The organism is Haloferax sp. Atlit-12N, assembly GCF_003383095.1.
Taxonomy (GTDB): domain Archaea; phylum Halobacteriota; class Halobacteria; order Halobacteriales; family Haloferacaceae; genus Haloferax.
In genome coordinates this window covers 768,534-826,048 of record NZ_PSYW01000002.1, presented here as the reverse complement: position 1 = coordinate 826,048, position 57,515 = coordinate 768,534, and the positions used below count along the sequence as shown (strand labels likewise).

Annotated in this window: 55 protein-coding genes and 1 pseudogene (1 of these 56 only partly in view); 34 read left to right on the top strand and 22 right to left on the bottom strand. The window is 57.8% G+C overall.

Annotated features, from left to right (window positions below; all coding sequences use genetic code 11):
* Positions 1 to 179, top strand: the 3' portion of a protein-coding gene (locus C5B90_RS12405) for a hypothetical protein (protein ID WP_115881857.1). It extends 34 nt beyond the left edge of the window; only the last 179 of its 213 coding nucleotides appear in the window; the start codon falls outside the window, past its left edge; it ends in the stop codon at positions 177 to 179.
* 478 nt (positions 180 to 657) lie between these two features.
* On the opposite strand, the gene C5B90_RS12400 is transcribed toward C5B90_RS12405, so the two are convergent.
* On the bottom strand, positions 658 to 2,118 hold the full coding sequence (locus C5B90_RS12400; protein WP_115881855.1) for an FGGY family carbohydrate kinase: 1,461 nt from the start codon (positions 2,116 to 2,118) through the stop codon (positions 658 to 660).
* Between the two features lie 346 nt (positions 2,119 to 2,464).
* Entirely contained in the window at positions 2,465 to 3,226 is a 762-nt protein-coding gene (locus C5B90_RS12395; RefSeq protein WP_115881853.1) for an IclR family transcriptional regulator, read from the bottom strand.
* 212 nt (positions 3,227 to 3,438) lie between these two features.
* Between C5B90_RS12395 and C5B90_RS12390 the strand changes: the two genes are divergently transcribed.
* The 6 genes from C5B90_RS12390 to C5B90_RS12365 all read left to right on the top strand — a co-directional run bounded on the left by C5B90_RS12390 (position 3,439) and on the right by C5B90_RS12365 (position 7,956).
* Positions 3,439 to 3,864, top strand: a complete 426-nt coding sequence (locus C5B90_RS12390; protein ID WP_004967184.1) for a secondary thiamine-phosphate synthase enzyme YjbQ — start codon at positions 3,439 to 3,441, stop codon at positions 3,862 to 3,864.
* A gap of 2 nt (positions 3,865 to 3,866) precedes the next feature.
* A complete protein-coding gene (locus C5B90_RS12385) occupies positions 3,867 to 4,643 on the top strand; it encodes a class I fructose-bisphosphate aldolase (protein ID WP_115881851.1) in 777 nt (258 codons plus the stop codon).
* A gap of 28 nt (positions 4,644 to 4,671) precedes the next feature.
* The gene (locus C5B90_RS12380) at positions 4,672 to 5,349 is read left to right on the top strand and encodes a triose-phosphate isomerase (protein WP_115881849.1); all 678 of its coding nucleotides are present in this window, start codon (positions 4,672 to 4,674) and stop codon (positions 5,347 to 5,349) included.
* A gap of 106 nt (positions 5,350 to 5,455) precedes the next feature.
* Positions 5,456 to 5,752 (top strand): PTS sugar transporter subunit IIB, encoded by a 297-nt coding sequence (locus C5B90_RS12375; RefSeq protein WP_115881847.1) that lies wholly within the window; start codon positions 5,456 to 5,458, stop codon positions 5,750 to 5,752.
* 172 nt (positions 5,753 to 5,924) lie between these two features.
* Complete coding sequence (locus C5B90_RS12370; protein WP_115881845.1) at positions 5,925 to 7,367, top strand: PTS galactitol transporter subunit IIC; 1,443 nt, start codon at positions 5,925 to 5,927, stop codon at positions 7,365 to 7,367.
* A gap of 127 nt (positions 7,368 to 7,494) precedes the next feature.
* The gene (locus C5B90_RS12365) at positions 7,495 to 7,956 is read left to right on the top strand and encodes a PTS sugar transporter subunit IIA (RefSeq protein WP_115881843.1); all 462 of its coding nucleotides are present in this window, start codon (positions 7,495 to 7,497) and stop codon (positions 7,954 to 7,956) included.
* Between the two features lie 78 nt (positions 7,957 to 8,034).
* Here the strand turns inward: C5B90_RS12365 and ptsP are convergent, their stop codons facing one another.
* Positions 8,035 to 9,714: a phosphoenolpyruvate--protein phosphotransferase gene (gene ptsP / locus C5B90_RS12360; RefSeq protein ID WP_115881841.1), complete on the bottom strand. Its 1,680-nt coding sequence runs from the start codon at positions 9,712 to 9,714 to the stop codon at positions 8,035 to 8,037.
* A 128-nt stretch (positions 9,715 to 9,842) separates the two neighbouring features.
* Here ptsP and C5B90_RS12355 point away from each other — a divergent pair, with 128 nt between their 5' ends.
* Entirely contained in the window at positions 9,843 to 10,124 is a 282-nt protein-coding gene (locus C5B90_RS12355; protein ID WP_115881839.1) for an HPr family phosphocarrier protein, read from the top strand.
* A 549-nt stretch (positions 10,125 to 10,673) separates the two neighbouring features.
* Here the strand turns inward: C5B90_RS12355 and C5B90_RS12350 are convergent.
* Both C5B90_RS12350 and C5B90_RS12345 read right to left on the bottom strand, forming a co-directional pair.
* Positions 10,674 to 11,000, bottom strand: coding sequence for a hypothetical protein (locus C5B90_RS12350; RefSeq protein ID WP_115881837.1), 327 nt, complete (start codon positions 10,998 to 11,000; stop codon positions 10,674 to 10,676).
* A complete protein-coding gene (locus C5B90_RS12345; RefSeq protein WP_115881835.1) occupies positions 11,000 to 11,347 on the bottom strand; it encodes a helix-turn-helix transcriptional regulator in 348 nt (115 codons plus the stop codon). Before C5B90_RS12345 ends, C5B90_RS12350 begins: the two co-directional genes overlap by 1 nt.
* A gap of 282 nt (positions 11,348 to 11,629) precedes the next feature.
* On the opposite strand from C5B90_RS12345, the gene C5B90_RS12340 reads away from it, so the two are divergent.
* Genes C5B90_RS12340 through C5B90_RS12330 form a run of 3 tightly spaced genes read left to right on the top strand, consistent with a single transcriptional unit; the run spans position 11,630 to position 14,909 of the window.
* Positions 11,630 to 13,096 carry a hypothetical protein gene (locus C5B90_RS12340; protein WP_199517487.1) on the top strand — a complete coding sequence of 489 codons (1,467 nt, stop codon included), beginning with the start codon at positions 11,630 to 11,632 and terminating at the stop codon, positions 13,094 to 13,096.
* Positions 13,093 to 13,770 (top strand): ABC transporter ATP-binding protein, encoded by a 678-nt coding sequence (locus tag C5B90_RS12335; protein WP_115881833.1) that lies wholly within the window; start codon positions 13,093 to 13,095, stop codon positions 13,768 to 13,770. Before C5B90_RS12340 ends, C5B90_RS12335 begins: the two co-directional genes overlap by 4 nt.
* Positions 13,767 to 14,909, top strand: a complete 1,143-nt coding sequence (locus C5B90_RS12330; RefSeq protein WP_115881831.1) for an ABC transporter permease — start codon at positions 13,767 to 13,769, stop codon at positions 14,907 to 14,909. The genes C5B90_RS12335 and C5B90_RS12330 overlap by 4 nt, the downstream gene beginning before the upstream one ends.
* A gap of 106 nt (positions 14,910 to 15,015) precedes the next feature.
* Here the strand turns inward: C5B90_RS12330 and C5B90_RS20855 are convergent, their stop codons facing one another.
* The 5 genes from C5B90_RS20855 to C5B90_RS12310 form a co-directional block, all read right to left on the bottom strand.
* Positions 15,016 to 15,165, bottom strand: coding sequence for a hypothetical protein (locus C5B90_RS20855; RefSeq protein ID WP_004041982.1), 150 nt, complete (start codon positions 15,163 to 15,165; stop codon positions 15,016 to 15,018).
* Between the two features lie 123 nt (positions 15,166 to 15,288).
* A complete protein-coding gene (locus C5B90_RS12325; protein WP_115881829.1) occupies positions 15,289 to 16,497 on the bottom strand; it encodes a nitrate/nitrite transporter in 1,209 nt (402 codons plus the stop codon).
* 81 nt (positions 16,498 to 16,578) lie between these two features.
* On the bottom strand, positions 16,579 to 17,223 hold the full coding sequence (locus tag C5B90_RS12320; protein ID WP_115881827.1) for an SDR family oxidoreductase: 645 nt from the start codon (positions 17,221 to 17,223) through the stop codon (positions 16,579 to 16,581).
* Between the two features lie 75 nt (positions 17,224 to 17,298).
* Positions 17,299 to 18,711, bottom strand: a complete 1,413-nt coding sequence (locus tag C5B90_RS12315; protein WP_115881825.1) for an ATP-binding protein — start codon at positions 18,709 to 18,711, stop codon at positions 17,299 to 17,301.
* A 31-nt stretch (positions 18,712 to 18,742) separates the two neighbouring features.
* Positions 18,743 to 20,182, bottom strand: a complete 1,440-nt coding sequence (locus C5B90_RS12310; RefSeq protein ID WP_115881823.1) for an ATPase domain-containing protein — start codon at positions 20,180 to 20,182, stop codon at positions 18,743 to 18,745.
* A gap of 109 nt (positions 20,183 to 20,291) precedes the next feature.
* Here C5B90_RS12310 and C5B90_RS12305 point away from each other — a divergent pair, with 109 nt between their 5' ends.
* The 4 genes from C5B90_RS12305 (at position 20,292) to C5B90_RS12290 (ending at position 24,822) form a co-directional block, all read left to right on the top strand.
* Positions 20,292 to 20,975 (top strand): winged helix-turn-helix domain-containing protein, encoded by a 684-nt coding sequence (locus C5B90_RS12305; protein ID WP_115881821.1) that lies wholly within the window; start codon positions 20,292 to 20,294, stop codon positions 20,973 to 20,975.
* 126 nt (positions 20,976 to 21,101) lie between these two features.
* A complete protein-coding gene (locus C5B90_RS12300; protein WP_115881819.1) occupies positions 21,102 to 22,115 on the top strand; it encodes an NADP-dependent oxidoreductase in 1,014 nt (337 codons plus the stop codon).
* A 160-nt stretch (positions 22,116 to 22,275) separates the two neighbouring features.
* Positions 22,276 to 23,487, top strand: coding sequence for an ABC transporter substrate-binding protein (locus tag C5B90_RS12295; RefSeq protein WP_115881817.1), 1,212 nt, complete (start codon positions 22,276 to 22,278; stop codon positions 23,485 to 23,487).
* Between the two features lie 84 nt (positions 23,488 to 23,571).
* The gene (locus C5B90_RS12290; protein WP_115881815.1) at positions 23,572 to 24,822 is read left to right on the top strand and encodes an ABC transporter substrate-binding protein; all 1,251 of its coding nucleotides are present in this window, start codon (positions 23,572 to 23,574) and stop codon (positions 24,820 to 24,822) included.
* Between the two features lie 47 nt (positions 24,823 to 24,869).
* Here the strand turns inward: C5B90_RS12290 and C5B90_RS12285 are convergent, their stop codons facing one another.
* On the bottom strand, positions 24,870 to 25,628 hold the full coding sequence (locus tag C5B90_RS12285; RefSeq protein WP_115881813.1) for an IclR family transcriptional regulator: 759 nt from the start codon (positions 25,626 to 25,628) through the stop codon (positions 24,870 to 24,872).
* Positions 25,629 to 25,896: 268 nt separating this feature from the next.
* Here C5B90_RS12285 and C5B90_RS12280 point away from each other — a divergent pair, with 268 nt between their 5' ends.
* From C5B90_RS12280 to C5B90_RS20850, 7 genes are all read left to right on the top strand, one after another.
* Positions 25,897 to 26,922 carry a zinc-dependent alcohol dehydrogenase family protein gene (locus tag C5B90_RS12280; protein WP_115881811.1) on the top strand — a complete coding sequence of 342 codons (1,026 nt, stop codon included), beginning with the start codon at positions 25,897 to 25,899 and terminating at the stop codon, positions 26,920 to 26,922.
* 53 nt (positions 26,923 to 26,975) lie between these two features.
* On the top strand, positions 26,976 to 28,415 hold the full coding sequence (locus C5B90_RS12275) for an extracellular solute-binding protein (RefSeq protein WP_115881809.1): 1,440 nt from the start codon (positions 26,976 to 26,978) through the stop codon (positions 28,413 to 28,415).
* Positions 28,416 to 28,419: 4 nt separating this feature from the next.
* The gene (locus C5B90_RS12270; RefSeq protein WP_115881807.1) at positions 28,420 to 29,358 is read left to right on the top strand and encodes a carbohydrate ABC transporter permease; all 939 of its coding nucleotides are present in this window, start codon (positions 28,420 to 28,422) and stop codon (positions 29,356 to 29,358) included.
* Positions 29,358 to 30,269 carry a carbohydrate ABC transporter permease gene (locus tag C5B90_RS12265; protein ID WP_115881805.1) on the top strand — a complete coding sequence of 304 codons (912 nt, stop codon included), beginning with the start codon at positions 29,358 to 29,360 and terminating at the stop codon, positions 30,267 to 30,269. Before C5B90_RS12270 ends, C5B90_RS12265 begins: the two co-directional genes overlap by 1 nt.
* 136 nt (positions 30,270 to 30,405) lie before the next feature.
* A complete protein-coding gene (locus C5B90_RS12260) occupies positions 30,406 to 31,575 on the top strand; it encodes an ABC transporter ATP-binding protein (RefSeq protein ID WP_115881803.1) in 1,170 nt (389 codons plus the stop codon).
* Positions 31,576 to 31,675: 100 nt separating this feature from the next.
* On the top strand, positions 31,676 to 32,827 hold the full coding sequence (gene dgoD / locus C5B90_RS12255; RefSeq protein WP_115881801.1) for a galactonate dehydratase: 1,152 nt from the start codon (positions 31,676 to 31,678) through the stop codon (positions 32,825 to 32,827).
* A gap of 214 nt (positions 32,828 to 33,041) precedes the next feature.
* Complete coding sequence (locus tag C5B90_RS20850; RefSeq protein ID WP_199517486.1) at positions 33,042 to 33,188, top strand: hypothetical protein; 147 nt, start codon at positions 33,042 to 33,044, stop codon at positions 33,186 to 33,188.
* Positions 33,189 to 33,724: 536 nt separating this feature from the next.
* Here the strand turns inward: C5B90_RS20850 and C5B90_RS12250 are convergent.
* On the bottom strand, positions 33,725 to 34,504 hold the full coding sequence (locus C5B90_RS12250) for a hypothetical protein (RefSeq protein ID WP_115881799.1): 780 nt from the start codon (positions 34,502 to 34,504) through the stop codon (positions 33,725 to 33,727).
* A gap of 312 nt (positions 34,505 to 34,816) precedes the next feature.
* Between C5B90_RS12250 and C5B90_RS12245 the strand changes: the two genes are divergently transcribed.
* Entirely contained in the window at positions 34,817 to 35,242 is a 426-nt protein-coding gene (locus tag C5B90_RS12245) for a type IV pilin (protein ID WP_115881797.1), read from the top strand.
* Between the two features lie 650 nt (positions 35,243 to 35,892).
* On the opposite strand, the gene C5B90_RS12240 is transcribed toward C5B90_RS12245, so the two are convergent.
* Positions 35,893 to 36,450, bottom strand: a complete 558-nt coding sequence (locus C5B90_RS12240; RefSeq protein ID WP_115881795.1) for a metal-dependent hydrolase — start codon at positions 36,448 to 36,450, stop codon at positions 35,893 to 35,895.
* Between the two features lie 210 nt (positions 36,451 to 36,660).
* On the opposite strand from C5B90_RS12240, the gene C5B90_RS12235 reads away from it, so the two are divergent.
* The gene (locus C5B90_RS12235; protein ID WP_115881793.1) at positions 36,661 to 37,905 is read left to right on the top strand and encodes a glycosyltransferase family 2 protein; all 1,245 of its coding nucleotides are present in this window, start codon (positions 36,661 to 36,663) and stop codon (positions 37,903 to 37,905) included.
* Between the two features lie 152 nt (positions 37,906 to 38,057).
* On the top strand, positions 38,058 to 39,587 hold the full coding sequence (locus C5B90_RS12230; RefSeq protein ID WP_148708214.1) for a flippase: 1,530 nt from the start codon (positions 38,058 to 38,060) through the stop codon (positions 39,585 to 39,587).
* Between the two features lie 28 nt (positions 39,588 to 39,615).
* On the opposite strand, the gene C5B90_RS12225 is transcribed toward C5B90_RS12230, so the two are convergent.
* A complete protein-coding gene (locus tag C5B90_RS12225) occupies positions 39,616 to 41,094 on the bottom strand; it encodes a sulfatase (protein WP_115882520.1) in 1,479 nt (492 codons plus the stop codon).
* A gap of 140 nt (positions 41,095 to 41,234) precedes the next feature.
* Between C5B90_RS12225 and C5B90_RS20315 the strand changes: the two genes are divergently transcribed.
* Positions 41,235 to 42,665, top strand: a complete 1,431-nt coding sequence (locus C5B90_RS20315) for a hypothetical protein (RefSeq protein ID WP_148708213.1) — start codon at positions 41,235 to 41,237, stop codon at positions 42,663 to 42,665.
* Between the two features lie 7 nt (positions 42,666 to 42,672).
* On the opposite strand, the gene C5B90_RS20310 is transcribed toward C5B90_RS20315, so the two are convergent.
* The 3 genes from C5B90_RS20310 to C5B90_RS12215 form a co-directional block, all read right to left on the bottom strand.
* Complete coding sequence (locus C5B90_RS20310; RefSeq protein WP_148708212.1) at positions 42,673 to 43,593, bottom strand: hypothetical protein; 921 nt, start codon at positions 43,591 to 43,593, stop codon at positions 42,673 to 42,675.
* Positions 43,594 to 43,678: 85 nt separating this feature from the next.
* A complete protein-coding gene (locus C5B90_RS12220; protein WP_115881789.1) occupies positions 43,679 to 45,028 on the bottom strand; it encodes a sulfatase-like hydrolase/transferase in 1,350 nt (449 codons plus the stop codon).
* 45 nt (positions 45,029 to 45,073) lie between these two features.
* Positions 45,074 to 46,273 carry a glycosyltransferase family 4 protein gene (locus tag C5B90_RS12215; RefSeq protein WP_115881787.1) on the bottom strand — a complete coding sequence of 400 codons (1,200 nt, stop codon included), beginning with the start codon at positions 46,271 to 46,273 and terminating at the stop codon, positions 45,074 to 45,076.
* Positions 46,274 to 46,382: 109 nt separating this feature from the next.
* Here C5B90_RS12215 and C5B90_RS12210 point away from each other — a divergent pair, with 109 nt between their 5' ends.
* Entirely contained in the window at positions 46,383 to 47,528 is a 1,146-nt protein-coding gene (locus C5B90_RS12210; protein ID WP_115881785.1) for a glycosyltransferase family 4 protein, read from the top strand.
* Here C5B90_RS12210 and C5B90_RS12205 read toward each other — a convergent pair.
* On the bottom strand, positions 47,520 to 48,683 hold the full coding sequence (locus C5B90_RS12205; RefSeq protein ID WP_115881784.1) for a glycosyltransferase family 4 protein: 1,164 nt from the start codon (positions 48,681 to 48,683) through the stop codon (positions 47,520 to 47,522). The two genes, C5B90_RS12210 and C5B90_RS12205, sit on opposite strands and share 9 nt — an antisense overlap.
* 119 nt (positions 48,684 to 48,802) lie before the next feature.
* On the opposite strand from C5B90_RS12205, the gene C5B90_RS12200 reads away from it, so the two are divergent.
* Positions 48,803 to 50,257, top strand: coding sequence for a sulfatase (locus C5B90_RS12200; protein WP_115882518.1), 1,455 nt, complete (start codon positions 48,803 to 48,805; stop codon positions 50,255 to 50,257).
* 22 nt (positions 50,258 to 50,279) lie between these two features.
* Here the strand turns inward: C5B90_RS12200 and C5B90_RS12195 are convergent, their stop codons facing one another.
* The gene (locus C5B90_RS12195) at positions 50,280 to 50,516 is read right to left on the bottom strand and encodes a hypothetical protein (protein WP_049905133.1); all 237 of its coding nucleotides are present in this window, start codon (positions 50,514 to 50,516) and stop codon (positions 50,280 to 50,282) included.
* Positions 50,517 to 50,794: 278 nt separating this feature from the next.
* Between C5B90_RS12195 and C5B90_RS12190 the strand changes: the two genes are divergently transcribed.
* The 3 genes from C5B90_RS12190 to C5B90_RS12180 all read left to right on the top strand — a co-directional run bounded on the left by C5B90_RS12190 (position 50,795) and on the right by C5B90_RS12180 (position 53,522).
* Positions 50,795 to 51,760, top strand: coding sequence for a helix-turn-helix domain-containing protein (locus C5B90_RS12190; protein ID WP_115881782.1), 966 nt, complete (start codon positions 50,795 to 50,797; stop codon positions 51,758 to 51,760).
* Between the two features lie 103 nt (positions 51,761 to 51,863).
* A complete protein-coding gene (locus tag C5B90_RS12185) occupies positions 51,864 to 52,019 on the top strand; it encodes a hypothetical protein (protein ID WP_233511990.1) in 156 nt (51 codons plus the stop codon).
* A gap of 216 nt (positions 52,020 to 52,235) precedes the next feature.
* Positions 52,236 to 53,522, top strand: a complete 1,287-nt coding sequence (locus C5B90_RS12180; protein ID WP_115881780.1) for an RNA-guided endonuclease TnpB family protein — start codon at positions 52,236 to 52,238, stop codon at positions 53,520 to 53,522.
* A 29-nt stretch (positions 53,523 to 53,551) separates the two neighbouring features.
* Here C5B90_RS12180 and C5B90_RS12175 read toward each other — a convergent pair.
* The 3 genes and pseudogenes from C5B90_RS12175 to C5B90_RS21040 form a co-directional block, all read right to left on the bottom strand.
* Positions 53,552 to 53,749, bottom strand: a pseudogene (locus tag C5B90_RS12175) (nucleoside-diphosphate sugar epimerase); the annotation flags it as partial.
* 233 nt (positions 53,750 to 53,982) lie between these two features.
* Entirely contained in the window at positions 53,983 to 54,846 is an 864-nt protein-coding gene (locus tag C5B90_RS12170) for an alpha/beta fold hydrolase (protein WP_115881778.1), read from the bottom strand.
* Positions 54,847 to 55,057: 211 nt separating this feature from the next.
* A complete protein-coding gene (locus tag C5B90_RS21040; protein WP_115821704.1) occupies positions 55,058 to 55,285 on the bottom strand; it encodes a MarR family transcriptional regulator in 228 nt (75 codons plus the stop codon).
* Positions 55,286 to 55,576: 291 nt separating this feature from the next.
* On the opposite strand from C5B90_RS21040, the gene C5B90_RS12155 reads away from it, so the two are divergent.
* The 3 genes from C5B90_RS12155 (at position 55,577) to C5B90_RS20580 (ending at position 57,316) form a co-directional block, all read left to right on the top strand.
* Positions 55,577 to 56,218 carry a hypothetical protein gene (locus C5B90_RS12155; protein WP_115881776.1) on the top strand — a complete coding sequence of 214 codons (642 nt, stop codon included), beginning with the start codon at positions 55,577 to 55,579 and terminating at the stop codon, positions 56,216 to 56,218.
* Positions 56,219 to 56,400: 182 nt separating this feature from the next.
* Positions 56,401 to 56,949 (top strand): hypothetical protein, encoded by a 549-nt coding sequence (locus tag C5B90_RS12150; protein WP_233511988.1) that lies wholly within the window; start codon positions 56,401 to 56,403, stop codon positions 56,947 to 56,949.
* 193 nt (positions 56,950 to 57,142) lie between these two features.
* Entirely contained in the window at positions 57,143 to 57,316 is a 174-nt protein-coding gene (locus C5B90_RS20580) for a transcriptional regulator (protein WP_158547224.1), read from the top strand.
* The last annotated feature ends 199 nt before the right edge of the window (positions 57,317 to 57,515 follow it).

Genomic DNA, 57,515 nt, shown 5'->3' with positions numbered 1-57,515 from the left:
TCCTGACGTTCGCCATCGTGTGGTTCTACCGCGGGCTGTTGCCGCCGCTGTCGCCCATCGCGAGCACGGTCGCGCTGGTCGTCCTCGCGGTGCCAACGTGGGTGGTCGTGAGCCGCCTGCTGTTCAACTCCGGCGGGGCGCTGGCGATGGTCGACGACGAGTTCGACCGCGGGGGGTAGTAGTCGATAGGCACGCCGCTCGTGCCCTACCCGCAATACTGTTAGTCAGAATACTGACTTATACGGAGTTATTCTATCAAGTAGCCAGTATCGAGTTGACATTCGAAGCCACCCGAATATAGTTGATTGAGGGTTTGTATAGCCCCATTTCGGAAATGTCAACTAGGGTCTGTTAGACATTTTGATAGAAGAACAATACCATCATTTATCGGTATATCTTGATGTAGATGTCCTGAAGTTCGATATTCGGGACTCTGTCGGATATCTCGACGAACGAACCGTAGTGTGATATCTGATATATACTTGAATCTGGTAGGTTTGTCGTTTGCGCTGCAGTACCGTCACCCTCTGCGGTCGGAGTAGTTCGCTACTTGGACCCGACGTATCGTTGTGCATCTGGCAGCGATGAGACCGCACCGAGCACAAGACGAGATGGCAGCGATGAGACCACCAGGCCAGCGAACGACTCCCCTCGGCGTCAGTCCTGTTGATAGAACTCCGCGATGTCTCGCCATCGGTCGAAGTACGTCTCTTTTTGGGTATCGAAGTCCGCGCCGACCGACGGGTCCGGCTCGATAACGTCACGCTCTCGGAGGAGGTTTTCCGCTGCCGTTTCGACATCGCTGTAAATCGACGTGATGAGCGCGGGGGCCATGACCGCGCCGGCGGTCGTCCGCGGCTCCATCTCGACGACTGGGCGGTCCCATATCGACGCCCGGAGCGTGTTCCACCAGTCGTAGTTGCCGTCGAGCGTCGGCGTCCCGTCGTTGATGACGAGCACGCGGTCGATGTCCGTGTCGAAGTGTTCTTCGACCAGCGAGATGTAGGTCCACTCGGTCAGGATGATGCCGGTAATGAGCCCGCGCGCCAGTCGGCCGTGGACCTCCTCGGTCGACAGGGAGTTGTCATAGTTGAGGCCAAGGAGCGACCCTGCGACGTCGGCGTCGAAAAACGGGCTTCGGTTGCCCTTGAGAAACATCTCGTAGCCGTGGCCGCTCGGGACTTGTCGGGCGAGTTCGAGGCCGCGCTCCGGCGTACAGTTGAGGATGCGGTCGAAGAACCACCGGAGGAGATTGCCGGTGTCGAACGACGCGCCGGGCAGATAACCGTCGATGGGATGGCGGTGGTAGTACAGCGCCGGATGCGGTGAGACGGATTCCGAGACGTACTTGACGACGCTCGACGCCCCGAAGGTGATGCTGAAATCCCCCGGTTTGACGCCGCCGTTCGCCAGCACCGACGCGTTGCCGTCGGTGAGCCCCTGAAAGAGTTTGATACCGTCGAAGCCGGTCCGCTCGGCTAACTGGCCGTCGGCGACGCCGATGAACGACCCCGGTGGTCGAATCGCCGGAAAGAGCGACCGAGGCAGGTCGAGCGTCTCGAACAGCGACTCGAACCACGTGGGAAGGGGCGTCGTCACGTCGGCACCGAACTTCAATGCGTTCGTCCAGTCGGTCTCGATGTCGTGCCATGGCGTCGACGCGTCGAACCGGAGCCGATACAACAGCCACGTCGTCGGACTGAGAATCCACTCCACCCGCTGGAACTTTTCGGGGTGTTCCGCGCGAAGCTTCAGAATCTTCGGCAGGGGACTGGTCGGAGAAAACGCGATGTTCTGGTTAATCGAGAGGCCGGACAGGTCGAGGTCGCGGAGCTTCGATGCCTGTTCGGGCGCGGAATCGAAGTACATCTGCGGCGGGAACACCGGCTCGCCGTACTTGTCGACGAGTACGGCCGTCCCTGACGTACTCGCAACCGAGCCGATACCGGTCTGTGGCATCGCCGGTGCCGCTTCGTGGAGCGCTCGCTCCCACGCGAGCGTCGTCTGCTCGGCGACCGGCGCCTCACCGCCGGCAAGTCGTTCGCCGTCGGTGCTGTACACATCGACGTGCACGCTCGCGGTACCGAGATGAACGCCGACCAGTTGCGGGCTCTCCATACCACGGGGTCACGTAGGACGCAATTAAATCCTTCCGAGGGGAGTGACCTGTCGAGCGCGCGAGCGCGCAGTTTGGCCGACTGACCGTAGCGGAGTTCATTTGGTGGGTGTTAGCACACAATCTGGTCGAGGGCACGTTCAATTGACATCCGTTTCGGTGAAGCCGTCATTCCGAGCGTTGACACCGAAATATGAGTGATAAACGGACAAACACGAACTATCGTCGGACGCACCACTATTCTGTACCTGAGAACAGTAGTTCACTCTGTATGAACGACATCGTCAGGGCCGGTGGCGGCCTGCAAGCGTAGTCCAAACGAGAATTACAAAGATATACGTGTAATCTCTAGTGGTTCGCGTGGAGTTCGATGACGTTGGCGGCGCTCTGGACGATGTCGGGAACCTCGTCGGTGAAACGTTCGTTATTCATGCGGCTGACGGGCTGCGAGACGCTGATTGCACCAAGGACGGTCCCGTCTTTTGCGATGATGGGTGCGCCAACGCACCGGAGCCCTCGGATGAGTTCCTCGTTGTCCACGGCGTAGCCTCGGTCACGAACCGTCGCCAACTGTGCGTCGAGTTCCGCTCTGTCGGTGATTGTCTGGTCGGTTTCCGCGGGAAGGCCGTGTTCGTCGATGATGTCGTCGACTCGCTCGGGTGGCAGGTGCGCCAATATCGCCTTTCCGAGTCCGATGGCGTGGAGCGGCCGTCTGAGGCCGGGATAGATGTCTAAATCGACCGCCCGCTCACCCTGTTCGGAGGCGAGATAGACCCCCTGTCCGTACTCTTCGACCATCAGGTTCGCGAGTTCGCCGGTCTGGGACGCCAACCGGTGGACCTCGCGTTTCGCCACCTGATACAGCGGGTGGCGGTGCTGTACGTATCCCCCGAACCCGAGCAGGCGGAGACTCAGTTCGTAATCGGTCCCGTCGCGGACGACGAACTTCTCGGCCTCGAGCGTGCTGAGATGGTTGTGAACCGTGCTCTTGTTCATCCCGAGTTCCCGTGCGAGGAACGTCACGCTACTCGACCCGTGTTCTCGAAGCGCGTCGAGCACCCGAATCGTCTTCCGACTCGTTTCGACCCGGTGGGGCGCGTTCTCTGTCATGACTGCGTGTCGTCGAGGCAACCCTAAATAGTTTGTTCCATTGAGTAGAACAGCTGTTCGACTCGGCGAGACCGTGGGGCGAACCGTCGACACCGTTCGAACGGCGGAGCAAGAAGCGTGGAACCGAGGTATTTGGTGTCTAAGGGCCGCTGTGCGGTGTTCGGAAAACTGTCGGCAAAAACTATTTACGCTCACTCTCTGAGCTACGGTGTATGGAGATACAGACAGAGAGCTTCTCCATCGAGAGCCACAGCAGGTTCGAGATTCTGAGCGTCACTCCCGAGGTGGAAGCGACCATCGAGGACCTCGGCGTGACCGATGGACTCGTGTACGTGTCGACGCCGCACACGTCTGCGGCGCTCTCGACCAACGAGTACGAAGAGAAGCTCCTCGACGACATGATTGACAAGTTCAAGGAGATCGCCCCCCCGGACGAGGGCTACTACCACGACCTCGACCACATCACCGCAGGCGAGCAGCCGAACGCTCACGCGCATCTCATCTCCGCGATGATCAAGCGACCGGTCCTTCTCGTCCTCCGCGACGGGGAGCTCGACCTCGGGACCTGGGAGGAGGTCATGTTCTTCGAACTGTGCGGCCCGCGCGAGCGAACGATTACCACGACGATTCTACAATAGCCATGACGGACCAACGACTCGGACGATCGGTGACTGTCGCTATCGACCACGGCCTCCATTGGGGTTCCCTCGAGGGGTTCGAGGACCCCGCGGCGCTCCTCGACACGGTGTTGGACGCCGGCCCCGACGGTATCCTGGCGAGCGTTCCCTTCCTGAAGCGCTTCGAGGACCGAATCGCCGCCGCCGACGTCCACACCATCGGCACGCTCGACCTCCTGTACGACTCGACGATGCCGGGCGATATCGAAAACGCCGAAATCCACTCTCAGGTGTTCAGCGTCGAGGACTGCGCCGACGTGGCCGACGCCGCGAAGGTCGCGCTCGTCTTCGGCCGGGAGGACCCCGACGTGCTGAAGGAGAACGCCGAGTTTGTCGCGGCCGCAGCCGAGGACTGCGACGACGCGGAGATTCCGCTCATCGTCGAGCCGACCCTCTGGGGGCAGCGCGCTGACGACGAGTTCGACACCGACTACCTCGTCAACGCCAACCGCCTGGGCTTCGAACTCGGCGCGGACATCCTGAAGACGCCGTATCCACCCACGGGCTTCGAGCGCATCGTAGACAACGCGCCGGTGCCGACGTACATCGCCGGTGGCCCCACCGTCGAGACGGACCGAGAGGTACTGGAGATGGTCCACGGTGCCGTCGAGGCCGGCTCGCAGGGCGTGATGTTCGGCCGCAACGTCTGGCAGCGAGACGATCCCGCCGCCATCATCGACGCACTCTCGGCTATCGTCCACGAGGGCGCGACCATCGAAGAGGCGGAGACGTTGCTATGACCCGCCGAACCACCCCCCAAACCCACTGATGAACCTTCCGTACCCCCACTTTCAGGTCAACTTCAAGGTGTACCCGGACACGAGCGGCGAGGACGCGCTCGCGTTCGCGCGGATGCTCGAAGCGATAGAGGCGGAGACCGACGCGCGCTTCGTGTTGACGCCCCAACTGCCCGACATCCGACTGATAACCGAACACACCGAACTCGCCGTCACCGCGCCCGCGATGGACGCCGTCGAGCCCGGTCGCGGGATGGGGAAAATCCTCCCGGAGACCGTCGCAGACGCGGGAGCCGACGGCGTCGTCATCAACCACGCCGAGAACCGCGACACGCTGTCCGACCTCGTGTGGAAAATCGAGCGCTGCCGCGACCTCGACCTCGACTCGGTCGTCTGCGTCGACAGCATCGAGATGGGTCGCGCGGTCGCGGAGTTCGACCCCGACTCGATGATATACGAGATGCCCGAAGACATCTCGTCGAACCGCGCGATCACGCAGACCCATCCCGACCGCGTTCGCGACTTCATGTCGATGGTCGAGACGGAGAACCCGCGCACTCGCGTCCTCGTCGGCGGCGGTATCTCGACCGCCGAGGACGTCCGCCTCGCGTTCGAACAGGGGGGTCACGCGACCGGTGCCGCGTCGGCCGTGTCGCTCGCGTCGGACCCGGAGTCGCTCCTCCGCGACATCGCCGCGAGTTTCCCCTGAAACGGCCGCCGACAGCGGCCACCTTTTCTCGCACCGCTCGGTGACTGCGGCGCGTCGGACCGGCGCAATCTTTTTAGTGGTCATTGATGATGTGCAATACACGTCAATGACAACGAAAAATATCCTCGTAGTGTGTGGCACATCGGTTGCGACGTCGACGGTCGTCAAGGAAGCGCTGAAAGAGAAACTCCCGGAGCGTGGCCTCGACATCGGGACCATTGCCAAGGCGAAGGCGACGGAAGCTCCTGGTAAGGTCTCTTCGGGGAACTTCGACCTCATCGTCACCACGACGCAACTCAACAAAGACAAGTTCGACATCCCGGTCATCCATACCACGGCGTTCATGACCGGTATCGGTCAAGACGAGGTCCTTGACGACATCGCCGCGGCGCTCGAAGACTGATTGACACGTCCGTGACGCTGATTTTTCACGAACGATAGCAATATTTATGTGGGATCACTCTCATCCTGAGACAGGGTTGTGAGTTAATAGCATGGCAGTACCAGAAGTACTCTTACAGAGTGGTGTGAGTTCCCTGTTGAATTCTATCAACAGCGTAATCCAATCGTTGGGCGTGAGCGTCCTCCTTCCGATAATCATCTTCCTCATCGCGCTCGCGTTCCGGGTGGACGTGTTGAAGGCGGCGCGCTCGTCCATCCTCATCGGCATCGGCTTCATCGGCATCAATCTCGTCATCGGGCTGTTCAGCGAGAACATCAGTCCGCTGGCCCAACAGATGGTCGAGGTGACCGGCATTACGCTGCCGGCGGTTGACGTCGGCTGGCCCGCCGCCGCCGCCATCGCCTTCGGTATCGCGGAACTCGGCGTCTGGATGATTCCGCTGTTCGTGGCGATGAACCTCGTCCTCTTCGCGATCGGCTTCACCTACACGCTCAACGTGGACATCTGGAACTACTGGCACTTCGCCTTCATCGGCGGGCTGGTCTACATGAGCACGAACAACTGGCTGTACTCGGTGGCAGTCGGGCTGACGCTGGGGCTGTTCGTTCTCGTGGCCGCGGACTGGACGCAACCGGCCGTCGAAGAGACGTTCGATACGCCCGGCATCTCCATTCCGCATGGGACATCGGCACCCTACGCCGTCGCCGCAATTCCGATTCACTGGGCGGTGGATAAGACGCCGCTCGGGAACATCGAAGCCGACCCCGACGCGATTCAAGACCGGTTCGGCATCCTCGGTGAACCGATCTTCGTCGGCCTCGCTATCGGACTCGTCATCGGTATCGCCGCCTACAGTAACGCGCTCTTCGTCGCCGAGAGCTGGTACGCCATCCTCACCGCCGGCATCTCGTTCGCCGCGGTGATGCATATCCTCCCGATGATGGTCGGCATCCTCATGGAGGGGCTGACGCCGCTTTCGGAGTCGATTCGGAACTACATGACCTCGCGGTTCGAAGACCGCGACATGGCGATCGGACTCGACTCGGCTATCCTCATCGGCCACGAGTCGGTCATCGCGTCCAGCCTGCTCATCGTTCCCATCGCCATCGTGATGTCGATCATCCTCCCCGGCAACGACGTCCTGTGGGGAATCGACCTGGCAACGTTCCCGTTCTTCTTCGCGCTGATGGTTCCCATCATGAACGGCAACATCGTGAAGATGGTCGTCACGGGGACGATCCTGCTCATCCCGCTGCACTACATCTCCTCCGCGGTGGCTCCTCTCCTGACGCAGGCGGCGGGGAGCGCGGGCTTCGACCTCGGTGGCCGCGGGCTCATCACGTCGCCCGTCGCTGACGCGGGGTCGCCCGCGACGGGCATCCTGGCCCTCATCCCGGCACCGGTCGCCCTCGCGGTCGCACTCGTCATCGTCCTCGGTATCTGGGTCGCGCTTCGGACGTGGCCCCAGCGGATGTACATGGTCGCCGGCGCGTCCGAAGAGAAAGCGCGGGAGACCGTCGAACGTCGTCACACCGGCAAGGGCGGCGGCCTCTTGCCCAACAAAATCGGCTCGACTGTTGACGCGACGAGCACAGAGGGCCGCTCCGACGACTGACCGCGCAGTTACAGTTACAGTCACCCGTCGGTGTCCGCGACTCGGCCACGACGAGTCGCCGCGTTCCGCGGCACCGGCGGCGAACCGGTACCAACACTTTTCTCGGAGACCCGCGTACGACTCATCGATGCGAACCGAAAGCCTCGAACTGACTGGCGAGACGGACGAAGCGGTCCTCACGGAACTCGGCGCGTACGCCTACGACCAAGGCTGGGCCGACGAGAGCTACGCGGACGCCCTCCTGGCACGCGAAGCCGACTACCCGACGGGACTCGACATCCCGACGATGGGGTTCGGCATCGCCATCCCCCACGCCGACCCCGACCACGTCACAGAACAGGCCGTGCTCCTCGGACTGCCGCCCGCGGGCGAGTCGATAGCGTTCCGAAGCATGGACAACCCCGACGAACACGTCGCCGCCGAAGTCGTCGTGTTGCTTCTCGTGACCGACACCGACGGCTACTCGTCGTTCCTCTCGAACCTCGCTAAACTTTTCCAGGCCGAGGAGTTCGCCGAGATGACGAAGCGCCGCGACGCCGACGGCCTGCTCGACCTCGTCGTCGAGCGCTGCGTCGATTTCGACGGCTGAACCGGAGAAGACGACGCCGCGGAGCGGCGCTTCACGGCGAGCGAGCGGCCAGTCTTCTAGTCCACTCCACTCCTGTTCTCAGTCGATGAGCTCTCGTACGTCCTCGTTGGTCTCGGCGCGGAGGGCTGTCTCGGCGAGCGTCGCCGCCGACTCGTCATCCACGGCCTGGACGCCCGCTTTCACGTCGGGAATCGTCACGGCGCTCATGCTCAGTTCGTCGAGGCCGAGCCCGACGAGCAGTTCGGTGAGGTCCGGGTCGCCGGCCATCTCGCCGCACATCCCGACCCAAGCGTCGCCTTCGTGGGCTGCCTCGACCGTCCGCGCGATGGCGCGGAGGACCGGCGGGTGAAGCGGGTCGTGTAACGAGGCGACGCGGTCGTCGTCGCGGGCCGCGGCCATCACGTACTGCGTGAGGTCGTTCGTTCCGATACTGAGGAAGTCGAGGCGGTCGGCGAACTCGCGGGCGAGAAAGACCGACGCCGGCGTCTCGACCATCGCGCCGAGTTCGGGAACCGCGTAGTCGACGCCGGCGTCGTCGAGTTCCCCGGCGATTGCGCTCACCTCGTCGAGAAGCGCGTCGAGTTCGGTGACTGTCGACACCAGCGGGAACATCACGGCGAGCTGCGCCGGCCCGGCAGCCGCGCGCAGAATCGCGCGGACGTGTTCTTCGAACAGTTCGGGTCGCTCGCCCGGTGCGAACCGGACGCCCCGAACGCCGAGAAACGGGTTGTCGCCGGGGTCGGAGTCGACGTACGGAATCGGCTTGTCGCCGCCGATGTCGAGCGTTCGGACGACCACGCGCGACCCGGCGAACGCCTCGCACACCTCGTTGAGCGCTTCGTACTGCTCGTCTTCGTTCGGCGGCGTCTCCCGGTCGAGAAAGAGGAACTCCGTTCGAAAGAGCCCGACGCCGTCCGCACCGCGTTCGGCGGCCGCCTCCGCCTCCTGCGGCGTTCCAACGTTCGCGGCGACTTCGACGTGTCGGCCATCGACCGTCGTGACGGGGTCGTGCCGAACCGTCGCACCGCTCGATTCCCGCGCCGCGGCGACGGCGTCGTCGTCCGGGTCGACGGTCACGTCGCCCGTGGTGCCATCGACGACGAGACGCGTGCCGTCGGCGAGGTCGAGGGCGGCGGGGTCGACGCCGACCACCGCCGGAATCGCCAGCGACCGAGCCATGATGGCGGCGTGCGACGTGCGGCCCCCTTCGACCGTGACGAACCCGGCGACTGCGTCGGGGTCTAACTGTGCGGTGTCGCTCGGGGTGAGCCGCTTCGCGACGATGACCGTTCCCTCAGGGAGCGCCGAGAGGTCGACTCGGTCGCGGTCGAGCAGCAGACGGAGCAGTCGGTCGCGGACGTCTCGGAGGTCGTCCGCGCGCTCGGCGAACATCCCATCTGCCCCCTCGAACGTGGCGATTGGGTCCTCGAATGCCCGCGAGACGGCCCGCTCGGCGGTGACGCCGTCTTCGCTGATCGCGGTCTCGACGCCCTCGGTTATCTGTGGGTCGGCGAGGAACTGCTGGTGCGCGTCGAATATCTCCGCTTCTTCGGCGCCGACGCGCTCGGCCGTCCGAGACCGCTCGCGGGCGAGTTCGTCCGCCGCAGTCTCCCGTGCCTCTTCGAACCGCCGACGTTCGGTCTCGGGGTCGGCCGCCGACCGTTCGTCGTTGAGGTCGACTGTCGAATCGTACTGGACGACCGTGCCGACACCGCGTAGCGGCGTCACCCCGACGCCCGAGATTCGGCGGTCGCTCATCGGTCCCTCGTAGCTATCGCTGAATACGCTGCGCTTGCGAACATCGCACGCGTCTAGTCCGCGTCCGCCGGCAAAAACGCTCGCGAAGCGGTAAAGCCTTAGTGCCGGCGTGGGAAATGGTGGCACGGATGGCAGCGAAATCAGCGACAGTAGTCGTAGAGCACGAGACCGGTCTCCACGCGCGCCCCGCGTCGATGTTCGTCCAGACGGCGTCGAAGTTCGAGACGGACATCTCCGTGCGGAAAGCCGGCGGGGAGACGGAAGTAGACGCGAAAAGCAGCATCGCCGTTCTCTCGCTCGGTGTCGGCCCGGACGAGGAAATCGTCATCACCGCCGACGGAAGCGACGGCGAGCAGGCCGTCGAGCGACTCGTCGAACTCGTCCGCAACGACTTCGACCTCGATTCGTAGACGACCGCTCGGACTCGTGGTCGATTCGACGCCCGACGACGTAGTGGGTGCGACTGGCGGCAACAAGGGCGCCTGCATTCACGTCGACGAGCTCGACCGCGGGGGGTAGTGCCCTCGTGGGGACCTGTGTCTCTTGCTTCGAGAGCTGAATATATAATAATTGGATAAAACAGACAATAAAATTTCATCTGATACTTTGGTGTCAATCCGGCTATTACGTAGAAATAGCTGTTTTTAATCCCTTATATGGGTGTTTAGGGATTATCTGAGTGGAGAAAGAACTCTAAGATAATACCTGTATATACGCAGCTCTGGACCGTATAATTCTCATTCTTGGGTACCTAGGGGCAGAAATAACAGACAAAATATGAAATAAATATCTCTATCGATAATTTTTGATATGATGTGCCCTAAGACGAACAGTCTCTCCACTCCGGAGACGGTTCGCTACCGAGGACAACGAAGACCGAGTCAACTCTGGTGCTGGACGGGGTCTGGAGAGCGTGTGAACGACACCGAACTCGGAAGCGCGTGAAACTCGTCCGAACGCTATGACCCGCTCCGGAGCGCGAGTGAGTAGATAATAAACGATAGTCCGACGATTTGGCTTATCGCGGTCCCGAGCGGCAGATAAAACACGTAGATGTCGACGTCGAATCCAAACGATGCGGTGCCAAGTGAGATGACGGGGGGAACGACGGTGACGAACGCGAGACCGACCGCGAGAAACAGCATCCGCCGGCTCTCGTTCCGACGGTATCCGTGGTAGGCTTGGAAGACGATAAACAAGCCCATCACGATTGTAACGAAGAACGCGGCGAACAGGGTTACGTAGCGTATCGGCAGCGCGAACAGGTCAATCTGAAGCGTTTGCATCACAGTTCCTCCCAGATTCGCGTGAAGCGGTCCGCCATCGTCTCGGGCTCCCGTTCTTCGATTGTGAGTTTGAGTTCATTGTTCTCTAATTCCACCGTGAGGCGCTTGAGTCGTGCTTTGTAGACGCTGTAGTGGTGTCCATCGCCCTCGAGTTCGGTCTGCTCTTCGAGAAGCCCGCAGTCGATCAGGCGCTCGGTGCGCCGGTAAATCGTCGGGAGCGACGCGTCGCATGCTTCGCTAAGCTCTTTGGCGGACTTGGCTGTCGTGTCTGTCGACGTGAGGATGGTTCGTGCGTATTCGTCGTCGAGGAGGCGGTAGACTTCCTCCGATGCGGACTCCTCACACACAACGGGATATCATCGTGAGTGATGTTTATCGGTGCGTCGATTTTCTGGGCCGGAAAACGTGCGTCGCCTTATATGCACATAGGGCGAGACGGCAGTCGGAACTCTGCACCCCGGTCAAACTTTCCGACCCAGAAAATCTGTGTCGGTGTTTAATCACCTGTCTGTCGCTTGCTCTCTCGTGAAACGACAGCCAGTCTCTGATGGCCGCGTTCGAGTATTGCCCTGTCAATCGAGTAGACGGCGACTCGCTCGTCGTCGGAGCGGAACCGGGGTGGAGCGTCGGTGAAACGACTCGTCTCCGCTGTGTTCGCGTTGTTGTTGCTCACGTCGTCGGTCGGTGCCGTCGCGAGTACGGCAGGTGCGACCCAAGTCGCCATCGATGCCGACGCGTCCGTGAGCGACCCCGCACCGGGCGAACCGTTCGAAGTCACCGTCAACTTGAGCAATGTCGGCGACGAGGCGGGCGAGGTGACCGACGTGTATCTCCGCGACCCGAGCGGGACCGAATACGCGCGGGCCGAAGATCTCGGATCGCTCATCTCGGGACGCGAGATGAGCGTTCCCATGAGCGTCACCCTCGACGAAGCGGGGAGAAAACGGCTTACCGTTCAGGCGGCCATTAGAGGACAAAGCGGTGAATACACACGGGTGAGCTACCCGATATACGTAGACGTCGAGACCCCAGACGAGGCCGCGATTTCGTTCGAATCCCTTGACCCCGTCGCGGGTGACGAGCGTTCCGTCGGGGTGACCGTTGCCAACGGTGACACCGACGCGATTTCGAACGTCAAGCTCACGCTCGGCGGCGACGCCAGTGTCGACGACCCGAAACGCGTGAGTGCCTCGCTCGCACCCGGTTCGCACGCCGACTACGCGTACAACGTGACCTTTCCCGAAGCCGGTGAGCACACGCTCCGCGCGACGGTCCAGTACAAGACCACGACCGGAGCAACACGGACGGCAATCGCCGAGAAGACGGTGACCGCCGAGTCCGCTGACATCGACACTGGTCTCACCGCGACAGTGGCCGAGTCGAACGGGTCGTCGGTCATTCGGACGACGCTCACAGAGTATGGGAACGTCGGCCTCACCGACGTTCAGTTCCGGGCAGTCGTCGACGGAACGGTGGTTGAACGCGCCCTCGTCTCGGACGTCGACCCCAAGTCGTCGCAGACGTTCGCACTCAGCGGAACTGACATTCCCACGGGTGCAGTAACCATCGTCGCCGCGTACACCGCTGGTGGCGACGCGCACACGACCGAAACGACCATCGACTACAACCCCCGCGAGTTGTCGAACATCGAACTGACCGGTATCGAAGCGACGCGGAGCGGCTCGACGGTCACGCTGAGCGGCGATGCCGCCAACGTCGGAAGTACCGACGCCGACTCCGTGCTCATGAGCGTCGGCGACGCGGATGGCGTCAGTCCGGCCGCGCCGAACGGCGAGTACTTCGTCGGCACCGTCGAGTCGAGCGAGTTCGCCACGTTCGAACTGACTGCCGATACGGGGTCAAACGGCTCAGTCGACAGCCTTCCCGTCGAAATCCGCTACTCCGCGGGCGGTGAGCAGTTCGTCCGGACGGTCGACGTCGACCTCGAATCGAGCGAGTCGGCCGCGCAAGGCGATGCGGCTGCGAGTAGTAGCTCCGGTGGAGGCAGCAGCGGCCTCTCGGTGGCGGCACTCGGTCTCGCACTCGCCGTTGCGGTCGGTGGTGCTGGTCTCTACTGGCGGCGACAACAGTCATGAGCGTCATCGAACTCGAGGACGTCGTCAAGCGCTACCAAAGCGGCGTGGAAACGGTCGAGGCGCTCAAAGGCGTAGACTTCACCGCCGACCGCGGTGAGATGGTCACCGTCATCGGCCCTTCGGGTTCGGGCAAGAGTACCATGCTCAACATGATCGGCCTACTCGATACGCCGACCGAAGGTCACGTCCACCTCGACGCCCACGACGTGACCGACTTCAGCGAGGACGAACTCACCGAAGAGCGCCGGACGGGAATCGGATTCGTGTTCCAGGACTTCCACCTGCTCCCGATGCTGACGGCGGTCGAGAACGTCGAACTCCCCTCGATGTGGAACACATCGGTAGACAGACACGACCGCGCGGTTGAGTTACTTCGCCGCGTGGGACTCGGCGACCGCTTAGACCACACGCCCGACCAGTTGTCGGGCGGCCAGCAACAGCGCGTCGCAGTCGCGCGCTCGCTCATCAACGAACCGGATATCCTCTTGGCCGACGAGCCGACGGGGAACCTCGACCAGGACACCGGAAAGACGATTCTCGAAGAGCTGACGCGGCTGAAAGAAGACGAGAACGTCGCTATCGTCGCGGTCACCCACGACGACCAGATGCTCGACTACACTGACACCACCGTCCGCATCGTCGACGGCGTCATCCAAGAGGTGGCCCAGCCGTGAGTATCGCCGACTATCTGTGGCGGTATCCGAGCGCCCTCATGGCGTGGCGCAATCTCGGCCGCAATCGAACGCGAACGTTGCTGGCGGCGCTCGGCATCGTCATCGGCGTGATTTCCATTGCCTCGCTCGGGATGGCTGGTGCAGCGCTCCAACAGCAGGCGACCTCCGATCTCGGCTCCATCGGCGGCGACGTGACGATTTCGTCGGGAGCGGACAGCGCCACCGACGGCGTCACCCGAGCGCAGGTCGAAACGCTCCGAGACATCGTGAGTGACGCGGAGGTGGTCCCACAGAAGTCGAACTCGACGACGCTGACGGCCCGAAACGGCGAGGAGGCACGGATGAGCGTCACGGGGGTGACCAATGCGGCCGCGCTGTACAACCTCACGTCGGGCGACGCACCGAGTCGGCTGGCGTCGGGGGCGCTAATCAGTAACAGCACCGCCGAGACACTCGACCTCGAACCCGGTGACCCCGTCGAGTACGACGGCCAGATATATCGAATCAGCGGGTTCCTCGAGGGGTCGGGTGGCTTCGGTGGTGGTGGCGGACAGCTCGTGTTACCGATGTCGGCGCTCTCTGAGCAGGACGGCTACGATACGGTGACCGTCGCCGCCGGCAGTAGCGACGCGGCCGGGACCCTCGCTGACGTCATCGATAGCCAGTTCAACGAAGAAGACGACGAGGAGTTACGCGTGAGCACGTTCGGGAGCTTAGACAGCCTCGACACGTTCCTGAACACGCTCAACTACGCGCTACTCGGTATCGGTGCCATCTCGCTCGTCGTGGCGAGTGTCGCCATCCTCAACGTGATGCTGATGAGCACGGTCGAACGCCGCGGCGAAATCGGCGTCCTCCGTGCGGTCGGGATTCGCCGCGGTGAGGTGCTCCGGATGATTCTGACCGAGGCCGCCCTCATGGGCGCTGTCGGTGGCGTCGTCGGCGCGCTCGGGTCACTCGGTGTCGGACTGGTCATGTTCCAGTTACTCACGGGCAACGCGATGGCCGTGTTCAACTGGAGTAGCTCCCAGTATCTCCTGTTCGGTTTCGCGTTCGCCGTCGTGGCGAGCGTTCTGAGCGGTGTCTATCCGGCGTGGAAGGCCGCCAACGACCGCCCGGTCGACGCGCTTCGAAGCTGAGGCGTCGACCACGCTCCACCGACACTCGTCGGGAGGTTCGGACTCGGGCGTCAAACGGGGTGGAAAAACACGTGTCGAACTGCAGCTTGTCGGGAGGTCGACGCGCCTAGTGGAACAGCCGCCACACCAGTCCGAGGAGGATGAACGGCGCGAACGGGATCATGAGGACCGCGATTCCAGCGACGATGAGCGTCCCCATGAGACCCATCTGAATGTTCGAGTAGTCGGTTCGAACGGGGTTGACTGCGCGAGCCATACTGATTCGTCGGGTTCCCGTATACATAAAGTGACTGAATAGTTAATATATAAATAGTCGCGAGGGTGGGGCCAGCAGTTGTGGGCGAACACACGACCTGTTGTCGTACCCAACTGCGTTGGCTTACACCCGACTCGGCTCAGGTGCTCGGAGCGCCAACAACACACCGACGACGGCGACGCCGCCGGCGGCGAAGAACGCCGGGGCGTATCCCGCGTAGTCGATAATCGCACCGGCGGCGATGGGGGCGGCGAACGCGCCGAGGAGTCCGACGCTCGTCAGGAGCGAGACGGCCGTGGTCCGCACCGCGGGGGCGACGAGTTCTGCGATGTACGAGAAGATGAGCCCCGTGACGAGCTGGATGGCGAAGCCGACGACGACGACCGCACCGACGACCGCGCCGAGTTCCGAGACGAACGCGAACGCGACGACCGCGGGCGTTGCGACGGCGAACGACGAGACGATGACCCGGCGACGACGACCGCCGAACACGCGGTCGGTGACCACGCCGCTGGTCGAGCGCGCGACCGCGCCGATAGCGGGGAACAACGCGGTCAGGAGACCGCTTGCGGCCAGCGAAATCGGGAACTCGCTGGCGAGGAAACTCGGGAGCCACGTGTTGACGAACAGGTACAGCGAGTAGGCGAGAAAGCAGAGTGCGCAGACGGTCCAGACCGCTCGACTCCCGAACAGTTCGCGGAGCGCCGCCTGGTCGGGCGCGGGCGCGTCGACGCCGGGGACGCGGCGGCGGGTCGCGAGCATGAAAAAGACGACGCCGATGACGGCGACCGCGGCGTACAGCGGGAGAATCGCAGGCCACCCGGCGACGTTCGCGATGAGCGGGCTCCCGAACTGCCCGAGGGCGAAGCCGACCGGCGCGCTCGCGGTGAACACGCCGACCGCAGTCGCGCGCTGTTCCGTGGGGACCGCGCTCCCGACGACGTTCGCGCCCGCGTTCCAGAACGTGACGTACGCGAGGCCGCCGAGCACCCGCGAGACGAGGAGCCAGCCGTACGTGCCGGCGGTGGCCGCGTACCAGCCCCAGCCGCCGGCGACGACGAGCGCGACGGTCGCGAGCGCGACGACGCGGCGCACCGAAAAGCGGTCGAGGACGACGCCGATGGGGACGCTCGTGACGACCGCCGTCGCGTACATGATGCTGACGAGCCACCCCGCCGCGCTCGCGCTCAGCCCGAGGGACTCTTGAATCACCGGCAGCACGCTCGCCGGGGCGATTTCGTAAGCCGCCGCCGCCGTCGAAAGCAGGAAGAAGCCGACGACGATGCCCAGTATCTCGTGTCGCGTGCCCGTCGCGTCCGGTGTCGTACTCACGGTTTCGCTACCTGCTCGGCGGAGGAGTATGAAACCGCCTGATGTCGGTCTGGTCTTCCAATGACCGCGAGCGGCACCGGCTCAGTCGTCGCCACCGAGCGCCTGCTCGATAGGCGTCTCCCCACCCGTGAGGTGCATCGTCTCGCCGACCGTTCGGTCGATATCGAGGCAGGCGACGACCGCCTGCGCCACGTCGGCCCGCGGAATCTCGGGCGTGTCGCCGTCGAGACCCTCGACGGTCAGCGAGACAGTACCGGTGCCGTCCGCGTCGGTGAGTCTCGTGGGGCGGAGAATCGTCGCGTCGAGCGACGACTGTTTGAGGTAGTCGTCGGCACAGCGCTTGGCGACTAGATACGGGCGCAGCGGCTCGGGGCCGGAAAGCGGGTCGCCAGCGCCGATGGAGCTCACCATCACGAAGCGGTCGATGCCCGCCTCGACACAGGCGTCAATCACCCGTCGAGCGCCCCAGAGGTCGACCATGAGCGTTTTGTCCGCGCCAGTCGACCCGCCGGACCCGGCGGTGAACACGACGGCGTCGGCCCCGTCGAGCGCCGCTTCGAAGTCGCCTTCGAGGTCGCCCAGTCGCGGCTCGCCGCCGCGGTCGCGGACCGCCTCGAACTGCGATTCGTCGCGGACGACGCCGATGGGGTCGTGACCGGCGTCCGCGAGCCGCGGGAGGAGCTGCCGTCCGATACCGCCGTTCGCGCCGATAACTGCGACCTGCATGGTTCGCCGTCGCGTAGTCGCCCCGGCCAGATAGGGGCTGGGTTCGGCGAAGGTGGTTCGTGAGAATAGCGCGACTCAGTCCGCAGGTTGCGGGAGCGAGACCGTGACCACACTTCCCCGAGTGCTGTCGGTGCTGATATCGAGTTCGCCGCCGATGTCGTCGACGACGGAGTTTACCATCCACAGACCGAGCCCGCTGCCGTGACGTAACGCGGTCTCTTCGCCTTCGAGCATCGCGAGTTCTTGTTCGGAGATACCGGTTCCACGGTCTTCGATCCGAACCGTTACGGCTGATTGTGCCTCAGTTACGGAGATGTCGACGAGTGGCACATCCTGTGTCGAGTGGACGATTGCGTTCTCACAGAGCTCGTACAACGCGGTCTGCAAATACGAGTTCCCAAAGACGTGCGCGCTCTCAGGCGTAGACAGCTCGATTCGGGCGTGCGGATACTCGTCGGTGAGTGCTGCTCGAATTCGGTCGAGCACGTCGACGACGTCGAGTGACTGTAACTCATCTCCCGCCTGGAACGCGTTGCTGACGGTTCTGGACTTCTCGCTGAGTTCGAGTAACTCTTGGGAGCGGTCGACGATGTTGTCTGCGAACGCGCTGACGTCGTCGTCGGCCGTCGATTCGGAGATGAGCTCGCCGTAGCCGCTGACGACGTTTATACTGTTTCGGATGTTGTGGCGCAACACCCGGTTGAGTACACGAATATGTTTTTGTCGCCGGACCCGTTCGGAGATGTCTCGAAGTAACAGCAGAATCGACTGTTGTTCGGCGTTTTCGATCGCCGTCGCAGAGGCTTCGGCGTGGACGCTCTGTCCCCACCGTGTCGTACAGACGAGCGTCTTCGTGACGCCAGCATCCTGTTGGAAGACGCGTTCGGTGAGGCCGGTGAACCCACAGCCGTCTTCGAACTGGATGACGTCCGACGGGTCAAATCGCTGTAGTTCGAACTCGGAGTAGCCGAAGAGTTCGCAGGCTGCCCTGTTGCACTCGACAATCTCGTTCGACTCGATGTCGACGACGATGATGGCCTCTTCTGCGGACTCGAACAGTCGTTCGTACCGCTCTTCGATTTTTTCGTACTGAGTCGTGAGCTTTCGAGATTGCACCCGTCGGATACAGAGGTTTTTGAGACGATAGTTGAGGACCTGCTCGTCAATTGGTGCAGCGACGATATCGTCGACGACGGCCTGCTCTCGCTGCCACATCTGCTGTGTACCTCCGAGGCTGAACGATGAGTCCTGACGCTTGATCACCACGACCGGACAAAACGTCGGATGTTCGGCCTGTTTTCGATCTAATAGCCTCGGACCGTATTCCGGGAGGAGACGGTCTTCGATCAGGTAGCACGACGCAGGTCGAATCTCGTCGTCGACGATGATGTCGTACTCCGACAGCAGTAGCTCTCGAATCGCTGATTGGTCTTGTTCACCACTCACGAGCAACTGAACCGTTGTCTCGTTGTGTCTCGTCTCAAACATTAGTGAGGATCGTCAAACAGTCGTGGACAACTTACTCGTCGAAGATCCCGCGGGTGATGTCCGGGGCCGTCTCAAAGGGCCCGTGCAGTTGCAACCCCTGTGCATCTTCGATCGTGAACCGGTGAAACTGGTTATCGAAATCGCCGAGGCGCTTTTTCAGTACGCCAATCATTCGTTCCATCCCTCCTGCCTGCTGGACATACGACAGAAACACGACGTTGTCCGCCAGATAGCTGGCTCCTGCGCTCGTCGGCGACTCAACGCCGGTGACTCTGCCAACCTCGTCTGTGATGATGACCGAGATACCTCGTTGTTTCAACGTCCGTGTGAGCGTATGAAGCCGCCGGACGAGTTGCATATCATCGCCCCGAATCGACATCTTGTAGCCTGCAATGCCATCGATTAGCACGACATCTGGACGCTGTCGTTCAACGGCATCGAGCACGAGTTGCGCGAACTCTTCGGGTGAGCGTACAAGCGGTTCGATCTCGTGTAGCTCCAACAACCCGTGTTCGACGAGGTCTCCGACAGGTGTCCCGAGGTTTTCAGCACGGTAGCTGAACTGGTCTGTCGACTCCTCGAAGAGGAACCCGAGGGCGGGGTTGCCTTGGTTGGCAACGCCGTGTAGGAACTGTGTTCCAGTCGTCGTTTTCCCGACGCCGCTTGGACCGCTAATGAACGTCACAGAGCCCTCTCTGATACCGCCTCCCAGCAGTGCATCGAGATTGTCGTTCCCCGAAGAGAGAACGCTCGGATCGAACGGTGTCGTTCGCTGTTGGGGGACGATCCGTGGATACACTTCGAGCCCCTGCGCGCGTATCTCAAGTCCGTGTGAGCCACTCTCGTGACCGAGCCCGCGGTGTTTCTTCACTTCGAATCGGCGTCCAGTCGTTCCATTTGTGAGATCGAGGAGTCCGTCACTCAGCGACTCCGCGTCTTCCGGCCAGTTCCCGCTGTCGTCACTTCGAGTCGTGAGCGTCCCGACGACTGTCGTCTCTCGGTCACGGAGATACCGCATGAGCGACAGGAGGCGCTTGCGGTACTGGTACTGGTCTGTCTCGATATACTTGAGCTGCGTTATCGGATCGATGAGTATGCGTGACGGGTCGTGCTCCTCGATCGCTTGCATGATGTCTTCTGTGAATCGTTCCGATTGCACATCACCCGGCTCGACGAGATCGTACGATTGGTCTTCGGTGAAAAACTCAGTTTCCGGGCCGAGGTCGAGAAAATGCGCATCGGAAATGTCGATGCTGACCTGCTCCGCATTCAGCAAAACGTTCGTTTTCGATTCTTCACCGTGCATATAGACTACCGATTCGCCCGCTTCGAGGCCCGCTTCGAGGAAGTGTGCACCAAGTAGAGATTTTCCGGCGCCTGGCTCTCCTCTCACCAGATACATTCTTCCCCTGGCAAACCCTCCATGAAGAACTGAGTCCAACCCGGGGATACCTGAACTGATGCTATCCATTATTTCTATCTCTGGACAGGAGAGTATATTCGTTCTGGTACCGGAATGGTACACACGTGCAGAGAAACCAACAAATGTCCTATAACGCCGGCTCTCTGTATGTGAGATAATGGAACGAGACAGGATCGAAGCGGCACGCTCGTTCGTTCTTAGTTCCAAATACCGAAAACACGTGCTAAAAGGGCTGGCGAGAGCCAATCTCGCGACTCCGACCGAACTTGCCGAGAATACGGAACTCCAACGCTCACATATCTCCAGGGCGGTTTCGGAGTTACGTGACGAGGACATCGTTGAACTCTACGCACCAGAAGAGCGAACAGTTGGGCGGTACTACGGGCTGACTGACTTCGGTGAGGTGGCGTGGGAGGACATCCGTTCTGACATTTTACATTTGGAGTGGCAGGTCACCAACTCGACGACTGAAACAAGCAGCCGACTCGTCGAAGCAGTAACTCAACTACTCAGAGACAAACTCCGGTTCGTCGGTATGTACGACGGAGATGCGGCCAGGCTCTTGTACGCCGATGATGACGCGCTCGCCGAGTACACAGAACAGGAACTGACAGACGGTGCCCGAGAACTGGCGTTCCAACGCGTTAATCTTGATCTGAATATCCCAAATAAACAGTGCTGGGCACAGGTGTACTTCTTCGACCCGGAAGCACTACTCATTGCCCAAGATTCGGATGGAACCTTGTATTCCGTGAGCTTCGCACCGTACCAAGATGTCGATATCGCTGGCCTTCTGGACACGATCGAGTCGACGGTTCTGCAGACGGGACACGGCGATTGACGTCCGCTCCGCGCACAGACAGCGCAAAACGACAGACCGTTCCTCGCCACCCAACACCGCCCCGCCGAACCGGACGGTGCTGCTGGAAACAACACCGTCGTTACCGTCGCGGGTCGGTGTTCGGGTATGCGCGATACGAACCGCGAGTGGATTTTTGCCGAGCGCCCCGAGGGCGAACCGGACATGGACAGTTTCGAAATCCGCGAGGGCGACCTCCCGGAGCCGCGACACGGGGAGCTCCTCGTGCGCGTGCGATACCTCTCTGTCGACCCGTACATGCGCGGGCGGATGCGGGACGCGGAGTCGTACGCCGAACCGTGGTCGGTCGGCGAGCCGCTGCAGGGCGGCGTCGTCGGCGAAGTCGTCGAAAGCGAGAGCGAGGCGTACGATACCGGCGACCTCGTGACCGGCAACGGGACGTGGGCCGACTACACCGTCCTCGACGCCGACAACGTCGCGCCCGTCGACCCATCCGTCGCGGACCTCCCCGCCTATCTCGGCGTGCTCGGGATGCCCGGCCGGACGGCGTACTTCGGCCTGCTTGAGGTGGGTGACCCCTCGCCCGGCGAGACGGTCGTCGTGTCCGGCGCGGCCGGTGCAGTTGGCTCCGTCGTCGGCCAGATTGCGAAGTTCAACGGTTGTCGCGTTGTCGGCTTCGCCGGCTCCGACGAGAAGGTGTCGTGGCTCACCGACGACCTCGGCTTCGACGCCGCAATCAACTACAAGGCGGTCGACGACTACCGTGCGGCGCTCGACGAGGCCGCGCCCGACGGGGTAGACGTGTACTTCGACAACGTCGGCGGCCCCATCACCGACGCGGTGTTCACGAAGTTGAACCTCGACGCCCGCGTCGCTGTCTGCGGGCAGATTGCTCACTACAACGACGAGGGCGTGCCGACCGGGCCGCGAAAGCTCCCGCAACTCATCGCGCCGCGGGCGAAGGTTCAGGGACTGCTCGTCAGCGACTACGCCACCCGATTCGGCCAGGCCAGCGAGCAACTCGGCTCGTGGGTTGCCTCGGGCGACCTCGAACACCGCGAGACGGTCGTCGACGGCCTGGAGAACGCGCCCGATGCGTTCCTCGGCCTGTTCTCCGGCGACAACATCGGCAAGCAGGTCGTCGGCGTGTCCGAACCGTAACGCACGGCTTCGCCGCCGGGCATCGTCGGGCCGACACCCCCAACTGAGAGTCGATGTCGAACACGCGTCGAGCGGCCGCGCCGGGTGGGACGCGACAGCAGCGGCGGTCAACATCGCGGAACCGAAGTGATTATATTGATTTAGGCTAGCCTAAAAACGAATGTCAAGTGATGGCAACGGACGCGACGCTCCGACGCGGCGAGACTACGTGAAGTACGGTGGCGCAATCATCGGCGGCGGGTTACTTGCCGGCTGTTCGCAGCGCGACTCGACCGCGACGCAGACTGAGACCGGAACGCAGACCGCGACATCGACGGCAACCGAGACGGCCACGCCGGAAGACACGTCGTACACGGTGACGATGGCTCCCGCCGGTGACGTCGAGTTCGACGCCGTTCCGGAGACGTGGATGGCGTACTACAGCAACTACGGCGACATGGGAATCGCCCTCGGCAAACTCGATTCGCTGCAGGCGCTCGTCTACCGCGACGGCTGGCCGCTGCAGTTCTACGACACCCTCCCCGGCGTCGACGTGTCGTTCGACAGCGTTCGTCAGCTCTCGTCGGGGACGTTCGACAAAGAGGTGTTCTACGAACTCGACGCCGACGTGCATCTGCTCGACCCCCACTTCGTCAGCCTGAAACACGACGGCTTTTCGGCCGCGGACTTCGACGAAATCGTATCGAACGTCGGTCCGGTCGTCGGCAACTACATTCGGCGGCACGGCCAGGACTGGCACGACTACGAGTACTACTCGCTGTACGAGGCGTTCGAGAAGGTCGCCGAAGTATTCCAAGAACGAGAGCGCTACGAGGGGATACGGTCGGTCCACGACACGTTCATCGCGGACCTCCAGACGAACCTTCCCCCGGAGCGCGAACGCCCCGAAATCGGCCTCATCTCGTCGTTCTCCGACTTCTCGGAAGGGTCGCTCGACGCGTATCCCATCGGTGCCGGCAACGGGAAAAAGCAGTACCAGGACCTCGGAATCGTCGACGGATTCGGTCCCCACATCGACGGGAGCTACGCGAGTTGGGACTACGAACAGTTGCTCGAAGCCGACCCGGACATCCTGGTCTTCCCGTACGGCTTCGCCAGTCTCTCGCACAGCGAGTTCGAGACGCGGATGGAGCAGCTTCGCGACCACCCACTCGGCCAGCAGCTCACCGCGGTGCAAAACGACCGTCTCTACCGCGGCGGCACGTCGTATCAGGGGCCGATCATCAACCTCATCCAGACCGAAATTGCGGCCAAGCAGTTCTACCCCGAGCAGTTCGGCGCGTGGGATGATATCGAGACGCTTCACGACGAGGACGCACAGCTGTTCGACCACCAGCGCGTCGCTGACATCATCACCGGAGAGGTGTCGTAAACCGACTGTTCGGCTCGTGTCAGTAATCTTTAGCCCGACCTAAACTTCGAAGCATCTATATTGGTTTAGGTGGGCCTAATTCGTATGAAAGAGACCGACGAGAACGCGGGGCCGACGCGGAGAGACTACCTGACGTACGGTGGCGCGCTCCTCGGTGGTGGGGTGCTTGCGGGATGCGCCGGGCAGTCGGGCGACGATGCGACGACGACGGCGACTGAGACCGCCATGGCGACCGAAACCGAGACGGAGGCCACCGAGACGGCGACCGAAACTGCGACGGACGACCCGGGCTACACGGCCGAGTTATCGCCGGTCGGGACGGTCACGCTGGACGAACCGCCGACGAATGTGTTCACCCACTTCCCGTGGTTCCCGGACATGGCGAGCGCGCTCGGGCAGGGCGACACCGTGAACAACCTCTGGTGGGACGGCACCGTCGCGGGCCTCGAATACTTCACCGCCGGCTTCGACGACTTCGAAATCGAGTGGGCCGACGCGGCGGGCGAGTACGGCTTCACGAAAGAGCGGCTGTACGAACTCGACAGCGACCTCCACCTCGTCGACCCCGCGTGGGTGTCCACGCAGGACAACTGGAACCAAGCCGACATCGACGAGGTCGCGGACAACATCGGCCCGTGGTTCGGCAACTACTACAGCAACTTCAACTCCGCGCCCCCGGAGGAGTGGGCCGACGGCTACGAGTACTACGACCTCTGGGACCTGTTCGAGCGCGTCGGGTCGCTGTACGGCGAGCGCGAGCGCTACGAGGCGCTCCAGTCCGTCCGTGACGACCAGCTCACTACCATCGAAGACGGCCTGCCGCCGGAGTCCGAGCGCCCGACCGCCGCGTACCTCTCTATCTCGACTGACCTCTCGAGCATCTACCTCCTTCGCCTGAACGCGCCCGGCTACTGGAACGCCCACACCCGGCCGCTCGGCGCGGTCGACGCCTTCGGCGACGAGGAGTTCACGGGGCCGTTCCAGGAGGTCGACATGGAGGCGCTTCTCGAGGCCGACCCCGACGTGATTCTCGCGCTGTGGACGGTCACCGAGACGTTCGACTTCGACGGGCTGAAACAGAACCTCAAGGACGACCCGGTCGGCCGCGAACTGGCCGCCGTCCAGAACGACCGCGTCTACCCGCAGGGGACCCGGTGGCAGGGGCCGCTGATGAACCTGTTCCAGACCGAGATGACGGCCAAACAGCTGTACCCCGACCAGTTCGGCGACTGGCCGACCTACGAGGACGGCGACGACTACCCCGACTTCGGGGCCGACGAACAGTTGTTCGACCACGGGCGAGTCGAGGAAGTCGTCGCGGGCGAAAACCTGTAGGCGCGTCGCCGGGGTGAGCGCGCAGCGTCACCTCCAACCCACACGACTCACCGCGTCAGTTCGACCTGAATCGATTTCGCGGTGCTGATGACCTGCCCGGTGATGTCCTCTTCGAGATACCGGCCGGTGAGTCGACTCGACGGTCCACAGACCCCGATGGCCGCCGCTGGCGCGCGCTCAGTCAGGGCGATGGACGTTCCCACCCCGATGACCCCCGCAGATTGTTCTTCTCTGCAAAACGAAATCCCGTTCTCGCGAATCGTCCGGAGTTCGCCCCGAAGCACGTTCCGGTCGGTAATCGTCTCAGCCGTCTGTGCATCGAGGCCGTGTTCGTCGAGGATATCGTCGACGCGCTCGCGGCCGAGCGACGCGAGCATGGCCTTGCCGGGGGCCGTGACGTGGAGCGGGATGCGGGTTCCACACGCGTACTCGGGCGTCCAGTCGTTCGGCCCGTGAGCCATGTACGCGCAGATGCCGACGCCGTCTTCCTCGACGAACAGCGTCGAAACCTCGCCGGTGACCCGCGCCAAGTTGTCGAGATGCTGTCTCGCGGCGGTGAACACGCCGAGATGCGACCGGACCTCCTCACCGAGGGCTAACAGCCCCATCGACGCGAGATACTTCCGGTCTCGCTTCGTCACGTAGCCGAGTTCCGAGAGCGTGTTGAGGTGCGTGTGCACGACGCCCTTCGAGAGCCCGACGTCGGCCGCGAGTTCGGTGACGCCGAGCGCCTCGTCTGACGCGACCAGTCGCTCGAGGATGCGAAACGAGTTCATCGTCGCGTCGACCGTCGTTGTCCCCGTCATCTCTGTAGTGCTACGTACTATCACACCTATATAGAATTTGTTTTTCAGAGCAGAACGACGGCCCAGCCCACACACGCTCCAGCACGCGCATAATTGTTAATTATTATAGCTTATACAACAAATGGTCGGCAATAGCTACCTCGTTTTGCTCTGCAGAACAATCTGAATCGGCCGATTTTTGGTAGTATGGCTCTCTAAACGAGCGGCTTCGATTCCGGCCATGGGGTTTTATCAATCAGTTTTTGAACGGATTGTCACGGTCGAACCAATGAAATCTGCCCAACTGACGGATACCCACACGGTAGCGATCACCGACACAGCGAAACCGCGCCCCGACGCGGACGAGGTGCTGGTCGAGATACACGCCTGTGGGGTCTGTACGACCGACCTGCACATGTACCACGGCAACCTCGACGTCGAGTTCCCGACGGTCCCCGGCCACGAGAGCGCGGGCGAAGTCGTCGATGTCGGGTCGGACGTCGACGCCTACGGGGTGGGCGACCGGGTCGCTATCAACCCGTCGGTGCCGTGCCACGAGTGTCGCGCCTGCAAGGCCGGCCGGGAGAACCTCTGTCACGACCTCACTTCGCTCGGCGGGGCAGCGAAACACGTCATCGACGGCGCGTTCGCGGAGTACGCGGCCGTCCCCGTCGGCAACGTCGAATCCATTGGCGACCTCGACTACCGGACGGCCGCGTTCGCCGAACCCCTCGGCTGCGTCATCAACGGCGTCGACCAGGTCGACCTGACGAGCGGCGAGACGGTCGTCGTGGTCGGCGCGGGCTTCATCGGCCTGCTTCTCGTCCAGGCGCTCCGGGCGAGCGGTGCGGGGACTATCGTCGTCTCCGAACCCGTCGACGAGCGTCGAGCGGTGGCGAAGTCGGTCGGTGCCGACCACACCATCGACCCGACCGTCACGGACCCGACGACGGTGATTCCGAACCTCGTCGGCGACGTCGACATCGCGGTCGAGGCCGTCGGCCTCCCCCAGACCATCGCGCAGGCGCAGTCGCTCACCGGGCCGGGTGGCCGGACGCTCATCTTCGGCGTCCCCCCGACCGACGCGACGATCGAACTCTCGCCGTACGAGCTGTTTTTCGAGGAACGCGAGCTCGTTGCGAGCTACTCGCTCACGCCGGACACGTTCGCGCGAGCGGTGCGACTGCTCCAGAACGGCCGTATCGACGTGGACACACTCGTCACCGACGAGTTCGGTCTCGCTGGCCTCGAAACCGCGTTCGACCAGATGGAGGACAACCGCGGGCTGAAGAAGATTATCTACCCGGCCCGGTGACGCGACACGACGCGACTGACCACTCAGACACACCACACACCACAGCACTACCAATGACGAACGACCACAACCGACGACGTTTCATCAAGACGGCAGCAGCAGCGGGTCTCCTCGGCGGCCTCGCCGGCTGTACCCGCGGCGGCGAACAGGCACAGAACAGCGGCGGCTCGACTGACGGCGGAGGGAGCACCGACGGCGACACCTCGACCGAGGCGTCGTCGTCCGAACCCGTCATCCCGCTCAGCGAGTACGACGCCGACATCGACTGGGCGCAGTTCGAGGGCTCCCAAATCAACATCGGTGCCGTCCAGCACCCGTGGGTCTCGGCCATCAAGCCGGCAATCCCCGTCTTCGAGGAACTCACCGGCATCGACGTCGTCTGGAACATCCTCCCCGAAAACCAGTTTCGGACGAAGCGCCAGACCGACGTGAGTACCGGCGCTGGCCAGTTCGACGTCTTCTTCATGGACCAGGTGGTCAACCAGTACCGAAACGAAGGCTGGCTCCAGCCGCTCGACCCCTACTTCGAAGACGAGAGCCTGTACGACGAAGCCTGGTACCAGCCCGACGACCTCTTCGAGGCGTCGCGATGGCAGGCCCACGGCGGCGGCTTCAGCGACGACTGGACCGGCCTGCCCATCACCGTCGAAGTGCAGACCCAGTTCTACCGGACCGACCTCTACGAGAAACACGACCTCGAAGTCGCAGAGACGCTCGAGGAGTTCCGACGGAACGCCCAGACGATCCACGAAAACGAGTCGGACGTCGTCGGTACTGTCGGCCGCGGCCAGAAGGGCTACGGGATGAACATCTACATCCTGAACACGTTCCTCCGCGAGATGGGCTCGTCGCTCTGGACGGAGTTCCCGACTGACTCCGGCCTCGACTCGTCGGGCGTCATCGACGCGGCGACGTGGTACACGAACCTCCTGCGGGACTACGGCGCTGACGGCGCGTCCACGCAGTCGTGGTCCGACGTGCTCTCGACGATGCAGGAGGGCCGCGCGGGTCACATCGTCGCCGACGCGAACCTGTTTTGGCCCGGCCTGACCGGCTCGGAGTCGTCGATTTCCGACACCGTCGGCATCGCGAAGGTTCCGAAGCCGGCCGACGGCGAGTTCGCACCCAACGCGTACAACTGGCAGATTTCGACGTCGAAGAACGCGGCCAACTCGAAACAGGCGTTCCTGTTCATGCTCTGGGCGACCTCGGAACCGACGAACACGTGGATGCACCTCCACAGCGACGCCGCCTTCTCCGTCCGCCAGTCGGTCTGGGAGAACGACGAGTTCCGCTCGCAGGTCGGCGAGGAGTTCGCGCAGGTGACGCTCGAATCGCTCCAGTCGGCGTCTCCGGACCCGTTCGACCGGAAGTACCCCGAATGGGGACAGCGCTACTCCGAGGAACTCCAGCGGGCGCTCGCGGGCCAAAAGTCCGCCGAGGCCGCGATGACGTCGGCCGCGGAGATTGCAGAGGAGATCTACAGCGAGTGACGCTATGAGCACGCAAACACAGACCGAAACGACGACGACGAGCGAGACGGGGGTCGCCAGGCTGCGGGCGCTGTGGAACGACTACCTCCCGTACTGGTTCATCGCACCGATGGTGCTGGTGATGGTGCTTATCACCTTCTTCCCCGGTGCGTACGACCTCTATCTCAGCGTCATCGAAGAGCCCACGTTCAACATCTTCGCGGCCGAGTTCGTCGGCCTGCAGAACTACGAGACGGCGTTCGGCCGCGGCGGCGCGCTGCACTCGTTTGTCATCACGGTGACCGTCGTCGTCAGCGCGCTCGCCCTCGAGAGCGTCCTCGGGTTCGGCCTCGCCGCGCTCGTCGCCGGCGTGGAGTCCGAGCGACTGCAGTCGTTCTATCGAGTGCTGTTTATCATCCCGATGGCCGTCGCGCCCGTCTCGCTTGCGACCATCGGTCGCATCATGCTGAACAGCGAAATCGGGGTCATCCCCTATCTCATCGAGGCGACGACGCCCTTCGCAGCCCCGGCGTTCCTCTCTGAGATTCCGCTGTTGACGGTGGTGCTCCTCGACACGTGGAACTGGACGCCGTTCATGTTCATCATCTTCTACGCCGGCCTCTCGTCGGTGCCCGACACGCTCATCGAGGCGTCGCGCGTCGACGGCGCGCCGCTGTGGCGTCGCTATCTCCACGTCGTCATCCCGTACATGAAGCCCGTGGTGTTCGTCGCCACGCTCATCCGGCTTATCGACCTCTTTCGGACGTTCGGCGTCGTCTACGGCCTGACCCAAGGCGGTCCGGGGACGGCCACCCAACTCGTGAGTATCAACATCTACGAACAGATGTTCATCAACAACTCGCCGGGCGTGGCGGCCGCGATTGCGGTCGTCTATCTCGTCTTCGTCGTCGCCATCGCGAACATCGTCATCGCCAAGGTCGGCTTCGAGGGGGTGTGGGACTGATGGCGTCCCAGAACCAGTCGCAGACGCAGTCCCAGTCCCAGTCCCAGTCGCCCGTCGACACCGGGTCGCAGCGACTCGACAAAGATACCCGAGAGACGCTCGTCAGCGTCGCCCGACACGGCCTCCTCTTGGTGTGGTCGTTCGTCGTGCTGTTCCCGCTGTACTGGCTGGCATCGATGTCGCTGAAGCCGCCGGGCGAAGCGAACGCGTTGCCGCCGGATTGGCTCTTCCTGCCGACGGTGTACAACTACATCCAACTCGCACAGGACGGCGCGTTCCTCGCGGCGTTCGCCAACAGCGTCGTCATGGTGTCGGCGTCGGTCGTGCTCGTGTTGCTCATCGGCGTGCCCGCGGCGTACGTCCTCTCGCGGTACGACATCCCGATGGAGCGGGACGTGCTCGTGTGGATTCTCTCCTCGCGGATGCTCCCGCCCATCGCCGTCGTCATCCCGTTTTTCGTCATCTTCCGGGAACTCAACCTCTTCGACAGCCGCATCGGGATGGTGTTCATGTACGTTAGCATCAACCTCTCGCTCGTCGTGTGGGTGATGAAGGCGTTCTTCGACGGCATTCCCGAGACGCTCGAAGAGGCCGCCCGCGTCGACGGCGCGACCCGGTTCCAAGGCTTCCGCAAGGTCGTCCTCCCGGCGGCGAAGCCGGGCATCTTCTCGGTCGCGATTATCAGCTTCATCTTCGCGTGGATCGAGCTCCTGTTCGGGCTCGTCCTGACGAACTTCAAGGCCGTCCCGGTGACACTGTTCGTCTACTCGTTTATCGGCTCGCGCTCTATCGAGTGGGGGATGCTCGCCGCGGCCTCGATGGCGATGATTCTGCCGGTCGTCGTCTTCCTCATCGCGGTGAACAAGTACCTCGCCGCCGGGCTGAGCTTCGGCGTGGTGATCAAAGAATGACACTGACTTGGCTCTCACACGGCCGACGACCGTCGGCACGACAGCACGCATCGCTCGTGAATCACACCGACACCACCACCATCCATACCCACGCGGCGGGGGCAGACAGCCGCACCACGAACACGGAGACACACTCATGGCCAGTATCACCCTAGACGACGTAACGAAGGAGTTCGGCGACGGTGGCGACGCGGTCGTCGCCGTCGACGACGTATCGCTCGACATCGAAGACGGCGAGTTCGTCGTCTTCGTCGGCCCGTCCGGGAGCGGGAAGTCCACGCTCATGCGGATGGTCGCCGGCCTCGAAACGCAGACCGAGGGCGACGTGTCCATCGGCGACCAAATCGTCAATCAGCTCGGCCCGCGTGCGCGGGACATCGCGATGGTGTTCCAGAACTACGCGCTGTACCCGAACATGACCGTCGAGGAGAACATGTCGTTCGGGCTCAAGATGTCGACCGACCTCTCGGCCGACGAAATCGAAGCGACGGTGACCGAGACGGCCGAGATGATGGGTATCGAGTCGCTGTTGGACAACACGCCCGGCGAACTCTCGGGCGGCCAGCAACAGCGCGTCGCGCTCGGTCGCGCCATCGTCCGCGACCCGAACGTGTTCCTGATGGACGAGCCGCTGTCGAACCTCGACGCGAAGCTCCGGACGACGATGCGCACCGAAATCAATCGCCTCCAGAACGACCTCGGCGTGACGACGCTGTACGTCACGCACGACCAGACGGAGGCGATGACGATGGGCGACCGCCTCGTCGTCCTCAACTACGGCGAACTCCAGCAGGTCGGCACGCCGCTGGAGTGTTTCTACCGCCCGGCAAACCGGTTCGTCGCCGGCTTCATCGGGTCGCCGTCGATGAATTTCTTCGAGGGCGAGGTCGCAGACGGCACGCTCGTCGCCGACGGCTTCGAGTACGACCTCTCGGAACGCATGCGGGCGAACGTCGGCGACCGGACCGCGGTGACTCTGGGCGCGCGCCCGGAAGACTACACCCTCTCCGAAGCGCCCACGGACAACGGCTTCGAGGTCGTCGTCGATGTCGTCGAACCGATGGGCAGCGTCTCGTACGTGTACGTCCGGTCGGTCGCGGCGTCTCACGACGAGACGTTCGTCGTCGAAGTCGACGGACAACAACCCATCAGCGAAGGCGAACGGTTGTACGCGCACGCCCCGGCGACGGACGTCCACCTGTTCGACACCCAGACCGGCGAGACGATTCACCAACGAGAACTCACCGACGACGCGAAAAGTGCGCTCTCGGACCCGCTTACGAACGCGAACGCGGAGGCGGACTGACCACGCTCGCCCCGATATCGACCAGCCTCACGCTCACGGCCCCGCCGTCAATCGGACACTCCTCCCTTCAATTGAAGTAGCTTCTCCGGGTTGTGCGACCATGCACATCACGGACTACGAACTGTTTGCGGTGCCTCCGCGGTGGCTCCTGCTCAAATTAGAGACGAGCGACGGCCTCGTCGGCTGGGGTGAGCCCATCGTGCAGGGTCGCCTTCGGACGGTCCGGGCCGCGGTGGAGGAACTCGTGGAGGTGTACCTGTTGGGCGAAGACCCGCTTCGGACCGAGTATCATTGGCGAAAGCTGTACCAAAGCGGGTACTATCGCGGTGGGCCGGTCCTCATGAGCGCGCTGTCCGGCATCGACCACGCGCTGTGGGATATCAAGGGCAAGCACTACGACGCACCGGTGTACGACCTCCTCGGCGGCCACGTCCGCGACCGGATGCCCGTCCACCAGTGGGTCGGCGGCGAGACGCCGGAAGAAGTCGCCAAAGAGGCGATTCAGCGGCGCGACCAGGGGTACACGGCGCTCAAGATGAACGCGACCAACGAGTTCGGCCCGCTGGAGCCGCCGGCCGCCGTCGAGACCGCCCGCAAGCGCGTCGCCGCCGTTCGGGAGGCGCTTGGCGACGACCTCAACCTCGGCGTCGACTTCCACGGGCGCGTCTCGAAGTCAATGGCCTCGCAGTTGGTCGAGGCGCTCGAACCCTACGGCCTGATGTTCATCGACCAGCCCGTCCGCCCCGAGCACTCCGAGGCGCTCGCCGCCCTCGCCGAGGGGACGACCACCCCGCTCGCGACCGGCGAGCGATTCTACTCTCGCTACGATTTCAAGCCGCTGTTGACCGAGGGGTCGGTGTCGGTGCTCCAGCCGGACGTCACCCACGTCGGCGGCATCACCGAACTCCGGAAGGTGATGACGATGGCCGAGGCGTTCGACGTGTCCGTCGTCCCACATTGTCCGTTGAGCCCGGTCGCCTTCGCGGCGAACCTCCAAGCCGGCTTCGCCTCCCACAGCGCGGTGATGCAGGAACAGGACCTCGGCCTCCACGACCCATCCGAGAGCGTCGGCCTCGCGTATCTCGACGACCCCCACCAGTTCGACTTCGACGACGGCTTCGTCAAGCGACCGACCGGCCCGGGACTGGGTATCGACGTGGACGAGGCGTACGTCCGCGAGCGCTCCCAAGGCGAGGTCAACTGGTACAACCCCGTCTGGCATCACGACGACGGCCGACTCGCCGAGTGGTGAGCGGGTGTCGACTGACTGTTTGTGGACCTGGCCGTCTACATTCGTATCGAAACCTACTGAGACACGGCTATAGGGACAGCAATCGTCTAGAAACACTTTTGAGAATAAGGTTAGCTAGGCAACATGAGTGGTATGTTTCAACAACCCGACCCTCACGTAGACTGGACCGTGGTTGGCCTCCGAACACCTGCTAGTGACACCGACACCGGGAGCGATGAGTGAACCGGCGTCGTTCGTCGAGCAGACGAAAGTCCACCTGCGAAAAGCGCTCGAAACAGACGATCCCGTCGAGAAGGACTTCCACCTTCGGAATGCGCTGCAACTCTGTGCGTGCGACGGCGTGACCGACCAGTCGGACTAGCACCGTCGATTGACGCCGTTCTCTCCTCTCGAGGATTACAATCTCCTAGCGATGGGCCACCCGTGACAGCGACGCGTCCCGTTTGGTCTCGGTCAGCGTCATCACACCGGGCGGAGCAACTCGATGGTGGTCACTTCGCGTGAACTGGGACGCCGCCCAGCCGAGTTCGTGTTCGCGGTCAATCAGTATGCAGACGATTATCGTATCCTGCATAGGACCTCCGAGGGAGTGTTCCCCCGACGCACTCGCCCGGGCAGACAGTTCGATTAGGCTATGTATGTTCTGTGTGATGATCTGAATATAACCTGTTGTCCAACATATTTCCGATCGAGGGCCGTCGATGTCTTCTCCTCGTATAATGAAACAAAATTCTACAATCCACGGTAGAAAAATCTGACTATCGAATTCTGTGGGAAATTTTATTGGGTTACTGTGGTTGATGGGTTTGAATTCACCACCACCAAGTCGATTTACTCAGTTATTGAGAATGTATCTCGACTTGAGTAGTCGACACCACAGTCTGGGTTCCCCGGAACTCACCGCACGCCGAGTCGGCGCGCGGCCGTCGCCGACAGATACACGCCGTTGGTGCCGACCGAGACGGGTTCGTCGGTCACCCGCGAGACGAGCGCCGCGAGTTCACGACGAAACGCATCGTTTCGCTGTTCGAGCAGCGGGGTCGTCGCCTTCCCGTCGAGTTCGGTCCCCCGACTGTCGACGTACACCTCGACGAAATCGACCTGTATCGACAGCGGCGCGTCGTCGAGGTACGCGGGAAGCGAAAGCGCCTCCAGTTGGGCTTTCGGACCGACCGGCGCGCCGGCCGCGGCGAGCACGCGACCCAACACTGCGGCGTCGCGTCGCGGGACGAGTTCAGTCGCACGTCGCTCGTCGTCGGTGTGAATCGTCCGGTGGCCCGTACCAAGTGTCGTGAGCGCGTCGGCGACGGTGTCGCGGGTCGCCTCGTCGACGACGAACGACGGCCGGTAGTTCTCCAGGGCGATGCTCCCCGTCGCGAACACCGCGGCGACGAGTCGATTGAGCGCGCGGGCGGCCGGCTGGCGGAGTGAGTCGGGGACCCACCCGCGTTCGATGGCCGTGTTCAGCCCGCGGACCACGTCCGGGACGCTTCCGTCCATCCACTCGCGGACGCGACTCCGCGGGAGACCCAGCGCGGTGCTGACCGCGGTCGACCCCTTGTTGGGGTTGGCCGCGGCGTAGTCCAACGTCTCACGATACTGCAGTACGTACTCCCACGGGTCGGCGACCGGCGTTGCGTACGTCCGCGCGACTGCTGGCTCCGTCGCAAGCGGCATGAGAGTCCGGACGTGTTGCTCAGAGATAACTATCGCGATTCGATACATTCAGGACGAGCGTGATAATCGCGACTCGTTAACGCGGTTCTGCTGGGTTGGTTCGATGGGTTCTCCCACGAATTGTCTGTCTTTGTGATTATACCATGCTATGAGAAAGTCACTCAATCTATCTTTATTAGCATGCCCAACATATGTTTGGTTGTAAGCCCACAGGGGTCGCGGGCATGCAACAGGTACCATCATCTGTTCGCTGCATGCGACACGCGTCGACTACGCGTCGATGGCAATCTGCTCGGGCATAGGAGATACACAATGCAACTTACACACCTCTTCAAAGACGACTCCGCTGTTTCGCCGGTTATCGGCGTGATTCTGATGGTCGCGATTACCGTCATCCTCGCGGCCGTCATCGGGACGTTCGTCCTCGGCCTCGGCGACCAAGTCGGCGACACCGCCCCGCAGGCGAGTTTTAGCTTCGATTACGACAACGCCCAGTACGATCTCGTCGTCACTCACGAGAGCGGGGAAGCGATTGATGACGCAAGGCTCTCTGTCGCTGGTGACGCACTGAACACCACTCAAACCACGACTCCCTGGACTACTACTGTCACTGCGGGTACGCCAGTCACCCTCGAAGTGAAAGATACTCTCACTGGTGGCGAAACCGTCCGCGTTGTCTGGACCTCGGAATCCGGGTCTAACTCTGCGACCCTGCAGAAGTGGACCTACAACGGCTAAACGACCTTTCAGATTTTTCGTGAGCGCATCAGACCCAGAGAGAATTCACCGTGCCGTCACGCACAGCCGCAGACACACCTCACAGATACCACAAGGAAGCGAACGTCACCGATTCAGCCGAACGACATCATCACACTCGGGACAGTCCGCGAACAGGCCAGTCTCGTCGTCTTCCGTCTCGAACTCGATTAGCACGTGATACTCGTGAAGCTCCGTCTCGCAGTCCGGACAACGGCCAATCGTCGTTGACTCGTCGATCATAGGGTGGCTGAGAGCGTGTGTCGTACGCGCGTGCTCCTAGCCTTGACTACCAGAAGCACGAGTATATCGATTGGGATTGCACCAACCCGTGTTCGCACGAGATCGACGCCGACTGCGATACAATGCGGTCGTCGTCGACACGCACGCCAACCACCGAGTGGAGACCGCGGGAACCAATCCACGTCTGCAAGCGTCCCGTGTTGGTGACCCACCGACCGCTGTGGTGGTCACGCAGGGACTCAGTCGTCGTTCGATGTTGGGTGCCGAGCTGACAACTTACTCCTCCCCCAATAATGGTGTATGTTATTATGGGACAAAATAGTTGGTATTCTAACTGTTCTCGTCGCCAACTTGTGAAACAAACATATGGTCGTTACACTATTGCGTCGTCACGTCGACGCTCGACGCCGGCGTCGTCGATAGACGCTCACGAGCCAGATGGCCACGGCACCGGCGAACAGCAGATACTGGAACTGCAGTTGCGGGCTGTCGAAGCCGGCGTTGAGAATCCGCGCCCACGGGGCGATGTCGTCGCTCGGGTACTGGAGGCCGGGCACGACGGGCCACAACAGAAAGCCGAGTTCGCGCCACTCCTGGCGGAAGACGAGGAGATACGAGTCGCCAAGGATGTGTGATGCGATTGCGACCGCGAGGACGCGCGCTTCGGTGCCGTAGCCCTTGTGTGTGAGATACCGGACACCAAGGAAGACGACCGGGGTGAGTATTAGGAGTGAATGCGCGAGCGACCGCCCGTTCGGGAGCACGCCCGCGTAGGCCAGCGGCTTGTCGATAATGTCCGGCAGTTGCGTCCCTATGGCGAGGAGCGCGAGCGTCAGGCCGTGAGGGTATCGGAACTTCCCGTGGGGGTACTGGAACTCCCAGTCACGCACGCGAGCGAAGGCCACGACGGAGAGATAGCCGAGTGCGAGGTGGCCAAGGGGATACACACGCCGATGGAGGCACGTCCCACCCATAAACTCACTCATCGAAATTGTTTTCGCATATATATTATCAATATTATATTCTGTCTACACAGAGTGCTCAGACGATAAACTCTTTACGAGGCTCTCCGAGTCAACACAATAGAAACCGTTCGTCGAGTGCACCGAACACTGCACAGTGATTCGGCGGTGCCTCACAACAGGTGGTCAACCTCTATGGGAACGTCAAGCGCACACAACGAACCCCAGCGTGCAAAACAGCTGGGTAATGGAACGAGCGAAACGTCAGCATCGGATATCCAACTCAGTGGTGATGAGTTGCTGTTGTCCGCAGACAGCGACATCACGCCGACGCTCTCGGTCGTGATGCCCACCCTCAACGAAGAAGGTGGCATCGCCCAGTGTATCGAGTGGGTCAAAGCCGCCCTCGAGGACATGCAGATCTACGGCGAGGTCGTCGTCGCCGACAGTTCGGACGACCGCACGCCCGAGATTGCGGCAGAGAATGGTGCGGTCGTCATCGAACCCGACGGCAAGGGCTACGGGTACGCCTACCTGTACGCCTTCGAGCGCGTCCGCGGCCAGTACATCGCCATGGGCGACGCTGACTGTACCTACGACTTCAAGGAGCTGCCGAAGCTCCTGAACATGGTTCGCTCCGGTGATGCGGATATGGCCATGGGCTCGCGGCTTGAAGGTGAGATCTTGCCCGGGTCGATGCCACCGCTGCACGAACACGTCGGCAACCCGCTGTTGACGAAGTTCTTGAACGTGTTCTACGGCGCTGGCGTGAGTGACGCGCACAGTGGGATGCGCGTGTTCACGCGTGATGCCTGGGAGACCATGGAGTGTTCGTCGACGGGCATGGAGTTCGCCAGCGAAATGATTATGGAGGCCGGGGCGAAGGACCTCGAGATCGAAGAGAAGCCGATTACCTACCATCCCCGTGAGGGTGAGGCCAACCTCGAGAGCTTCCCCGATGGCTGGCGACACGTTCGGTTTATGCTCGTGAATGCGCCCGGCTACCTGTTCTCTGCACCTGGGTTCGGGTTGTCTGTGGTTGGTGTGCTGGCGCTGGTGATGGCGTGGAGTGGTGTGGAGCTTGGCGGCGCGCAGTTCGGCATTCACACCGGGATTGGTGGTGGGTTGTTGACGCTCGCTGGCTTCCAGTTGATGCTGTTCGGGGCGTTCTCGACGGTGTCTTCGGATCCGGTTCGTGGTGCGTCGGATCCGTTTACGACGTGGTTCACGAAGCGGATTTCGCTTGAGAGAGGGGCGACGATCGGCTCGCTCGTGTTCCTTGCTGGGCTCGCCTACGGTGGCTACCTGGCCTTTACGTGGGTGACGAGCGGGTTCAGTGCGCTGCCTATCGCGGTTGCCGACGTGGTTGCGACCGTGGCCGTGGTGGTCGGGTTGCAGATGGTGTTCGGGTCGTTCCTGTTGGGTTCGCTCGACGAGTAGTCCTATTCGAAGTATTTATTCGGTGGTATCACAGTACCAGCAGATAGGAACTAACGCAATCAGGGTACATGTTAGACGGCAATAAATACTCAAAAGCCTCACTTGGATGTTTGAATACTTGAAAATACGATCAGCTAAAGAATATATAAATAGTGACTGACATTTCTGATTCACTAAGCTCAATCGCTGGAAGTGCTGCGCTGATGATGGTTGGTTCGCTAATTGGCAGGTCATTAGGGTTGGTTGCTGAGACTCTATTGGCCAGAGAGTTAGGACCAGAAGTCTACGGTAGTGTGGCGCTTGCTTACACAATTGTGTCAACCTCTGGGAACATATTACTTTTAGGGGTTCATGATGGAGTTACGAGGTTCTCTTCGACAGCTAGTAGAAAATCTTCACGTTGGGAAATGGTTTTAGCAGGTAGTATAACCGCCGCTACAGCCGGATCGATAGGGATGCTGTTGATTTGGTTTTTCTCGGGATCCCTCACTCAGATTATGTCCCTCCCTGATTTAAATAGAAGTCTAATACTCATTTCACCATATTTAGTGGTGTTTCCCCTGTCTAAAGTTACAATTGGAATCCTTCGTGCCGGAGAACAGAGTTTAGCAACAGTCTTGTCTCGGTCCATCGCCGCCCGAGTGGGTGGGTTAGCAATCTTAGGTGGTTTTGTTCACCTTGGTGTATCTGAAAAGACTGCGATAGTGTACTGGATTTCAATTCCATCAATAATTGTGGCGTTTGGTTGGTTCTTTATTCACAGATCTGGTTTTCTCAGCAAGGATTCGTTTTCTGTCCCTTCCAAATCCGAATTTATCCGTCTATTGGGTTTTTCTTGGCCTCTTGCCCTTAGTTCGATTATCTTTTTGTTTCTATCCCAATTAGATGTTCTAATGATTGGTTACTTTTTAGACGCAGGGAATGTTGGGAATTATAGAGCAATCCAACCATTAAGACAAGCAACGACTGTTGTTCTTTCATCTTTTGGCTTCTTGTTCTTGCCACTAGCAACGAGAGCATTCGAGCAGGGTAACCAGACTGAGTTAGACCAATTATTCACAACAATTACAAAGTGGTCGGTTATACTCACACTACCAGTTGTGTTAGTTTTTGTTTTCGAATCAGATAGAATTGTGAATTTCCTCTTCGGTCCAGCTTATGAAAGTGCAGCACTCCCACTTGCTATTCTCTGTGGAGGTTTGTTTGTCCGATCACTTACGGGTCCTAATGGCGATATGGTACAAGCAATAAAAAATACCCGAATTGAATTCGTTTCTGGAATTGGTGGTGTGGTTGCAAATTTCACTCTCAACTTAATATTCATCCCAGCCTATGGAATTGCTGGTGCAGCACTCGCAACTGTGGCAGGATATACTGTATATAATGTCATTGAGCTGTATTTAATATACGAGAGAGTTGGTGTGACTCCGTTTTCCTCTAATATTGTTAAACCAATATTATTGAGCACCGTGTTAACGTATTTTATTCATAATCAAATTAATTTATCAAAGCCAATTATATCTATAATTACTATGGCAGCTATGACGACATTATTGGTCCTTTCTTCGGTGATTCTTACAAATAGTATTGAAGATACGGATATGGTTCTCTTGGACAAATTTGAGAAAAAGGTTGGAAGAGACCTCCGATTCACACGGAAAGTTTTAGAATATGGTCGCTAAGACTGAAATTAGAGACTTCCGCTAGCCATCACTCGGTATATCCCAATTGAGACAACAACTCTTTTGCTTGGTCACTCACCTGCTCGGCGTGGTCGATTTCAGATAGATCAGAGATGTCTCGAATGTTGCCTCTAATTGCTTTTTCAATTTGAGGTGGTACTGAGTCATGATCTAGCGGGCGTAACTCATTCGGATCGTCAGCTAATTTAAATAGGTATGAGTTTTCTAGAATATCATCTTCCGGGGAGAGAGATTTTGTCACCAACTTAAAATCTCCAAAAATACCAGAAAAAGTATGCCCGTTTTCAGTCAACGCATCTGACAGTACTACCTCTTCAATTTGTCCTGATAATAAGTCTGAATCTCCTGAGCTCCTAACGAACTCTCCCTTGGGAAGGTCAGCTAATTGTGCAATAATCTCATTAATCCATGCAGTAGAGACTGGGGCCGTGATTGTAGCATTATGCTCTGTAGCACCCCCACCAACAATAAGCGGTACATTCAGTAACTCATCATACATATAGTCTCGAGATTTATCATGTAGATACCGGTCTTGACCAGATGCATGACCATGTACTCCCCGGTCAAATAGTGCTTCACCATGGTCAGAAGTGACAATGATGATTGAATCTTCCCAAAGTCCACTATTCTTAATTTCAGACATAACATGTCCGATTTGCTGGTCAACATATCGAACCATTGAGTCATACATTCGTTCATATCCCTTTGACTCAACTTGCCGAATACGTTCAATGTCTGAAAGGTATTGTCTATAGACTGGAATTGAATCTAGTTTAGATTGATTCACTCTATCTGGGTGAATTGGTGCATGAATGTCATTAAAATGAGCCCACCGGAATATTGGATTTAAGCCTGTTGTCGAGTCTGGTGTAATGTTGATTATCTCACGCCGAATCGTTGCACCATCAACGATCGGCCACCCAGTTCGTCTTTGGTATTCTCGGTACGAACAGAATAATGGAATATAGAATCCCCATCTAGAGAACGCAGATGATTCTCGAAGGTTTGATCTAATATCGTGGATTTTTGAGCCAATATTTTTGAAAAATGTATTTATGTTCCCATTTCCGTCTTGTTCTTCGTTCTCTTCAGATTCTGAAACACCCCAACCAACAGTCCCAACAGCCAAGTTTTCAAACGAATCAAAACCATGATCATATTGTTTATTAGCTGCCAATTGCGGGTTCGAGAGCCTAGCACCCGTATCGTATCCATTTTCAGATAACCAAGAAGCAATTGTAGGCTTTGGGGGGACTCTGTGCCACCGATCTCCAGCAAATGCACAGTCTGTAGAGAGTCCACTTGAAACGATTCCAGGGAAACTTTCGTTTGTTCGAGGACCAGTTGAGTAACAACGAGTATACGTAACACCATCACTAGCCAATTTGTCAATGTTTGGTGTGGTGTCTTTTTCATATCCATAACAACCTACACGATCGGCACGAAGACAGTCGACGGTCAGTAAAAAGACATGTGGTGAACCCATTGTTCTTCCAATCTGACTTCAATGTATTAGTTCTTCCCCTGATAATTATCTAACTGACTATCTGTGGTTGAGAGCATTACTCCTGATCACCTACTCTTGAGAACAGTATGATTTACCTCGTATGAGATATACCTCATACCATGGGCCAGTTAGGGAAGCAAGTGAAGTATGTACTTATCTTCTTTTCAGTTTCAATCACCTACTTCTTATGGGCTCAGAACACCCATTATTTCAGAGCAATTACTGATGAACAGTTTGTGGCATACGACATATATTATATCTCCCAGTATCCTCACCTTCTTGACCCGATCTACCAATCTGGCTTAGCCTTCCAAATGGAGAGTGGAATAACGATGCGCATATTAGGGACATCTTATGGGTTTTGGGAACTCTGGACACCAATATATGGTGTGTTTACATTATCATTCATCGCTATTGCGTTTTTATCGATATATCGACGGACTTCCGATGGGCCAAGCTGGGGGTTTTTATTACCTAGCGTTGGCGTTTTTGTATTCCCAGTATTCATAAAACGAATGATGGAAACAACGCACAAAGCACACAGTTATATTTTGATATTCTTACTCTTTATATCCATCTTCGAATATCTACAGACAGATGATCGTCGATTTGTAATAATAGGTGCCTGCGCATGCGTAGGTATTGCACTCACCAACTATGTTTGGGGAGCTATATGGTCCGGGTTCTTTATAACTAGTCTCCTTTCACATCAAAATATCCGACAATTTAGTCAGTATGATGTTACTGCATCAATTGCAGTCGGTATTTCTGCGTATTTGTCTCCAGCATACCTCCCAGGGACTGGCTTCCATGAACGATATATCACACAGAAAGCCCGACAATTGTTTATCAGCGAGCAGCAAACGGCAGCGGCACCTTCTGGAAAAGCTACCTCACTAATCTCTGGTTGGCCAACTATTGACGTACTGGGTATTGAATTTTCAGTCTGGTTTATCTATAGTTTTGGTACACTCTTTGTAGCGACACTAACCGCAATTGCAGGATTATTTGCACTTCGAGAGTGGTATATGACCGACCATTCACCAACTGAACGATTTACAATCGTGATCTTTGGATACGTTAGTCTAGTCTGTTTACTTCTTCTTGCAGCTGGTGACCTTGCTACATTCAAACGCCTGATTGTTATTCCAGGCGTTTTTGGATTATTCTATATTGCCTACCGACAACCAAATTTACTTCAACAGATACCAATCCAGAGTTCGATTGGATGGAAAAATCTGACACTCGTCTGTATATTAATAATTCTTGTAATTAGTAGTGGGTTCGCTGTGAAGAGGACTGTACTTGATGGTACTGGCCAACCCTATGATCACTATGCAGAAAAAAATCAAGTCGACAAAATCCAATGGATGGGGGAATACAATACAGACTGCATCCAGATACATAACAAAGTAGACAAAGTGCTTGCTTCAAAGTTGATATTTGAAAAGCAAGGATATATCGAATACAACCCTTCTGCCGATACAATTTATCATAGTGGGGACAATGGCTACCTAACATGCTCAAAATTGGACTGGGCTTGGTGGTGAGCTCGGCTTATTTGTATCCAAGTGCAGCAAGTTGTTCATCACGGTCAAGATCAGAATCTGCTTTCAACCAGTTCCCTGGAGACCTTTCACCGAGGTCACGGGCAGTGGTTTCAATCCATGGTACCTTACGTAAGTTTGTAAGCGGGAGGTTGGGGGGATGGCCGTAGACACCCCATTCTCCAGTTGAATTACCATGATCAGAAGTTACGATGACTTTCTCCGCATCAACATTTTGTAGTAGATCGGTCACTTCATTCAACCCTAATCGTAAATTGTCGCGATATCCTCTCCAAACATCCTCTAACTCAACATCACCATCACGTAGCATTTCCCAGACATCACGCCAATCTTGATTCCCGAATTTGGTAACATCCTTCCCTTTACTCAATTCCGGAGAAGGGATAAATGGACAATGTGGTTGCATATAGTGTGCGATGACCCGGTCGTGTTCTTCATTTCGCATAAGTCTAATCGTTTCATCGGTCACCGCTTCTGGTGGAACAGTACCTGGATTAGTCCATGCCGTACGCCACAATTCAATTAGTTCTGCGAAGTCACTCGGGTTAAGTTCGCTCTCACTAAATGGATTTCCGCAGACATACGCAGTATTTTTGATCTCCGTGGATCTATTTTCAGTAAATGTCTGACGCATCCAAAATGCAGTAGTACTATTAACCGACCATACATTCTGGATCGAGTTAAGCCACTCAAATTCGGCCTCAACTTCAGTCAATAAATCGTAACGGCAGGCATCCAACACAACAAGTAAATCCCAGTCATCCTCATAGATTGACCGACCAGAAGATCGGAACAAATTTCCCCCAGAGAGTAACTTATTCCTGACTGGACGGCATGACTGTTTAAAACCTTCGTAACCGTCAGTACGAATTTGCTCAATTGATTCATCAATCCAGGGTCCGATATCCATAGACAGATGATACGATTGTATTCTCTTGATATTTCCGGTGATATACTATTCCGTCAAAACTTAATCGAAAATTCGAATTAAGGTCCTACTTGTATCCCAACGCAGAGAGTTGATCTTCAACCATTCTGTCCGTATCATGCGAAATATTCCCATCTTCCCAGTAGTCGGGGAGTGACTGAACTAGTTCGGAAGTGTGTTGACTAGAAACAGAGATTTGATTAAAGATCTCACCACCCTCCGATTTGACGGTGGCCGCCAATGTGACCTCATCTGTCTCACCATGGATTACCTTGTCAGTACCTCTGTACGCTGCTTTCCGCTCGGCACCATACCGAGTGGCTTCACAGAATACCGTTCGAGAGTCTGGGATTGGAACGCTCCAGTCTTCTTTTCCGAAAGGACTCTCATTCAGCACGTGCTTGCAAATCGCCGCTGGTACGTCACATAAACTTGGATGTCCACCTTCTGGGGTTAGCGAGCCAGTTGGCTTGAAGAAGGAAAGTGGAACTCTTGCAGTCATATCAAATGGCGTTCCACCATGCCCAACGCCATAGTTCGGCCGAGAATCAGTAAATTGCTGGTCGACCTCGAAGTGTTCCCAGTGGGCTTCACCGTGGTCTCCAGTTATCACAATCGTCGTATCTTGAGACACTTCTTCTAAAAACGGCTCAAGCACGTCCTCAACGTACGCAAGTGCAGCGGCATACAGTTTCAGTCGTTCTTCACGGAACTTTTCACATTCTTCTGAACCATCAAAATCATCTGTGTATCGAACTAATCGCTCTAAGTCTCTTATCGATGTGTCAACGTTATATCGTTCCACATATTCCGCAGGTGGCTCAATTGGCGCATGTAGATCACCTAAGTGAAGATACCCAAATGTCTGATCACGACCGTTTCTCCAGGCTTGAAAGTCAGAAATAACCTGCTCGGCACGTGTGTCCTGATATACACGGTGTTTTTGATACCATCCACGCGACGCTAAGAACGGAGTCATAAACGCAAAGCCACCGTATGTTTCGTAACCTGCAGACTCTAAGACAGATGAGATTGTATAATCTGGAATTGCTTGTTCCGGCATTACATACTGGTCATCATCTGGATGTGTATGTGCGACTGATTCATGTTCATGAGGATACAGACCCGTTTGTAGGCTCGTGACAGATGGGAATGTCCAAGTCCCAGCAGCTACCGCGCGTGTAAACTCAAAATCTAGGTCCGGTACGAAATCTGGACGAAGCGCGTCAAGAACGATAACAAGGACGTGGTCTGTTGCCCCTTCATGAGTGCTAAATCGTTCACCAATAGATGTGTGTTCTTGGTCGGCTTTCAATGAAATATATCGATAATACCCGTTTAACGCAGCTTTCTCAATCGGTGATGGAATGATATTTAGCAATGATTGTGGATCAAGTCGCTCCCTCAGCATACTCATGCGTCGTTAATGGATGAACTCAGGTAATATAATTTCCATCTGTTGTCAGACTTCGTAGTGGTTTTCAATTGAATTGATATGCTTTTGCAGGGAATGCTTGCCTGCCCAAGATAATGTATTCTGCCGAAGTAGAATTGTCTCTTCTCCCGTTATTTCTCTAATCTGACTTACCAATTCATCGGCGTCCCCAGACGAAAACAGTCGGCCACGAGTTTCATCTACGAGTTCGGGAATTCCACCAACATCTGCTCCAATGACTGGAAGTCCCTCTGCAAAGCTCTCATAGATTACTAATGGGGAATTTTCCATCCAAATCGATGGGACGACAGCAGCCGATACCGAACGTCGTAGTTCACGCAACCGCTCATCTGACACAAAGCCGTGGTATTCCACGTTTGAAAGGGTAGACGCTACTTCCTCAGACCGGTCATCGAATGGTCCGGTTCCACAGAGATGGAAGGTAACTTCGGGTAGGTTCCTAGCGGCGTCGAATAACGTTTCAAGTCCTTTTGCTCGGAGATGCTTCCCTGCATAGAGAACGGATGGACCTAATGATTCGTCTCCTGGCTCATCTGCAACTTCTTCAATACCGTGCGGGATACAAGCGGACTCAATTCCTGTAAAGAATCCATGTTCACGATGGACATCAACAACATGTTGACTTGGCCCGATGACTATGTCAGGCTCACCAATCATCTTCCGTTTTACACCAGCATATAGCAGACATGGAGTGGGTGGATCTTCACAAACTCGCAATTCCCCTTCTGGGGCAGTTCGATCTCTCAGTAGATTGCTCTTCGGACAGATGAGGCTGTAGTCATGGAGTGTGTGAACATATCGAGCGTCAGACTCCGAGATAGCTTTGCCAGCTGATGCAGTAATCCCCATGAAGTTGTTCGTGTGGACAACGTCCGGCTGATGTTTCTCTAAAAACTTCGACACTACCCTTTTTGCATGTGGGTTCACCGTGTCTAATTGGTGCCAGAGTGCTTTAGCAAGGACATTTTCACCAGTACTATCACTACGATGGGAATGATTAAGCGGATAAAATCGGTAGACTGGAACACCTTTGTATGAGTCTTTGATTGGTGTGAGAGACTCACGACTACGCTCACTAGTCGTTGTTAAAATCAAGACATCATGTCCTCTCTCTTGGAGAGCCACAGCTACACGATGTACGTAGTTTTCTGCACCACCAAACTCGTCTGGTGGAAATACACCATTCACCAGACAGATATCTGCCATTGCACCTCTGGTGTGGCTAACAGAGCCTAAACATTCCGAAATGAGAATCTATAACATTCACAAAGGGTGTATGTGAAATCACTAAATACAGCGCAAGACGGCCACTCCAATGAAAATAGCACTCGCATCTCATTACTTCTATCCACACATTGGCGGAATCGAATCTGTCGTTGAATCACAAGCTGAACGCTTGGCTCAGCGTGGACACGATGTGACGGTCATTAGTACAGACATTGGTGGTGGAACAAGCACCGAGCGAAGAGATGGATACACCATCCAGAGGTACAATGCCTGGAATCCAGCAGAGCGCCTAGGAATTCCGTATCCAATTCCAACCCCATTCCAATTCCCTGGAGATATCCAACGTACTCTCGCAAACACAGATATTCTCCACGTCCATGGAATGAACTACCTCACGACTACAAAAGTACTCCACGCCGCGCCAGCAGAGGTTCCGGTCGTTCTGCATCAACATACGCCGTTCGTAGATTACCCCATTCCTGCTCGCTGGGTAGAGAAAATCAATGACGAAACCGTGGGGAAATGGAATCTGTCTCGCGCAGACCACGTCTTTTGCGTGAGTCAAGATATCGAACGATACGTCACGCAGATCGACCCCCGCGCCAACACAGAGGTTATGGTGAATGGAATTGATACGGAGCGATTCCACCCCAGAGAGGCAGAGACGAACCAGTTTGGCTGTAATGAGGACACTCCGGTCTTCTTCACACTTTCTCGAATGTCGCAAAAGAAGGGAGTAGACACACTCTTGCAAGCAGTCAAAGAGTTGGATTCGAAAAACGCAGACGCACACATTGCAATTGCTGGAGATGGCCCGCTACGAGAAGAAGTTGAGACAGTAGCTAGTGAAGTACATAATCTGGAAGTCCTCGGCCGCGTTTCTGACGATGCTCTTTCCAGCTACTACGCAAGTGCTGACGCATTTCTCTTCACCTCTAAAAGCGGAGAAGCGTTCCCAACACTAACCATGATTGAATCATACGCATCTGGGACGCCAGTAGTTGCCTCAGAGCTGTCCGAGAACCCGCTCGGAATACAAGATGGGAAAGATAGTATATTCATACCTCCCGGAAATCCAGAGGAGCTTACGAAATCGATTCAGAAGATGGCGAGCAATCCAAGTCGTCTCGCTTCGATGGGTGACTGTGCAAGAGAAACGGCAGAAGAGTATTTCTCCTTACGTTCACGGATAGACCGTCTCGAGGATTGCTACAGGTCACTCAGCTCAAGATGAGACTGACTCAAACAACTCTTCGAGTTGGTCTACCGTCTGTTCCCAAGAGTGCTGTTCTGCCCACGATCGGGCTTCTACCTCGAAAGACTCCCGTTTCTGCTCGTTCGACAGTAACTCGTCGACGCATTCTGCAAACTTAGTTGAATTCGCTCCGTCTGCAAGAAGCCCGGTTTCACCGTCTCTAATTGAGTCACGAAGCCCGTTAACATCGCTTCCCACGGCAGGGGTCCCACAGGCGTTTGCTTCTAGTACCGCGATACCCCAGCCCTCTACTCTGCTTGGGGCAATGAAAACCCATGCGGACTGGAGGAGATCGATTTTTTTCTCCATCGAAACAAACCCGTGGAAGTGAGCGAACTCGACTTGAGCACAGTATGTCTCAATCTCTTCTTTGACTGGGCCATCACGTCCAGCAACATCTATGTGAACAGTCGAGTCAAAAATCTCAGTCAGAGACTGGTGGATCTCAGGGATTCTATCGACTCCTTTGTAGCGCTCGAGGCCACCAACATACAGAACACGAGGTACTGGTGATGTCTCTCCGGGCGAGTACGTCCCGAGGTCTAATCCATTTCGGATCTCATGAACGTTCTGGGACTCATGTCCTCTCGAAACTAATTCACGGGTTGTACTTGGGCTTACGCTTACCGTTGGATTACCTCGTTCTCGAAGCACACCGACCCACTGAGAGACGTAGCCAAGTAGGTTCTGTGGGAAGGGGTGCGTCTCGAAAAAGGAGTCAATCGCAATATGATGGAAGATTCCAACACGAGGCCGTCGGGTTACAATGAGCCACGGTAGTGGCGTATTCACGGTATAGACGATGTCTGGTGACACACGAAACGAGTACACATAGAAGTAGAGACTGACTGTAAGGTAGGATAAGACGACGTCCCAAGGGGCTGGAAGACGATCGTCAAAACCTACTCGACGAATCGATACTGAGTCGTCTTCTTCAACCGGATTCCGTCCCTCGTCAGATCCAGTTAGTAGATGGACGTCATGTCCTCTCTCTGCGAGGCGCTTTAGACTCTCCTCAAGATTGAGTTCAGAACCACCTGCCTTAGAATGGCACCAGCTACGCTTATTTAGTGCTAAGACTGTGAGATCACCGGAGTCTGAGGCTCCGTGTGTGGTCTCTCGTTCGGTAGTCACGATGGTAGGACTATCTAACCAAGTTGGTTATATTCTTTTGGAAGGTCTAGTAAGAACATTCCTGAGGATAGAGAACATTATTATCCCTTCAACTGGATGAGTAGATATCTGTGACCAGCATGAGTGAGAATATTGTTCTCGTCGTAATGGATACGGCCCGTGCATCCGACACGCGATTCGTTCGAAAGAATACACCCGGGTCAACGTTAGAAACGCTTGCGAACGAGGGTTCAGATTTCACACACGCATACGCGAACGCTCCTTGGACGCTACCGTCCCATACCTCAATGTTTACTGGGACGTATACCTCAAAGCATGGTACTCACGCAGGTCACAAACGATACGATGGGAAGTTTCCAACTGTAGCAGAACTCCTCTCTGAGTCAGGATACGACACCATTGGAATAACAAACAATGCGTGGGTGACAGACGAGTTTGGATTAGCAAGCGGCTTTGATGAGTTCTACAAGGTCTGGCAATACATCCAGTCAGATACTGATTTCGGAGAAATCAAACTCACCTCAAATGGTACAGAGCTAATCAAGAAAGGACTCTCGGAACTGTTCAGCAAGGACATACTTGCTAATCTTGCGAATGGAATCTACGGACAGTTCTTCTATCGCCGGAACGACTACGGTGCACAGCGAACGAATGCACTTGTTCAAAAACACCTAGAGGGGAGGCACAGCGACAATCCCTTCTTCTTATTTATTAACTACTTAGAGCCACACCTGGACTATCAACCTCCGAAAGAGTTCACAGAGCAGTTCTTGCCTCCTGACACTTCGTACGAGGAGGCGATGGAGGTCCCACAAGAGCCGTGGGAGTTCGTGGCGGGCTCAACCGACATCTCTGAAGATGAATTTGAGCTTCTACAAGCACTCTACCGTGCAGAAATAGCGTATTTAGATGAGCAGATCGGTGAACTGATACAGACACTCAAATCAACTGGGGAGTGGGAAGATACAGTTTTCATTGTCGTAGGGGATCACGGTGAGAACATAGGAGATCACGGCCTGATGGATCATCAGTACTCTGTCCACGATACACTCCTTCACGTCCCCCTTATTATCCATGGAGGAGAGTTCAACGGAACAGATAGTACGGACCAGTTGGTTCAGACATTAGATCTGTTCCCGACGATGTTAGAGATTGCAGGAGTGAGTACACCGGAACACATCCAAGGGGAGGCAATTACTCCAGAACGGACTGATGAAGAACGAGAGTATGTCTACGCAGAGTATCTATCACCGCAACCGACAGTCGAGCGGTTGAGTGAACAGACAGGTGTTGATCAAAAGAAGTTGGAGAGTTATGACAAAGAATTGAAGTCAATACAGTCGAGTCGATACAAGCTGATTCGTGACTCAACCGGAGACATTCAACTATTCGACTTACAAGAATCCCCCACGGAACAGACGGACATCTCTCAGTCAGATATTGAAACTAGTGAGAAACTGGAAGAAGCACTAGACAAGTGGTTAGATTCGTTTGAGGAGGCATCTGTGAATGACTCAGTTGAGATGAGCCAGAGCACGAAGCAGAAACTCGAAGACCTAGGTTACCTACAATAACGAACAATCTCGACGGACAAACCTACTCTCGCGGATCTTCCACCAACTCATACAACCCACCTCGATTTAACTGCGTAATCCAGCCGGCATTCGTCAGATTTCGAAGCGCGTACTCGACCTGGCCTTTCTCCAGATCCGAATGCTCACGCAGATACAGCGGATTCACACGCCCCCACGGCGAACCGGAACGCCGCCCCTGCTTGAATAACTCGAGGACCACTTCCTCCCGTTCGTTTGGTTCGTAGCGTTCGTTGACCATGTATGGCGCGCAGTTCTGACTCCGTACGCATAATACTCAGCAATTTACCAAGCATGTAATCGAACTGTTTGCCAAGCATTTTGCTAAGCAAAAATTCTAAATAGCCACCGTCCGTAGCAGCTATCGAGAAGCACGGGTCGCCTCAAAGGAGAGGACGGTGCTGGAGACACCGCCCCGTGCTTCGCCCAAGACGAAGCATGAGCAACTCAGATAGAGATAGACAAGAGTCTGTTGAACAGAATTACGACTACCAAACGTCCTCGGTGGGGGCCTGACGGATGCGGTACGAATGGCTCGACGAGCGAGTTGACGAACTCATTGAGCGCTATGAAGCGGGACAGTCGCTCCGTGAGATTGCGGACGTGTTCGATGTCTCTGCACCGACGATTCACCGCCGTCTACAGGACCACGATGTCGCAATGCGAAATGGTGGTCCGGCGTACACGCAGTTGGCGAACCGAAGAGAGGAACTGGTCGAAGCGTACGAACGTCGGAGTTCCCTCCAGTCGCTTGCGGACCAGTACGACACGTCCCCGGTCGCAATTCGGTTCCATCTTGAAAAGGCGGGTGCCGACCCCATCTCGCTCCCGAAGACGACTGACCACGGACTGAGTCCATCTCAGGTATCGGTAATCCAAGGCGAACTACTTGGAGATGGGTGCTTACACTCCCGATACGATGGGTCGTGTTTCTTCCAACTCTCGACGACGACGGAAGAACACGCACGTCGGCTGATAACAAAACTTCCCGATGGATTCTTCCCGAAGTCACAGCCGAACTCGATCACCCGATTGAACCAGTTCACAGACGAAGATTACACGTCCTGGGTAGTCTCGTCACGACCGCAGCCCCTCCTCCAGCGAATGTACGAGGAGTGGTACGAAGTCAGGGACGAGAAGAACAACCGCAAAATCGTCCCGAAGGACTACCATCTCGACAAGACTGCACTCCTGCATTGGTACTGGGGTGATGGGAACTGCTCAATCCGAGATAGCGGTGCGCCGCGCGTTTCCTTTGCGACCCACGGCTTTCCCGAGTCGTGCGTCGAACACTTGCAGTCAGAGGTCGATAGATTGGGGTACGACAACTACGCAGTCAGACAGAAGGGCATCGAGGACGGGTCTGGTTTGTACATTCGGCTTCGTGACTACGATGCACGGACGTTCCTCGACGACTTGCGGCGTTCGAATACGCTCATGGCGTACGACTACAAATTCCCGGTTCCTGTGAAGGGTGACGAATGACTGGGTAGTTCCATAGCACGCCACCTGAGCGACTGATTGCTTTGCGCACGAACTGGTTAGGTGGCACAGGAACCGTATTTGTGGTACCACTCCCTCCTTGTTCTTGGCTGTCGATTCGGTCGCAGACTCGTTAGCCCGAGCACTCGCGGGCGAGACGCCGCCGACCGAACCGACCAAACGCGCCGAGAAGTACGATTGGGAAAGCGTCGCCGACCAGGCCGAAGCGGCCTACGAGCGCGCTATCGACGGACGCTGGTGAGGGTCGAACATTCGTTCGAGGACACATAGTCATCCGAACACCAATCGAATATTGATAGCAAACCAGATTGACTTCTGGGTTTAGCAGCCGGGTTTCTGTGTAGACACACTCTGAAAACGTAGTGAGGTTCCCAGTCGCACCGCTCAGAAGCGATTACTCACTACGTGTCCACTCGCATGTGTATGTTTAAAAGCGATGACGGGGCCAACCCCTCCTGTGACGGGGATAATTCGCACCGTGAAAGTGAAGCTCGACGTGCCTACTGAGCGGTGCGATGATCTCCATCAAACCAAAGACCAATTTCTTCACTGTGCTAACAGAGCAGCTGACTGGGCGTGGAGATATCCTCACGACTACTGCGTGACTTCGTATCTGGAAGCACATGATGCGCTCTATCACCCACTCCGTGAGGAAACAGAGCTCGTCGTAAACCTCGTCCAGAAAGGAATCCGACGCGGTATTGAGGCTACCAAAGCCGGAGTCGAACGACTCAAGAATGGCGACAAGACGAGTCAACCACACTTCAAGGCGTGGAGCATTCTTTACGACAAGCGTTCTGCGACGTTCCACCGAGACCGCGTTTCGCTTGCCACAGTTAACGGCCGGGTTGAGTGTGACTATGTAATTCCGAGAGAACCTGATAGCACACCGATTGGGAACTACCTCTTGAACAAAGAGTTCGAGTTTCGCATGGCTACGTTGCAGTACGACAAGTCCACAGAGTCGTTCTACCTTCACGCGAGAATGATGCAGGCTATTGATGAAAGTGACTCCAGCACACCACAGTCTACCGATGCCAAGCACCAAACAGTCCTTGGCGTTGATTTGAACGTAGACGGTTCTCTCGCTGTAACCTCAACAGGTGCGTTCATCGGGAACGCTGATGAGATGAACCACCGTCGTCGTGAGTTTGAAAAGACTCGTGGCTCAATGCAGCAGTCTGGAACGCGGTCGGCGCATCTGGCGATTCAGTCGATAAGTAACCGCGAACACCGCTGGATGCAAGACCAACTGCACCGCGCCTCGAATCTGATTCTCGAAGAAGCCGTCACTCACGGCTGCACGCACATCGCATTTGAGAATCTAACAGATATTCGGACGCGAATGGGCGGCGTGAAGCGGTTTCATGCATGGGCGTTCCGTCGCCTGTACCAGTATGTTGCGTTCAAAACAGAGGTTCTGAATGTCGGAATTCGACAGGTCAACCCAGCATACACGAGTCAACGCTGTTCAAAGTGTGGATTCACACACAAGTCGAATCGGCAATCGAAACACCGGTTCGTGTGTCAGAAGTGTGAGTACGAACTGAATGCGGATTACAACGCGAGCAAGAATATCGCTCGCAAACTCGTGAAACAACTCCACTCGGGGCAAACGACTTCGAGTGGAGGCGCACCCAGTCAGTGTGCGCTTGCGTCAGGGACGCTGAACCTGAACGGTGATTTCAACGCCAGCTCCGTCTCGGAGGAAGAAGGGGAGTCCACTGACAAGCCTATGAAGTGAGTTCTAGGCTACTGACACGAAATGTACTCTCACTCTCGTCGATTCACTCCCCTCAAGATACGCTCACAAACCTTCTGCACACCCTCTTCGAACGAGATCTCGGGCACCCTCCCTGTCGCCTCGTATATCTTCGAGTAGTCGGCTTTCGTGCCGTGGACGTACTCCTCGAAGGGATTCTCGACGTACTTGAGTTCCACAGTCGTTCTAAGCCCCCCGTTGATCATCTGTTGGTCCCTGGACGAAACGAGACTCCGCTGACCGACCAGGCCGAACCGACCAAGCGTGCCATCGACGGTCGCTGGTGACAGCGTAAACACCCAAGCCACCGCCTGAACCGACGACTCACCCGCAGATACACTCGAAACGTACCCCCTGAACACCGTCTCCTCACGAGTGCTCCCCGTCTCAGTATTGCCGGCCCTGTCTGTGCTGGAATCCAGTAACTGAGCGTCGGAACCACTCACTCTGACAGAAACGCCAAGAGCGACGACGTAACTGCTTCCTGTCCGGCTGGCGAGAGGAGATGTTTCTCATCGTCCAAAACCTCGGTTTTCGAAAGGTTCGACAAACGAGCGCGGGCGCGAGGAACAATCGCGGGGGCGGGAAAGAACGGGTCGTTCGCAGCGGCGAACAACGCGACGGGTGCCGTAAACTCCTCGAGTTCGTCGGCAGTCGCACTCGGGAACTCGCGTTCGAGGTCTACATACCGAAGCGATGCACCAACAGTCGCTCGGACGAGGGGGTCTGAATCGGCTTGCGTCCCCATCGCGTTCAGTGCGTGTGCTAAGAGCCAGTCGCGTCCCAAGAAGCGATAGAGGAGCGCCGGAATGCCGACGTTCAACATCGACACGAGCCCTCCAGTCCCGAATCCTGCTGGTACGACGAGCCCAGCACGTGTGATTCGCGCTGGTGCGTATGCTGCGGTTCGCAGAACAATCCCCCCACCGTACGAGGTACCGATCATCGGTACCGCGTCGAGATCGAATGCATCGAGGAGATCGACGACCCACTCACCGTAGCCGTCTCCGTTGGGAGCAACTCGTGTTTCGGCACTCCGGCCCGGTTGCCCGATAGTATCCGGCGCGATCAATCGATACTCATCAGTCAGGCCGCTGTACCAGCCGAGTGTCAGCGGGTTCGTGGCGTTGCCGCCGTGGAAGACGATAACGGGCTGTCCATCCGCAGGCCCCGCGATGAGGACGTGGGTTTCGCCATGCCGCGTTTCGACGTACGTTTCGTCCACGTCGAATGCAAGCTCCTCGACGGCTTCGGTGTAGACCTGCTCTACTGCGCGTCTCCCGTTCGATGACCGATATATCGACATTGGCTGTTTTGACGGCTCCCTGTGAGATTAATCGTGGGTGCCGTTCAGTTACCAGCTGTCGGTAGCGTCTGCACCGGATTTGAACGCACGTCTCGTCACCGACGCAGGAGTCTCTCCGAGGCTCGCGACTACGTGAAACTGGTCCACGAACCAACTCGGCTCTTCGAATTCGTGAGTGATCCGCGAGAAGACTAAGAGCAGCGTTCAGATACTACAGTTCGGATGCGTCGACATCCCCGGATAGATAGCCCAGACCTTTGTCTGAGATTTCGTATTTGCCTCGTTCAACACGTGTCACGAGTCCTTTCTCGACGAATTCAGATAATCGTCGATTCACGTGGGAGCGGTCGAACCCAGCATTGAATGCGACAACAGTAGGCGTCAATACGAGTCCAGAATCACCCAATATCTCTAGAATCTGGTCGTCAGTTGGCTTCATCCAATCCCCCCGTTTGCGCATACAGTCCCAAGTTAGAACATCCTGTTAACAGAATCGATATGTTAGATAATAGTCACCATATTGTGGTTATTAGTCACCAGTTAGTGACTAATTTGAAGTGGGTGGACTGAATTAGCTAGCGTAACGACTCACCGGGTCATCAGGTCCTCTCAGAAAGGACCCGTGTTGTAGCACGGATCCGGTGCGGTCTAACCCCAACCGCATGTCTCCGAACACACCACCCACGCAAAAAGGTCTCGTCGCACAGCCACCCCACACGGAGGGCCACGAATGACCAAGCCCTCCATCGAAGACCTCGCCGCCCGGATCGACGAACTCGAAGACCGCGTCGACGAACTCGAGGCCGACACCGAACAACTCGAAAACACAGTCGATGCCCAAGCGGAGACAATCGCATCCCAACGCGACCAACTCGCTGACTACGAAACCCGCACCCAAGAACTCGAAGCCGAACTCGACGCCGCGACGGACCACCGCAAGCATCTCCAACAGCGCCTCTACGCCGTCGAATCCGACGACACACCAACTGACGAGACCAACACACAGCTCTCGCCACTCCAACAACTCATCCGGCTTCCCTCGAAGGCAGTCTCGAAACTCACCGCCAATCAAGAACGCGCTCGCTTCATCGCCAAAGACATCACAGAGTACGCCACGAACGTCCCCGCAGGCTTCGCACTCGACTCGAGTACCATTCGCACCGTCCTCCACGCAAAGGAAGGCCATACCCCCCACACCCAAACCGTCAGTCGCGTCATGGACTTTCTCGATGACCTCGGGAAAGCGGGTGTGAAGATTGTGAAACGCCGCGGGACCAAACGCGTCATCTTTTCCGAACACGTTGTCTCGGAACTCGCGGAGACACCAACGGCCTCGAGCAGCATCACGGACGTTGTGATGAGGTGGCGCTGACGAGGGTGTGATCACCAGTCGATAACCGACTCCACGCCGCCGCGCGGTCGACACCCACCGCGGGGACAGCCCCCCAAGCTAGCAGCAGCACTCGAAAAAGCCTCTCTGTGGACACGGGTAGTGTGAGTGAATACAACGAGTTCGAAGCTTCGAGTCAACCGAGACAAATCACAACGGGTGTGATGAGCATCGAAGTTGGCCAGCCCACGTTGACGAGACCCCCGGCCGTAATAGCCAACTACGAGCCGCGAGTGGACTCGCTCACGATGTCGGTCGAATCGTACGGTCCCACTCGTCCCGACCCGCTGACTCGATTCATGGCCGCCTGCCAGGGCGCTGGTATCGCCGCCATCGCATCTCCAACGGTCGGGAGCGCGTCGATCCTCGCCGTGAGTGCCGTCACCCACTGGACACCGAGTGAGCTACTGGGTGGGAATGCGCAAGCTCTGTTGTTGCTGTTCGTGTGTGCAATTGCGATCGGCTTCATCGCAGGCTCGTACTGGCCGGTAGTCGATGGCCACCCGCAGAGACGCGAACACGAGCTGTACTGGGTTCGAAAGCGGTTCACCATGTGTCTCTTTGCCGGCCTCGGGTGTTATGGCGTGTTTTCGCTCATGTTCGTCGTGACGGTCACAGATCTCCTACAGAATATGGTTGGCCTTGGCGCGGCGATTCTCGTATGTACCTACCTGTATGCGTACTCTGCGGACCGACGCGGGGTGAGAAAGTAGGCCGTGTGCGTAGCCGAAGTCACGCGTCAAGACGCCAAGTGAAGTACCACAGGGACAGGCCCGAGGCACTCTGCGTTGATACATAGTGCGAGCGCATACCCGCGTGTTTTCTGTAGACGTATTGCTTAGGGATGAACGAGGTCAACTGACCAAATCGGATATACTCATTCCCACTCTTTGTAGGAGTATAGCCATGGTTGACTCGGAAGACGACCCCAAAGAAATTCTCGCCCGCATGGAGCAACTTATTGAGGAAACGTCTTCAAAGCGAGAAGAGACGACGCCGCGTATCGAAAAGGCCGACCCAATTGCCCAGAAGCACAGAGATGCGGTTCGAAAGGGAGCGGAGAAACACTGCGATAAGTGACGCTGGTGGACCGTATGATCGGGTAGCGATTGACCAAGGTGTGAATACTGTGTTGACGATTGATGATCTGAGGTGATTCTCTCATCCGACGAATTTACCGAACTGAACCGGTTTCTTGGAAACTGACTCCCAGATGAACCGTCTTTGACCACCTCGAAAATCAAACGCAAAACCCCCCAGCCGAACCACGAACTCCTTC

Bases quoted from the DNA above. Each gene is read 5' to 3' on its own strand.
- C5B90_RS12260 (WP_115881803.1), top strand. From the start codon at position 30,406: ATGGCCAGTATCACCCTAGACGACGTAACGAAGGAGTTCGGCGACGGT.
- dgoD (WP_115881801.1), top strand. From the start codon at position 31,676: ATGCACATCACGGACTACGAACTGTTTGCGGTGCCTCCGCGGTGGCTC.
- C5B90_RS20855 (WP_004041982.1), bottom strand. From the start codon at position 15,165: ATGGCTCGCGCAGTCAACCCCGTTCGAACCGACTACTCGAACATTCAG.
- C5B90_RS12305 (WP_115881821.1), top strand. From the start codon at position 20,292: ATGGAACGAGACAGGATCGAAGCGGCACGCTCGTTCGTTCTTAGTTCC.
- C5B90_RS12400 (WP_115881855.1), bottom strand. From the start codon at position 2,118: ATGGAGAGCCCGCAACTGGTCGGCGTTCATCTCGGTACCGCGAGCGTG.
- C5B90_RS12235 (WP_115881793.1), top strand. From the start codon at position 36,661: ATGGGAACGTCAAGCGCACACAACGAACCCCAGCGTGCAAAACAGCTG.
- C5B90_RS12215 (WP_115881787.1), bottom strand. From the start codon at position 46,273: ATGGCAGATATCTGTCTGGTGAATGGTGTATTTCCACCAGACGAGTTT.
- C5B90_RS12150 (WP_233511988.1), top strand. From the start codon at position 56,401: ATGAGCATCGAAGTTGGCCAGCCCACGTTGACGAGACCCCCGGCCGTA.
- ptsP (WP_115881841.1), bottom strand. From the start codon at position 9,714: ATGAGCGACCGCCGAATCTCGGGCGTCGGGGTGACGCCGCTACGCGGT.
- C5B90_RS12295 (WP_115881817.1), top strand. From the start codon at position 22,276: ATGTCAAGTGATGGCAACGGACGCGACGCTCCGACGCGGCGAGACTAC.
- C5B90_RS12275 (WP_115881809.1), top strand. From the start codon at position 26,976: ATGACGAACGACCACAACCGACGACGTTTCATCAAGACGGCAGCAGCA.
- C5B90_RS12270 (WP_115881807.1), top strand. From the start codon at position 28,420: ATGAGCACGCAAACACAGACCGAAACGACGACGACGAGCGAGACGGGG.
- C5B90_RS12315 (WP_115881825.1), bottom strand. From the start codon at position 18,711: ATGTTTGAGACGAGACACAACGAGACAACGGTTCAGTTGCTCGTGAGT.
- C5B90_RS12280 (WP_115881811.1), top strand. From the start codon at position 25,897: ATGAAATCTGCCCAACTGACGGATACCCACACGGTAGCGATCACCGAC.
- C5B90_RS12320 (WP_115881827.1), bottom strand. From the start codon at position 17,223: ATGCAGGTCGCAGTTATCGGCGCGAACGGCGGTATCGGACGGCAGCTC.
- C5B90_RS12395 (WP_115881853.1), bottom strand. From the start codon at position 3,226: ATGACAGAGAACGCGCCCCACCGGGTCGAAACGAGTCGGAAGACGATT.
- C5B90_RS12355 (WP_115881839.1), top strand. From the start codon at position 9,843: ATGGCAGCGAAATCAGCGACAGTAGTCGTAGAGCACGAGACCGGTCTC.
- C5B90_RS12310 (WP_115881823.1), bottom strand. From the start codon at position 20,182: ATGGATAGCATCAGTTCAGGTATCCCCGGGTTGGACTCAGTTCTTCAT.
- C5B90_RS20310 (WP_148708212.1), bottom strand. From the start codon at position 43,593: ATGGATATCGGACCCTGGATTGATGAATCAATTGAGCAAATTCGTACT.
- C5B90_RS12210 (WP_115881785.1), top strand. From the start codon at position 46,383: ATGAAAATAGCACTCGCATCTCATTACTTCTATCCACACATTGGCGGA.
- C5B90_RS12195 (WP_049905133.1), bottom strand. From the start codon at position 50,516: ATGGTCAACGAACGCTACGAACCAAACGAACGGGAGGAAGTGGTCCTC.
- C5B90_RS12300 (WP_115881819.1), top strand. From the start codon at position 21,102: ATGCGCGATACGAACCGCGAGTGGATTTTTGCCGAGCGCCCCGAGGGC.
- C5B90_RS12335 (WP_115881833.1), top strand. From the start codon at position 13,093: ATGAGCGTCATCGAACTCGAGGACGTCGTCAAGCGCTACCAAAGCGGC.
- C5B90_RS20580 (WP_158547224.1), top strand. From the start codon at position 57,143: ATGGTTGACTCGGAAGACGACCCCAAAGAAATTCTCGCCCGCATGGAG.
- C5B90_RS12200 (WP_115882518.1), top strand. From the start codon at position 48,803: ATGAGTGAGAATATTGTTCTCGTCGTAATGGATACGGCCCGTGCATCC.
- C5B90_RS12285 (WP_115881813.1), bottom strand. From the start codon at position 25,628: ATGACGGGGACAACGACGGTCGACGCGACGATGAACTCGTTTCGCATC.
- C5B90_RS12250 (WP_115881799.1), bottom strand. From the start codon at position 34,504: ATGCCGCTTGCGACGGAGCCAGCAGTCGCGCGGACGTACGCAACGCCG.
- C5B90_RS12350 (WP_115881837.1), bottom strand. From the start codon at position 11,000: ATGCAAACGCTTCAGATTGACCTGTTCGCGCTGCCGATACGCTACGTA.
- C5B90_RS12245 (WP_115881797.1), top strand. From the start codon at position 34,817: ATGCAACTTACACACCTCTTCAAAGACGACTCCGCTGTTTCGCCGGTT.
- C5B90_RS12265 (WP_115881805.1), top strand. From the start codon at position 29,358: ATGGCGTCCCAGAACCAGTCGCAGACGCAGTCCCAGTCCCAGTCCCAG.
- C5B90_RS21040 (WP_115821704.1), bottom strand. From the start codon at position 55,285: ATGAAGCCAACTGACGACCAGATTCTAGAGATATTGGGTGATTCTGGA.
- C5B90_RS12385 (WP_115881851.1), top strand. From the start codon at position 3,867: ATGACGGACCAACGACTCGGACGATCGGTGACTGTCGCTATCGACCAC.
- C5B90_RS12225 (WP_115882520.1), bottom strand. From the start codon at position 41,094: ATGGGTTCACCACATGTCTTTTTACTGACCGTCGACTGTCTTCGTGCC.
- C5B90_RS12290 (WP_115881815.1), top strand. From the start codon at position 23,572: ATGAAAGAGACCGACGAGAACGCGGGGCCGACGCGGAGAGACTACCTG.
- C5B90_RS20315 (WP_148708213.1), top strand. From the start codon at position 41,235: ATGGGCCAGTTAGGGAAGCAAGTGAAGTATGTACTTATCTTCTTTTCA.
- C5B90_RS12220 (WP_115881789.1), bottom strand. From the start codon at position 45,028: ATGAGTATGCTGAGGGAGCGACTTGATCCACAATCATTGCTAAATATC.
- C5B90_RS12155 (WP_115881776.1), top strand. From the start codon at position 55,577: ATGACCAAGCCCTCCATCGAAGACCTCGCCGCCCGGATCGACGAACTC.
- C5B90_RS12375 (WP_115881847.1), top strand. From the start codon at position 5,456: ATGACAACGAAAAATATCCTCGTAGTGTGTGGCACATCGGTTGCGACG.
- C5B90_RS12190 (WP_115881782.1), top strand. From the start codon at position 50,795: ATGCGGTACGAATGGCTCGACGAGCGAGTTGACGAACTCATTGAGCGC.
- C5B90_RS12390 (WP_004967184.1), top strand. From the start codon at position 3,439: ATGGAGATACAGACAGAGAGCTTCTCCATCGAGAGCCACAGCAGGTTC.
- C5B90_RS12380 (WP_115881849.1), top strand. From the start codon at position 4,672: ATGAACCTTCCGTACCCCCACTTTCAGGTCAACTTCAAGGTGTACCCG.
- C5B90_RS20850 (WP_199517486.1), top strand. From the start codon at position 33,042: ATGAGTGAACCGGCGTCGTTCGTCGAGCAGACGAAAGTCCACCTGCGA.
- C5B90_RS12365 (WP_115881843.1), top strand. From the start codon at position 7,495: ATGCGAACCGAAAGCCTCGAACTGACTGGCGAGACGGACGAAGCGGTC.
- C5B90_RS12170 (WP_115881778.1), bottom strand. From the start codon at position 54,846: ATGTCGATATATCGGTCATCGAACGGGAGACGCGCAGTAGAGCAGGTC.